The sequence below is a fragment of the Mesorhizobium sp. RIZ17 genome (assembly GCF_051127865.1).
GTDB classification, from domain to species: Bacteria; Pseudomonadota; Alphaproteobacteria; order Rhizobiales; family Rhizobiaceae; genus Mesorhizobium; species Mesorhizobium humile.
Map to the genome: position 1 here is coordinate 6,813,202 of NZ_CP147861.1, position 57,671 is coordinate 6,870,872.

The following is a 57,671-nucleotide window of genomic DNA, read 5'->3' on the forward strand; positions in this document are numbered from 1 at the left end:
GACGTCCTGTTGCTTGGCCAAAGAAAGATCCTGATAGATCATCTCGATGCCGAGGCGACGGCGTTGGCCGGGATCCAGCGCCAGGATGTCCTTGCTGTCGAACTCGATCGAGCCGGTGTCGGCGCGGTAAATGCCGGTGATGGTCTTCATCAGCGTCGACTTGCCGGCGCCGTTGTCGCCGACCAGCCCGACCACCTCGCCGGCCGCGACCGAGAGGTCGACGCCATGCAGCACGTCGACCGCGCCGAAACTCTTGCGGATGCCGCGAAGCGAAAGCAGGGTCATACGCGTGACTCCTTCCGCACCTGGTACTGGTCAATGAACACGGCCAGGATCAGCACCGCGCCGATCGCCATCTGCTGGTAGTAGGATTGCACCGCAAGCAGCGTCAGCCCGTTCTGCAGCACGCCCATGATCAGAGCGCCGATCATGGTGCCGAGGATCGAGGCGCGGCCGCCGAACAGATTGGTGCCGCCGATGATCGCCGCCGTGATCGCGGTGAGCTCGTAATTGATGCCGGCGGTCGGATCGCCAGCGTTGACGCGTGCGGTGAAGAGCAGGCCGGCAAGACCGGCGAGCGCGCCGGACAGCGTGTAGATGATGCGGCGGTGATGCTCGACGCGGATGCCGGCCGCGCGCGCCGCGCCCTCGCTGTCGCCCAGCGCCAGCGTGTGGCGGCCGAAGCGCGTGTAGGCAAGCACGGCATGCGCGACGATCGCGGTGAGCACCAGGATGATCACCGGCATCGGGACGCCGAACGGCCGGCCCTGCCCGATATAGACGATCTCGGGCGGCAGGCCATAGATCGCCCTTCCCTGCGAGATGACCAGCGCCAGACCGCGTGCCAGGCCCAACATGCCGAGCGTGACGATGAAGGCCGGCACGAAGGCACGGGTGACCAGTTGCCCGTTGACGTAGCCGGCGATCGCGCCGGCAAGGATGCAGGCGATCACCGCCAGCACCGACGGCCAGCCGAGATTGACCGCCATGAAGGCTCCCGCGACGCCGGCCAAGCCCATCACCGAGCCGAGCGACAGATCGAGCCCGCCCGAGCCGATGACGAAAGTGGCGGCGATCGCCAGCACGCCGATCGTCGAGGTCGCCAAAAGGATGTTGAGGAAGTTGCTGAGCGACAGGAAATAGGGCGACAAGAGCGCCATCGCCGTGCTCAGCGCCAGAAGCACCACCAGCGACTCCAGCCTGATGTGGAGCCTTTCGACGGATGCGCGCTGCACCCGAGCCCAGAAGCCGGGCTGTTCAGAAGCCATGTCTTTTACCCTTCGGGTAAGGGAGTAGGGGAGTAAGGCAGTAGGGGAGTAGGGAAAGTAAGAGGCTGGGTCGTCTCGGACGAGCGCGACCGCCCGCTTGCCCTACTCCCCTACTGCCTTACTCCCCTACTCTCTCCCTTCCTACTTCACATATTGCAGCATCGGCTCCTTGCCGGCGTCGATCACGTCCTTGGTCAGCACCAGCGTCGGCACGGCGATGCTGTCCTCGACCTTCTCGCCGGCCAGCGCCTTCTTGACGTTTTCCACCGCCTGCTTGCCGACGAGATAAGGAAGCTGCGCCACGGAGGCATTGAGGCGGCCTTCCTTGATCGACTTCACCGCGTCCGAATTGCCGTCGACGCCGATGATCGTCACCTGCGGGCCTTTGCCGGCCGCATAGACCGACTCGACCGCGCCGAGCGCCATGCCGTCATTGGCGCAGAAGATGGCGACGAGGTCGGGATGCGCGGTCAGCGTGTCGGTGGCGATGGAAGCAGCCTTGCCGCGATCCCAGTCGCCCGGCAGCGAGGCGACGATTTCAAGGCCGGGCGCCAGTTCCTTCAGCTTGTCGGCGAAACCCTTGGCGCGCTTCTCGCCGGTGATGTTGCCGGAAAGGCCTTCGATGACCAGCACTGGACCCTTGGCATCCTTGCCGAGCTTGTTGGCGAGGTATTCGGCGCCCTGCGCGCCGGCGGCGATGTTGTCGGAACCGATATGGAAGGTGACCTTGACGCCTTCCTTGTCGAGCACCGCCTGGTCGAGATTGTTGTCGAGGTCGACGATCTTGATGCCGGCGTCCTGCGCCGACTTCAGGCAAGGCAGAAGGTTGGTCGAGTTGATCGCGGCGGTGATCATCGCTACCGGCTTGCGCTCGAGCATGGTGTTGCACAGGTTGAGCTGCGGCTCGGCCGCCTGGTCGCTCTCGGCCGCCTGCTGGAAATATTTCACGCCGGCTTCCTTGGCGCCGTCCGCGACGCCCTGCGCCATCGCGCCCCAGAACGGGTTGGCAAGCGTCTTCATCAGCACGCCATATTCGCCGTCCTCGGCTTTGGCGGCGCCGGCGGCGGAGAACGCCAGCGCGACGCCCACGGCAAGGGTAAATCGATTTATCTTTAGGAAATGCGATGTCATTCTATCCTCCGTTTGATCCTTGGCGCCGGATGCCTCGGCCAGGGCCGGCGCATGCTACCGTTCACGACAATGGGGGGTGTTGTCGGTCTCCTCCCCCGGAATGCGGACCGCTGCCTGGCGAGCCAACGGATTCCCGCATCAACACCTGGCAGGGCTCGAGGCGCGCCGTGGGTGGCCCCGCCGCACCCTCGACCCTGCGAAACAGAAGGTTCATCGCCTCGCTGGCGATCTGGTGCACCGGCTGCACCACGGCGGCGATCGCCGGCCATGTCACTTGCATCCATTCCGCGTCGTCGAAGCCGACCAGCGAGATATCGTTCGGGCAATGCCAGCCGCGCCGGCGGAATTCGGACAGCGCGACAAGCGTGCCTTTCAAAAGCAGCGAATAAACGGCGGTCGGCCGCTCGCCCCTGGCAAAGTAATCGCGAAGCGAGGATCTGAGTGGCTCGACGCTGACTTCCGCGGTGATGACGTCGATGCGCACCGACGGGTTGAGCGCCAGCGCCTGGGCGCGAAAACCCTCGAGGCGGGCGCGCACGGTTGCCGCCTGCTCGGCAAGGCCGATGACCAGGATATGGCTGTGGCCCTTGCCGACCAGCATCCGCGCCACCTCGGCGCTGGCGGCCGCGCTGTCGGCGGAGACCGTATCGAAGGCGTCGTCGGAGAGCACGCGGTCGATCAGCACGCCGGTCATGCCGTTGGCTTTCATGAAGGCTGCTGCTGGGCCGTGCTCGTTGCGCACCGGCGCCAGCACGACGCCGGCAACGCGCCAGTCATGCATACGGGCGAGGATTTCCTTCTCGCGCGCCTCGGATTCACGGCTCGACGCCGCTACCAGCGTGTAGCCGCGCTGCTCGGCAAGGCCTTCCAGCTCGGTGACCATCTGGCCGAAGAACTCGCTTTCGAATTCCGGCATGATGGCGCCGATGATGCGGCGCTTGGCCCTGCGCATGTCCGACGCAAGCGGATCGACGCGATAGCCCAGACGCTCGACCGCATCGAAGACACGCTGCGCGTTTTCCGGCCTCACGGTCGTGACGCCGGCCAGCACCTTGGAGACGGTGGCCGCGGACACGCCGGCATGGCTTGCCACGTCGTGGATCGACGGACGCCGCTGCTGGGCTCCCTGATGCGCCATTGACCTCCTCCCGAGGGCAGGCAGCCGCGTACTGCCCCACTAATCCAAACGGTAAATCGATTTTTCGCAGTTGTAAATCGTTTCATCGAGAGTAAGACTTGAGCTGTCAGATTGACGCGATCCAATCGCGTCCCGGGAGGAAACCATGTCCGACAAAGCCTTGCCGCTGGTCATCAGCGCGCCCGAACCGCGCACGCTCGACCTGATCTTCACGCCGCCGCAGCTGGCGCGCCTGCGCAAGAACTATCGCATCGTGGAGACCACGCCGGACGGCGTTTCCGCCCTGCCCGCCGAGACACTGGCCGAGGCGCGTTACATCATCGGCCAGCCGCCGATTTCAGCCGAGACGCTGGAGAAGCTGAAGGCGCTGCGCTGCATCTTCAACGTCGAGACCAATCTCCTCAACAACATGCCCTATGAGACGCTGTTCGCGCGCGGCATCCATGTCGTCACCACCGGGCTGGTCTTTGCCGAGCCGGTCGCCGAGCTTGGCCTCGCCATGGCGCTGAACCTGGCGCGCAACATCGTCGATGCCGACCTCGCCTTCCGGCAAGGCAAGGAGCTGTGGGGCGGCGACGGCAACCAGACCGCGCGGCTCCTCTCCGGCGCCGATGTCGGCATCATCGGCTTCGGCGATCTCGGCCGCGCGCTCAACCGCCTGCTGACCGGCTTTCGCACCCGCATCAGGGTCTACGATCCGTGGCTGCCGCCATCGATCCTGATCGACAACGGCGTCGAGCCGGCCTCGCTGGATGAGGTGTTGTCGCAAAGCGACTTCGTCTTCGTCGTCGCTTCCGTCACCAGCGAGAACCAGGGTTTCCTCGGCGCGGACTCATTCGCCAAGATGCGCAAGGGCGCCGCCTTCATCCTGCTCAGCCGCGCCGGCGTCGTCGATTTCGCCGCATTGATGGCGGCTGTGAAGAGCGGCCATATCGTCGCCGCAAGCGACGTCTTTCCCGAAGAGCCGCTGGCCAGGGACCATCCTGTCCGTGCCCTCCCCGGCTTCCTGCGTTCGGCGCACCGCGCCGGCGCCCTCGACATCGCCTTCAAGCGCATGGGCGACATGGTGCTGGAGGACATGGACCTCGTCGACCGCGGCCTGCCGCCACTGCGCTCCAAGCGCGCCGAGCGCGAGACGGTGTCGCGCATGCGCTCCAAGCCGGTCGACCGGAATTGAGCTCGAACAAGCCGTCTAAAGCGAACCCAGCCGAAGCGCGTCGCGCGCGATTTGCCAGGCCGTCTCCACATGCCGCCGGGCCGCGGCCTCCGCCGCCTCCGGCTTGCGCGAGCGGATCGCATCCATGATCGCGTGCATTTCGGCGATCGCCGGCTCGCGGCGGTTCTGCGACAGGATCGTCATCGAGCGCAACTGGTTGATGCGGACGTTGAGGCCGGTGACGATCTCCCAGGCGATGCGCTTGTCGGCCGCTTCGAACAGCACCTCGTAGAAGCTCGCCGTCGCCCGCATCACCTCGGCCGGCACGCCCGACGCCCACGCCTCGAGCAGCTTCGCCAGCGCCGCATCGAGCAGCGCGATCTGATCGTCGGTGGCCGATGCGGCGCACGCCTTCGCCGCGATGCCTTCCAGCAGCGCGCGCAACTCGTAGATTTCATCGGTGCGGCCGAGATCGGGCTTGGCCACGGCCGGCCCGTGCCCGGGTATCATCTGCACCAGACCTTCGGTCTCCAGCTGCCGCAACACCTCGCGCACGACCGAACGGCTGACCCCGAGCTGGTCGCATAACGGCCGCTCGACCAGCCTTTCGCCGGGCTGGAAATGGAAATCCATGATCGCCTCGCGCATGCGCTCCAGCGCCAGCGTCCTCAACGTCTTGGCGGAGCGGTCGATGCGAAGCGTGTCGTCAGCCATTTTCCCGAATCCTCAGAGCAATTCCAGGAAAAGTGCGAAGCGGTTTTCCGTCCGGAATTGCGTCAAAACAAAGAGTTGGAGCGGTTCGCCGTTTCCCCGAAACGGCGAGGCGCTCACCTCGTCACAAAAACAGATTCCATGACCGGTTGACAAGGCACGCGGCACTCCATAGCATGGTATACCATAAGACGATACAAAAATTGATGCGGCCGCGAGCGGCTCCATCCCGAGGAATTCGATGCAGCCGGCCATCCGCAAGATCGTGACCTATACCGAGAACACGCTGATCGAGGGCGGCAAGGCGGCGCCAAGGCCGTTACGCCTGATCGGTGTAGCCGCGGTGCTCACCAACCCCTGGGCCGGCCGCGGCTTCACCGAGGATCTCTCGCCCGAGATCCGCGCCTTTGCGCCGGTGCTTGGCGAAACGCTGACCAATGAGATCATCGGTATCGCTGGTTCCGGCGAAGCGATCGAAGGCTACGGCAAGGCCGCCCTCTGCGGTACGTCGGGCGAAGTCGAGCATGCGTCGGCGCTGATCCACACGCTGCATTTCGGCAATCATTATCGCCGCGCCGTCGGCGCCAAGACCTACCTCGCCTTCACCAATCTGCGCGGCGGCCCCAACACACCGATCATGATCCCGCTGATGGACAAGAGCGACGAAGGCCGCCGCTCCCACTATCTCACCCTGCATTTCCAGATCGGCGACGCCCCGGCTCCAGATGAGCTGGTCGTGGCGCTCGGCGCGTCCATTGGCGGCCGCCCGCATCACCGCATCGGCGACCGCTACCAGGATCTGAAGGAGCTCGGAGACCTGCATGGCTGACGCCGGCGCATTGGTCCGCGGCAAGGCACCCGACGGCAGCGGCTTCATCCGCGCCGGCTCCGGCGGGCCGGTCCTGTTTATCCATGGCGTCGGCATGGATGCCGCGATCTGGCAGCCGCAGATCGAATTGATGCGGGATCGCTTCGACCTGGTCGCCATCGATATGCTCGGCCACGGCGCCTCGCCGCTGCCGCCGCAGAACGCCGAGCTCTCCGATTTCGCCGACCAGGCGATCGGTCTGCTCGATCATCTCGGCCTCGAGCGCGTCGCGGTCGTTGGCCATTCCATGGGCGCGCTGGTCGCGCAGGAGATCGCGCTGCGCCACCCGTCACGTGTTGGCTCCCTCGTTTGCCTCAATGCCGTCTTCCGACGCCCGCCTGAACTGGCGCACGCGGTGCGCGAACGGGCGGCAGCGCTTGGCGGCCCCGGCGATCCGTCGGCCATCGCCGCGACGATCGCGCGCTGGTTCGGCAATCCGATTCCGCCGCCCCTTTCCGACGCGGCCGCGACGGCGCGGACCGCGCTCGAAAGCGTCGACCCGCAAGGCTACGCCCGCACCTATCGCCTCTTTGCGCACGCCGACACGGCGCATGTCGACCGTCTGGGCAGTCTTGCCGTGCCAGGGCTGTTCATGACGGGATCGGACGACCGCAATTCCACACCCGCCATGTCGGCTGCGATGGCGCGGCTGGCGCCCTCGGGTCAATGCCTGGTGCTGAACGGCGAAAAGCACATGATGACAATCGCTTCGCCAAAGGAAGTGACTCAGCACATCACGGCGTTTCTCGATGGAGTGGCGAACGAAAGGACCGAGGCCGGTCCCGCGTTCGATGCCATGGAATTCCGGCGCGCGCTGGGCTCCTTCCTCACCGGCGTCACCATCGTCACCACGGTCGACGAGGCCGGCGATCCGCGCGGCTTCACCGCCAACTCCTTCACCTCCGTTTCGCTCGAGCCGCCGCTGGTGCTGGTCTGCATCGCCAAGAAGGCGCTGGGGCATCAGGCCTTCTCGACCTCCAGGGGCTTTGCCATCAACATCCTGTCCGAGGCCCAGAAGGCGGCATCCGGCATCTTCGCCTCCAAGGCCGCGGACAAGTTCGCTTCGGTCGCGTGGCAGAGCGGCAGGACCGGCAATCCGCTGATCGAGGGTTCGGTCGCGGTATTCGATTGCGCCATGGAACAACTGGTCGACGCCGGCGACCATTCGATCCTCATCGGCCGCGTTCATGATTTCACGCACAACGGCGCGCAGCCTCTCGGTTACTGCCGCGGCGCCTATGTCACGCCCGGTCTCAGCCAGGAAGCGCTGGCGGCCGCCCCCCCTGGAACCAAAGTCGGCGCCATTCTCGAGAACGAAGGCCGCGTGCTCTTCTTCGAGGCGGCGGACGGCGCCTGCCAATTGCCGGCAGGCCGCGGCCTAGGCGCCGCGAACGACGCTCGCAGCCTCAGGGGAAAGCTCGCCGCCAAGGCGATCGAGGCAGATCTCGGCTTCCTCTACGCGGTTTGGGACGACGCGACGGACGCCTCGCGCACCCATGTCTACTATCGCGGAACGGTCGACTCCCCGCTCTCCGGCGATGGCCAGGTCCGCTTCGTCGAGATCGAGCGTATCGCCGAATTGAAGATCGCGGATCCCGCGGTGCGCTCGATGCTGGCACGTTATGCGCGTGAGCGCACGGAAGACACGTTCGGCGTCTATGTCGGCAACGAGGTCGAAGGCGAGGTCCGGCCGCTCGCCAAGCCCGCGCCGTCGGCGCCAATCCATTCCGGCCCAATCCATTCCGGCCAGCGGTGAGATCGATGAAATTTTCGCTTTTCGTCCACATGGAGCGTACGGATCTCGGCAAGCCGCATTCCGAACTGCTGGCGGAACTGGAAGAACTCGTTCTGCTGGCGGAGCAGGCCGGCTTCGAGGCCGCCTGGATCGGCGAGCATCACGGGATGGAATTCACCATCTCGCCGAACCCGTTCATCAACATCGCCTATCTCGCCGCCAAGACCAAAACCATCCGTCTCGGCACCGGCACGATCATCGCGCCCTTCTGGCATCCGATCAAACTCGCCGGCGAGGCGGCGATGGCCGATGTCATCACCGGCGGCAGGCTGGACCTCGGCATCGCGCGCGGCGCCTACAGCTATGAATACCAGCGCGTCTTCCCGGGGCTGGATGCCTGGGGCGCCGGCCAGCGCATGCGCGAGATCATCCCGGCGATCCGCGGCCTCTGGGATGGCGACTACGAGCATACCGGCGAGTTCTGGCAGTTTCCGCCGACGACCTCCTCGCCCAAGCCGTTGCAAAGACCCTACCCGCCGATCTGGGTAGCGGCGCGTGACCCGAATTCGCACGACTTCGCGGTGGCCAACGCATGCCAGGTCCAGGTGACGCCGCTTGCCTCGGGCGATGGCGAGGTCGCGAGCCTGATGGAGCGCTTCAATGCCGCCTGCCAGGCCCATCCCGACATTCCGCGGCCGGAGATCATGCTCCTGATGCATACGTTCGTGGCCGAGGACGCTGCCGACGCCGACCGCCTGACGCGGGACCTGTCGCAGTTCTACTGCCAGTTCGGCGCCTGGTTCCAGAACAAGAAGCCGGTGCGCCAGGGCGTGCTCGAGCCGCTGACCGACGAAGAGATCGCGGCCATGCCGCAATACGCGCCCGACAAGATCCGGCAGAACCTCGTCATCGGCGAGGCCGACGAGGTGATCGCCAGGCTGAAGACCTACGAGGCGCAGGGTTACGACCAATACTCGATCTGGATCGACAGCGGGCTTACGCACGAGCGCAAGAAGAAATCGCTGCAGCTGTTCATCGACAAGGTGATGCCGGCCTTCCAGGAGGCAGGGTCGCGATGACCAATATCGCCTTCAGGAACTACATAGACGGCCAGTTCGTCGAAGCCGCCTCCAGCTTCGACAGCATCGATCCGTCCACGGGCAAGCCCTGGGCGACGATGCCGGCCGCTTCCGTTGCCGATACCGACCGCGCCGTCGAAGCCGCGCACCGGGCGCTGCGCTCGGGCCCCTGGGCCGCGATGACCGCGACGGCGCGCGGCAAGCTTTTGGTGAAACTCGGCGATCTCGTCGCCGCCAATGCCGGCCGGCTGGCCGAGCTGGAAACGCGCGACACTGGCAAGATCATCCGCGAGACGCGCGCCCAGATCGCCTATGTCGGCGACTACTACCGCTATTATGGCGGGCTGGCCGACAAGCACGAAGGCGCCTTCATCCCGATCGACAAGGCCGACATGGAAGTGACGGTTCGGCCCGAGCCGATCGGCGTCGTCGCCGCTGTCGTGCCGTGGAACTCGCAGCTTTTCCTGTCGGCGGTCAAGCTCGGCCCGGCGCTGGCCGCCGGCTGCACCGTCGTGCTCAAGGCCTCCGAGGATGGCCCGGCGCCGCTGCTCGCCTTCGCCGAGTTGGTTAGCGAAGCCGGCTTTCCAGCCGGCGCTGTCAACATCATCACCGGCTTCGGCCATGATTGCGGGCATCGCCTGACCAGCCATCCGCTCGTCGCCCGCGTCGCCTTCACCGGCGGTCCCTCGACCGCCCGGCGGATCGTCGCCAACACGGCCGAGAACCTCGCCTATACGACGCTGGAGCTCGGCGGCAAAAGCCCGGTCGTCGTCTTCGCCGACGCCGATCTCGACAGCGCCGCCAATGCCGTCGTCGCCGGTATCTTCGCCGCCACCGGCCAGAGCTGCGTTGCCGGCTCGCGGCTTTTGGTCGAGCGTTCGGTCAAGGACGATTTCCTCGCGCGGCTGAAGCGCAAGGCTGAAGCCATAGTCATCGGCGATCCGCAGGACCCCGCAACCGAGATGGGTCCGCTGGCGACCGTGCGTCAGCGAGAGCGAATCGAGACGATCGTTGCGGAGAGCATCGCAGTGGGTGGGCGACTGGTCACCGGTGGAGCCCGGCCGCAGGACAAGACCGACGGATACTACTACGCACCGACCATCATCGAGGCGCAGGACCAGGCCCTCGCCTGCGTGCGCGAAGAGCTGTTCGGCCCGGTACTGAGCGTACTCGCCTTCGAGGCCGAGACCGACGCGCTGGCTTTGGCCAACGACACGCCCTTTGGGCTCGCTTCCGGCGTCTTCACCTCGAATCTCGCCAAGGCGCATCGCATGGCGCGCGGCATCCATGCCGGCGTGGTCTGGATCAACACCTACCGTGCCGTCTCGCCGCTGGTGCCCTTCGGCGGCTACGGCCTTTCCGGCCTCGGCCGCGAGGGCGGCCTCGACGCCATCCGCGATTACACGCGCTCGAAATCGGTGTGGATCCGCACCTCGGACGACCCGATCCCCGATCCCTTCGTCATGCGCTGAAGACGAAGGTTGGACTGACAAGAACAAGAAACGGCACAAACCAATCAGAGGAGAACGAGATGAAACTGATTTTCGCCGGCATCCTTGCCGGGCTCATGGTGACCACGGCCGCGAAGGCCGATGAAATGGTGTTCACCAGTTGGGGTGGGACGACGCAGGAAGCCCAGACCAAGTCCTGGGCGGAACCCTTCGCCGCTTCGTCCGGTATCAAGGTGCTGCAGGACGGGCCGACCGACTACGGCAAGCTGAAGGCCATGGTCGACGCCAAGAACGTCACCTGGGACGTCGTCGACGTCGAGATGGATTTCGCCATCAAGGCGGCCAAGGACGGCCTGCTCGAACCGATCGACTTCGCCGTCGTGCCGAAGGCCGATCTCGACCCGCGCTTCAGCAATGAGAATGCCGTCGGCAGCTTCTACTATTCCTTCGTGCTCGCCTGGAACAAGGGCGCCGTCTCCGGCGAGCCGGCAGGCTGGGCCGACATGTTCGACACCAAGAAATTTCCGGGAAAGCGCACCTTCTACAAATGGTCGGCGCCCGGCGTGATCGAGATCGCGCTGCTCGCCGACGGCGTGCCGGCCGACAAGCTCTATCCGCTCGACCTCGACCGCGCTTTCAAGAAGCTCGACACGATCAAGTCGGACATCGTCTGGTGGAGCGGCGGCGCGGAGTCGCAGCAGTTGATTGCGTCGGGCGAAGCTGCCTTCGGCCAGCTCTGGAACGGCCGCGTCTTCGCGCTGGAGAAGGACGGCGCCGATGTCGGCGTCTCCTGGAACCAGAACCTCACCGCGGCCGATGTGCTTGTCGTGCCGAAGGGCGCCAAGAACAAGGACGCGGCGATGAAGTTCCTCGCCGCGGCGACCAGCCCGACCGGTCAGGCGAAATTCGCCGAGGCGAGCGGCTACGCGCCGATCAACACCAAGGCCAAGGCGGAGATGCCCGCCGACGTGGTCAAGGGCTTGCCCGACGCGCATGTCGACGGTCAGATCAACCTCGACATGAACTACTGGGCCGAGCATCGCGACGAGATCGCCACGCGCTGGTACGCCTGGCAGGCGAAGTGAGGCGCGTCTCCTCCTGACGAGGATCGGGGCGGCGCTCGCCGTCCCGACCCGCAATCCGGGATTACCGCCATGTCGGTGGAAGCACAGCAAGGGATCGCAACCCCTCGGATACCGGCAGGCCTCGGCGGCCTGCTTCCGGCGTTGATCCTGATCGGACTTTTCTTCGTCGTGCCGGTGCTGGCGCTTTTGCTGCGCAGCGTCACCGACCCCACTCCGGGCTTGCAGAATTATGCGGCGCTGCTCGGCGACGGCACTTACGCGCGAGTGTTCTTCAACACATTCCTGGTCGCCTTCGTCGTCACCATCGTCACCGTGCTTGTCGCCTTCCCGGTTGCCTGGATGCTGGCGATCATGCCGCGGGCGCTCGCCTCGATCCTGTTCGGCATCATCATTCTGTCGATGTGGACGAACCTGTTGACCCGCACCTATGCCTGGATGGTGCTGTTGCAGCGCACCGGCGTCATCAATCGGGCGCTGATGGGCGCCGGCATCATCGACCAGCCGCTGCCACTCATCAACAACCTCACCGGCGTCACCATCGGCATGGTCTACATCATGCTGCCCTTCATGATCCTGCCGCTGGTCGGCACCTTGCGCGCCATCGACCCGATGACTTTGCGCGCCGCCGCGCTTTGTGGTGCCAGCCCGCTTGCCGCCTTCCGCCGCATCCTTTTGCCGCTCTCGCTTCCCGGCATCGCCGCCGGCGGGCTGATGGTCTTCGTCATGTCGCTCGGCTATTTCGTCACGCCGGCGCTGCTCGGCGGCACGTCGAACATGATGCTCGCCGAAATGATCGCGCAGATGATCCAGTCGCTGCTCAACTGGGGGCTGGGCAGCGCTGCCGCCTTCATCCTGCTCGTCGTCACCATGGCGCTCTATGCGCTGCAGCTGCGCCTTGTCGGCGCCAGACGCACGACGGGAGGCGCCTGAGATGCTGCTCGACTATGATCGCCTCGGCTGGCTGAAGGCAGCACTGCTCGCCTTCACGGCACTGGTCGCGGCCTTCCTGCTGCTGCCGGTGGTCTTCATCGTCCTGCTCTCCTTCGGCTCGTCGCGCTGGCTGGCCTTCCCGCCACCCGGCTGGACGCTGAAATGGTATCAGGAGCTGTTTGCCGATCCGTCCTGGATCGAGGCAGCGCTGACCAGCGCCCGCATCGCCACGATGACCGCAATCCTCGCCGTTGCCATCGGTCTGCTCGCCTCCTTCGCGCTGGTGCGCGGCCAGTTCCGCGGCCGCGAGATCCTGCGCGGACTGCTGCTCACGCCGATGGTCCTGCCGGTCGTCGTCTTCGCCATCGCCATCTATGCCTTCTTCCTGAGGCTTGGCCTTGGCGGCACGACCGTCGGCTTCGTCGTCGCCCACACCGTGCTTGCGCTGCCCTTCGCCATCATCCCGATCGCCACCGCGCTCGAAGGCTTCGACAAGTCGATCGAGGACGCCGCAATCGTCTGCGGCGCTAGCCCGCTTCAGGCCAAGCTCCGCATCACTCTGCCGTCGATCCGCATCGGCATCTTCTCCGCCGCGATCTTTTCCTTCCTGGCCTCCTGGGATGAGGTGGTCGTGGCGATCTTCATGGCGAGCCCAACCTTGCAGACATTGCCGGTCAAGATCTGGGGGAGCCTCCGCTCGGACCTCACGCCCGTGATCGCCGCCGCTTCCAGCCTGCTGGTTGGGCTCACGCTGGCCCTGATGATCGTGACGGCACTCTTGCGTCGAAAGCTGCAGACATGACCCAACCCTTTCTCTCGATCCGCAAATTGCGCAAGGCATTCGGTGCCTTCACCGCCGTTCACGATGTGACGCTGGATATTCCCAAGGGCGAGTTCCTGACCTTCCTCGGACCGTCGGGCTCGGGCAAATCGACGACGCTCTACGCCATCGCCGGCTTCCAGGATCCGACCTCCGGCGACGTGCGGCTGCAAGGCAAGTCGTTGCTGTCGGTGCCTTCGCACAAGCGCAACATCGGCATGGTCTTCCAGCGCTACACGCTGTTCCCGCATCTGAGCGTCGCCGAAAACGTCGCCTTCCCGCTCCGCGTCCGCCGCCGGCCCGACACCGAGGTCAAGCGCAAGGTCGCCGACATGCTGTCGCTGGTGCGGCTGGAAAGCTTCGCCGAGCGCCTGCCCACGGCGCTCTCAGGCGGCCAGCAGCAGCGCGTCGCGCTCGCCCGCGCGCTGGCCTACGATCCGCCGATCCTGCTGATGGACGAACCGCTGTCGGCGCTGGACAAGAAGCTGCGCGAGGAGATCCAGGCCGAAATCCGCCGCATCCATCGCGAGACGGGCGTCACCATCCTCTACGTCACGCACGACCAGGAAGAAGCGCTGCATCTGTCGGACCGCATCGCGCTGTTTCGCGATGGCCGTATCGAGCAGATCGGCACAGGCGAGGACCTTTATCTGAGGCCCGCCACCGATTTCGTCGCCGGCTTCATCGGCAACTCGAATTTCCTCGCCGCCGAGCATCTGGAAACGGTGGGCGGCGCTTCCACCATCCGCCTCGCCGACGGCGCGCTTGTCTCCGGCATAAATGCCAATGGCAGTTTCGCACCCGGACAGAAAACGAGGCTGATGATCAGACCGGAAGCGTTTCGCCTGGAGCGCTCGCCGAACAATGCCGAGCTGGCGGTCGAGATCGTCGATGTCGCCTTCTACGGCGAGCGCCGGCGCATTGTGGCGCGCACGAGCGCCGGACAGGAAATCGACATCCGGCCGACCTCGGCGGCGCTCGCCGCGCAGGATGTTGCATCGTCCCGTCGCCCGGTGTTTTTCGATCCGGGCGCGGCTTTCCTGTTTCCCGCTTGAGCAGAGCTCCGTCAGCATCACCCTCCGATCGTCGTTCCCAGGTGCCACAACAAGGTTGTTGACAAGCAAATGCTTGAATAATAAGTTCGGTGACAGAACGAATTAATCCGAGGCCCTGCTGTGAGCGACCTGCCGCGTATTTCCCGCCAGTTCTCGCAACGCTCCGTCATGGAGGCGATCGTCCAGGGCGGGCCGATATCGCGGGCGTCGATTTCCAAGCTCACCGGCCTTTCGAAGCAGACGATCTCGGAAATCGTACGCGGCCTCGAGCAGGAAGGCTGGGTGCAGGAGACAGGACGCACCAGCGGCCATGTCGGGCGCACCGCGGTCACCTATGAGCTTGTCCACGACGCCGCCTACATCATCGCCGTCGATCTGGGCGGCACCAAGGTTCGCGTGGCGCTGACCGATCTCGCCTGCCAGATCTTCGCCGAAGCGGCGACGCCGACCGATCCGCGCGGCGGCCAGTTCATCATCGACCAGATCGCAGCACTTGCCTTCCAGGCCGCGGCCAGGGAGCGCATCCCCCGCAAGAAGATTCGCCTTGCCGTCATCGGCGCGCCGGGCGCGCCGGACCCCGCGACCGGCCGCATCCTGCTCGCGCCCAACATCGCCGGCTTCGACGCCATGAATGTGCTTGACGCGTTCGAGAAGGCGCTCGGCGTCGCGGTGATGATCGAGAACGACGTCAATCTCGCCGTGCTCGGCGAGAATTGGCTGGGCCAGGGCCAGGGCATCGACAACCTCGCCTATATCGCGCTGGGCACCGGCGTCGGCAGCGGCCTGATGCTGGGCGGCCATCTGGTGCGCGGCGCCACCCATGCGGCAGGTGAAATCGGTTTCATGCCGATCGGCGCCGATCCGTTCGCGGCGGAATCGCTGCGCACCGGCGCGTTCGAGCGAGCGGTGGCGACGCACGCGATGACCGAACGCTACAGATCCCTGACCGGCACGCAGGTCACAGTTCCCGCGATCTTCGAGAATGCCGCAACGGGCGACAAGGCAGCGCTCGCCGTGCTCGACGAGACGGCGCGCTATCTGGCGCAAGGCATCGCCGCGATCGCCGCCGTCGCCAATCCGCAAAAGGTCATACTTGGTGGCTCGATCGGCCTCAGGCCGGAGATCCTCTCGCGCGTCAAGGCCCTGATCCCGCTCTGCTTCCCCTACCCCGTCACGGTCGAGGCCGGCGAACTGGGCGCGCGGGCAGCGCTTATCGGCGCCGCTGCGATCGGGCTTGGCCAGTTGCACAACACACTCTTCGGCGTCGACGCGCCGGACGGCCGCATTTCACTTCCCACCGCCCAGGCGGCTGCCCTGAAGGAGGTCGTGCTGTGACCAGCGATATCACAACCCGGCTGCGCGCCGCTTTCGATGCCGACCAGGCCCTGGCGCTGTTTCGGGGCGCGATAGGACGCGACAGCATCACCGGCAACGAGGCGAATTTCGTCGACTTCCTCGAAACGAAAATGCGCGAACTGGGACTGAGCGGCCTGAGCCGAGCGGATTTCCTGCCCGGCAGGCCGAACATCTGGGGCGAGCGCAAGGGAACTGGCCAGGGCCAGCGCCTGCTCTTCATCGGCCATACCGACACCGTTCATGTCGACGGCTGGCGGGAGCATTGGGCCGGCACCGAGCGCGAGGATCCGTTTGGCGCGCCCATCATCGACGGGGCAGTCTGGGGCCGCGGCTCGGGCGATCTCAAGGCCGGCATCACCGCCTCGTTGGCGGCGCTCTCGCTGCTTGACAAGGCCGGCATCCGCCTCAAGGGCGACGTCGCCTTCGCTTTCGTCGGCGACGAGGAAAGCGGCCAGCCCGGCACCGGCGTCTCTGCCGGCATCAAGCATTTCGTCGGCCGCATCGAGGCCGGCGAGGTCGCGACGCCCGACTTCACCGTCTATGTCGAGCCGACTCGGCTTGCCGTCTACGCCGCGCAGATCGGCTTCTTCATCACCGACATCACGATTACCGGCAAGTCGGCCTATTTCGGCGTGCCGGAGCTTGGCAAGGACGCCCTTCGCGCCGCCCACGCCGCAATGACGGCGCTGTGGAAACACTCTGACGAGGTGGCCGCCCGCGCCGAGCACAAGCTCACCGGGCGCGGCTTCCTGCTGATCACCGGCCTTACCGGCGGCGGCTATATCGCCGTGCCCGAGCGATGCACGCTGTCGCTAATCCGCAAGCTGCTGCCGGGCGAATCCCTCGACAGCGCCGCCGCCGAGATCGAGGCCGCGGTACGCGGCGCCATCACCGATCCCGAGATCACCGTGGAGTTCGCCTATCCGGCCGGACGCGACCACAGGCTGGGCGGCACCGCCGCCGAGATCGACGAGACGCGCGCCGAAGTCGCCCTGCTTTCGGACTCGATGGCTAAAGCCATGGGCGGGCGCGGCGTGATCGAGGGCGCGCCCTTCTGGTCGGAATCCTCGTTCTTCGTCAATCGGCTCGGCATTCCCGCCGTCTATTGCGCGCCGGGCGACATCCGCAACTGCCACACGTTCGAGGAGCACGTCGATGTCGAGGAATACCTCGCCGGCATCATCGGCTTCGCCGCCTTCATGGCCCGCTATTGCGGCGTGGCCGACTGAAAGACCAACGAAGCGAAATGGGAGACTGAACATGCTGATGAAGAAATGGATTGCCGCCGCCCTGGCCGGCGGGTTGATGTTGGCCGCCGGCGCGGCTCACGCGCAGACGGTCGGGCCGCAGGGCGAGACCGCCACCCCGAGTTCCAGCCTGACGCTGAGCGATGCCGACATCGCGGCGCTGAAGGACAAGGGTTATAAGGCAGCCCTTCTGTGGCACACCTCTTCCGACTTCACCAACGCGGTGACCGCGGGCGCCACCGACGAGTTCGCCCGCGCCGGCATCTCGATCGCGGTCAAGACCGACGCGCAGTTCGACGCCGCCCGCCAGCGCAGCGACATCGAGACCGCTTTAGCCGCCAAGCCGAACGTCATCCTGGCGCTGCCGCTCGACCCCGTCACCTCCGCCGAGGCCTTTCGCCAGGCGGTCAAGGACGGCGTCAAGCTGGTGTTCCTGTCCAACCTGCCCAAGGATTACAAGCAAGGCACCGACTACGCCTCGATCGTCACCGACGATCTCTACCAGATGGGCAAGCAGGCGGCCGACGCGATGGCCAAGGCCATCGGCGGCAAGGGCAAGGTCGGCTACATCTTCCACGACGCCAATTACTACGTCACCAACCAGCGCGACCAGTCCTTCAAGAAGACCATCGAGAAGGACTATCCCGACATCAAGATAGTCGCCGAACAGGGCATTTCCGACCCGGCCCGCGCCGAGGAACTGGCCAACGCCATGCTGCTGCAGCACCCCGATCTCGACGGCATCTATGTGACCTGGGCCGAGCCGGCCGACGGCGTGCTGTCGGCGCTGCGCGGCGCCGGCAACAGGCACACGAAGATCGTGACGCTCGATCTGGCCGAGCCGGTCGCGCTCGACATGGTCAAGGGAGGCAATGTCGCAGCGCTGGTGGCCGACAAGGCCTATGAGCTCGGCCGCGCCATGGCCGCCTCCGGCATGAAGTCGCTGCTTGCCCAGCAGACGCCCCCGTTCGTCGTCGCGCCGGCGCTGACCGTGACCAAGGAGAATGTCTCCCAGGGCTGGAAGGACTCGCTCAACCGCGACGCGCCTCAGTCGGTGCTCGACGCGGCGAAGTGAAGCCGACGCTCCGGCCCGGCTTACCGAGCCGGAGCTCTCTTCCTGAACAAAAAGGGGAACTGACATGCGCAAAGCATTGGGCATCATCACCATATTGGCGAGCCTGTTCGCCGCTCACGCCTTCGCCGCCGAAGGCGTCACCACCGGCCCGAACGGCGAGAAACCGGTCCCGGCGGGCTCGCTCACGCTGACGGCGGCGCAGGAGCAGCAGATCAAGGACGGCAAGTTCACCGCGGCTCTCGTCTGGCACGAGATGAGCGAGTACACCAACGCCGTAAACGCCGGCGCGCGCGACGAGTTCAAGCGTCTCGGCATCGAAGTGGTGGCGCAGACCGACGCCGGTTTCGACGCCGCGCGCCAGAAGGCCGATGTCGAGACGGTGATGGCCAAGAAGCCGTCGATCATCCTGTCGCTGCCGGTTGATCCGGCGACCGCAGCCTCGGTCTACGATCCGGCCCGCCAGGCCGGCGTGAAGCTTGGCTTCGTCGACAATTGCCCGGCCGGCTACAAGCAGGGCACGGATTACGTCACCATCGTTTCCGACGACCTCTTCCAGATGGGCAACAAGGCCGGCATCGCCATGGCTGGGGCGCTCGGCAAGAAGGGCAAGGTCGGCTACATCTTCCACGACGCCGATTTCTACGTGACCAACCAGCGCGACGGCGCCTTCAAGAAGACCATCGAGCAGGATTATCCCGACATGAAGATCGCCGCCGAGGCCGGCATGGCCGACCCGGCGCGCTCAGAGGACATCGCGCAGGCGATGATCACCCAGCATCCGGACCTCGACGGCATCTATGTCACCTGGGCGGAGCCGGCACTCAGCGTGCTCTCGGCGCTGCGCGGCGCCGGCAACAAGCACACCAAGATCGTCACGCTCGACCTCAACGAGCCGGCCGCGCTCGACATGGTCAAGGGCGGCAACATCGCGGCTCTTGTCGCCGACGAGGCCTACAGCATCGGCGTGACGCTGGCGCGGGCCTCGGCAGGCTCGCTGGTCGGCCTGAAGGCCGAGCCTTTCTACGCGGTCGATTCCATCGCGGTCACCAAGGACACGGTGAAGGACGGATGGAAGAAGTCGCTCAACAGGGATGTGCCCGCGACCATCGCGGACGCCATGAAGTAAACGGCGTGGCAGGCTGCGAAGCACGCACCATCGGAGATCAAACATGACCAGCGCCAACACCGGCACCGAGGTGGGCAGCTTCGCCAGCCGCTTCAATCTGCAGCAATATGTCGTCTATCTCGGCTTCCTGGCGATCTTCCTGTTCTTCGCCTTCATGCTGAGGGACGGCGGCTTCCTCACAGTGCGCAACCTCTCCAACATCGTGCTGCAGACGGCGCCGGTGACGATCATGGCGATCGGCCTGGTCTTCGTCATGTCGGCCGGCGAGATCGACCTTTCGATCGGCTCGATCGTGGCGGTGGCGGCGCTCGCCGCCGCCGTCACCATCGCCTCCTATGGCATGGCGGCGGGCATCGCCGTCGGCCTGGGTGCCGGTATCCTCATCGGCCTCATCAACGGCGCGCTGGTCGCCTATGTCAGGCTGCCGTCGTTCCTGGTGACATTGGCGACGATGGGCCTGTTCGCCGGCGTCTCGCGCTCGATGACCGACCTGCGTTCGATCTCGGTCACCAACGAAGCCTTCACCGGTTTCTTCGGCTCGGGCTCCCTGCTCGACGTACCGTCGCTGATCTGGTGGACGGCCATCGCCATCGCCATCGGCCACCTCGTCTACCGTGAGACGCGTTTCGGCGCGCATGTGCTGGCGACCGGCGATAATGCCCGCGCGGCCAGCGTTTCGGGCATCAGCGTGCCGAAAATCAGGCTTGCCGTGCTCACCATCAGCGGCGGGCTCGCCGGGCTTGCCGGACTGCTCTACGCAGGCCGCCTGCAGGCGGCGAAATACACGCTTGGCGAAACCGATCTGATGACGGTCATCGCCGCCGTCATCGTCGGCGGCACGCTCCTCAACGGCGGCAAGGGCTCGATCGTCGGCGCGCTCGTCGGCTCGTTGATGATGGGCATGTTGAACAATGGCCTGATCCTGATGGGGCTTTCGGTTTCCGACCAAATGATCGTGCGCGGCCTGATCATCCTCACCGCCGTCGCCGTGTCGCTGCGCGACAAATCCCGCTGAAGGAATCGACCCATGTTTCTCGACGTTCTGCGCCGCCGCAACCCCGCCTTCATCGAAGCAGCGATCGGCCTTCACCAGCAGGGCAAGCTGCCGGCCAACGCCTATGTGCTCGATCTCGATACGGTCGAGCACAATGCCAAGGTCCTCAGGGACGAAGCCGACCGGCTCGGCCTGAAGGTCTTCGCCATGACCAAGCAGGTCGGACGCTCGAGCTCGTTCTGCAAGGCGGTGATGCGCGGCGGCATCGAACGCGCGGTAGCGGTCGACATGGCCTGCGCACGCGCCACGCACAAGGCCGGGATGAAGCTTGGCCATCTCGGCCATCTGCAGCAGATCGCGAAATTCGAAGCCGATGCTGCGGCAAGGACGTTCAAGCCGGATTACTGGACCGTCTTCAACGACACCAAGGCCGAGGAGGCAGGCAAGGGCGCCAAGGCCGCCGGCTATGTCCAGAACCTGCTCGCCCGCATTGCGGCGGAAGGCGACATTTTCTACCGCGGCCATGAAGGCGGCTTCGACGCCGGCGAGGTTGTCGCAATCGCCAACCGGCTCGATGCCGTTCCGGGCGGCCGCTTCGCCGGCATCACCACCTTCCCTGCCCTGCTCTTCGACCATGCCGCGCGAAAGGTTTTGCCGACGCCCAATCTGGCGACACTGAGCAAGGCCGCCGAGGCGCTCGCCAAGGCGGGCCGCAAGGAGATCGAAATCAATGCGCCGGGCACGACGTCGAGCGTCATGCTGGCCGCGCTGGCGGAAGCCGGCGCCACGCAGTGCGAGCCCGGCAACGGCCTGCACGGCACCACGGCGCTGCATGTCATGGAGGACCTGCCGGAATTGCCTGCCGTGCTCTATCTCACCGAGGTCTCGCATCTGTCGGGCGGCAAGGCCTACTGCTTCGGCGGCGGCTTCTATATCGACCCGATCTTCCCGGACTATGACGTCAAGGCGATTGTCTCGGCCGAACCGACCACCGCCGCTTCCGCGCTCAAAAGCGTCGAGGTGCCGCCGCCTTCGGCGATCGACTACTACGCCATGATCGACGCCTCCGGCGCACGTGCGCCGAAGCCCGGCGACAGCGCCGTCTTCGGCTTCCGCGGCCAGGCCTTCGTCACCCGCGCCTATGTTGTCGGCGTCTCCGGCATTTCGAAGGGCAATCCGAAGGTCGAAACCATCGAGAACGGCTTTGGCGAACCCTATGCCTGGCCTGTCTAGAGCATGATCCCGAACCGAAGGACCGCGTCAGCGAAAAGTGGGAACCGGTTTTCGGACAAGATCGTGCTCCAACGAAGGAGAATGCGATGAACGCGCCCATCCTGCAGCTTCAGGACATCCGCAAGAATTTCGGTGGCATCACCGCGATCGAGAACTTCTCGCTGGAGGTCTTCCCGGGCGAGATCGTGGCGCTTGTCGGTGACAACGGCGCCGGCAAGTCGACGCTGGTCAAGATCGTCTCGGGCGTGCATCCGCCCTCCTCCGGCACGATCGCCATCGAGGGCAAGCCGGTGACGATGTCGAACGCCACCATGGGGCGCGCGCACGGCATCGAGGTGGTCTATCAGGACCTCGCGCTGGCCGACCAGCAGACCGTCTACATGAACATGTTCCTCGGCCGCGAGCCGCTGAACCGCTTCGGCCTGCTCGACCGCCGCCGCATGATCGCCGAGACGGAAAAGCTGGTGAAGGAACTGGATGTGCGCATCCCTTCCGCGCATGCCACCATCCGCGACCTCTCCGGCGGTCAGCGCCAGGGCGTGGCGATCGCCAGGGCGACGCACTGGGCAAGCAAGCTGATCCTGCTCGACGAGCCGACCGCGGCGCTCGGCGTTGCCGAGACGGCGAAAGTGGAAGAAATCGTTCTGTCGCTGAAGCAGCGCAATGTCGGCATCCTGATCATCAGCCACAGCCTCGACCAGGTGTTCAAACTGTCGGACCGCATCTGTGTCTTGAGGCGCGGCAAGCAGATCGGCGTGCGCGAGACGAAGAAGACCGACAAGAATGAGATCATCGCCATGATCACAGGCTTGCAGCAACAGTAGCCGGGTAGCGTCTGTCCGGTTTAGGCGACGAGATTGCCGCGGGCCGTTTGCGCGACCGGCTCGCCGAAATTGGCTTCGAGCCAGGCAATGGCGCTGGCGACATCTTCGATGGCGAAGCGCGCCGCGGTCTCGCCTTGCGGCTTGACGCGGATCGAAATCCCGCCGGCGGCATTGACCGTGTCGAAGCCGTTCTCGTCGGACGTGTCGTCACCCAGGAACACCGGGCGCCTGCCGGTGAACGGATCGAGCTGCATGAACCGCCGGATCGCGGCGCCCTTGGCGGCTTCGAGCGGCATCAGCTCGACGCCGGCATTGCCGGCGATGACGCGGTAGCCTTGCGGCAACCGGCTGAGCGCTGCCTCGACCAGTTCCGTCGCCCGTGCCAGAAGCTGGGGTGCTGCTCTCGTGTGGATGGCGAGCACAGGACCCTTGCGCTCGACATAGACGGCCTTGCTTGCTAGCTCCAGCTCGATCTCATCGGCAAGCGCCGCCATATCCGCCGGCGCATCGGCGGCCTCGATCTCTCCATCCGGCAGAAGTCTGTGCTCCAGCCCGTAAAGGCCGGCGATCCTGAGCTTCAGCGGATCGAACAGATGGTCGACAGCGGCGATCGAGCGCCCGGTGATGAAGGCGAGCGCTCCGTCGAGACGATGCTCGATCGTCTGCAGCAATTGCCGCAACTCGTCGCTGACCGATACCGCATCGGGATGCGCCGCATGCTCCAGCAAGGTGCCGTCGATGTCGAGGAAAAGCGCCCAGCGGCCTTCGGGAAGCGTCGGGGTGAGATCTGCTTGACTATTCATCGGAATCCGACTGCCTGTTTGCGTTCGAACATGGAAACGACATTGTCGCCGGTGGGCCCTGCCGGCCGCTCGTATAAAGCCGTGACCCGGTCGAGGTCGCCGCGCTTCCTGAGCCGCGCCGCGTCGAGCAGCATGCTGCCGGCCCAGCGGAAGACATTGTTGTCGCGCACGATATCGCGCATGCGCCGCATGCGCTCATGTTGCTCCTCCGGTCCCATGGTCAGCGCCTGCAGCATCGCCTCGCTCATCATCGCCGCGTCGTAGGGATTGACGATCAGCGCCTCCAGCAATTCGCGCGAGGCGCCGGCGAAGGTGCTGAGCAAAAGCACGCCCTGCTCGTCGTCGCGCGACGCCACGAACTCCTTGGCGACAAGGTTCATGCCGTCATGCAGGCTGGTGACGAGGCAGATGTCGGCGGCGCGATAGAGTTCGTAGACCGCCGCCTGCGAATGGTGCTCGGCGACCATGACGACGGGCTGGTAGGATTGGCCGCCGTAGCGCTGGTTGAGTTCCTCGGCGTAGCGCAGGCATTCCTCATGCAGATGCTTGTAAGCCGGCAGCGTGCCCCGGCTGGGCGCCGCGATCTGCAGGAAGACGACATTGCCGATCGTTTCGGGATGACGAATGAACAGCTCCTCCAATGCGTGGAAGCGATCGAGGATGCCCTTGGTGTAGTCGAGACGTTCGACGCCGACGCAGAGCTTGGCGTCCGCCGGAATGTTGAACCGCCTGCGAACACGCGCCCGGCACTCCTCGACGCTGGGCAGGGCTTTCAGGAGCTCGGCCGGCCATTCGATCGAGATCGGATAGGAATGCACCAGCGTCACCTGGCCGCCATAGGACACTGCGGCGTCCGCCCGCTCGATGCGGCTTTCCATGAAGCGGTCGACGCTTTCGGTGAAGTTGTTGGCGTGGAACTGAGTGTGGAAGCCCATGATGGAGCTGCCGAGCAGGCCGTCGAGGATGCGCTCGCGCCAGGGGCAGATGCTGAACACTTCCGAGTTCGGCCAGGGGATATGCCAGAAGGTGATGACGATCGCCTCGGGCAGCCGCTCGCGGATCATGCGCGGCAACAGCGCGAAGTGGTAGTCCTGGACCAGCACGATCGGTCGTTCGTTACGCGCCTCGGCAACCACCGTCTCGGCGAATTTGCGGTTGACGGCCTCATAGGCCTCCCAGTCCGACTCGCGAAAGATCGGACGCGTGAACGCGATATGGCAAAGCGGCCACAAGCCCTCATTGGCGAAGCCGAGATAGTAGCCTTGATATTCGTCGTCGCTCAACCAGACGCGGCGCAGCGTGTAGGACGGATTTTCGGGCGGCACTTGCACGCGATCGTTCCTGTCCACCACCGTTCGGTCGGCGCTGCCGCCGCCATAGGCGATCCAGGTGCCGCCGCAAGCGCGCGTGATCGGCTCGAGCGCCGAGACCAGCCCGCTCGCCGGAACGACGAGTTCGACGCCGCCGTCCTTGGTTTCGTTGTGGATATAAGGCTCGCGATTGGACACGACGATCACCTGCGCATCCGGCAGTTCGTCGGCGAGGATCTTGCGCAGCGTATCCGGCGACCATGTGACCAGAGCCGCGTCGACGGACTGCCCGTTCTTCTCGAATTCGCGCAGCACCTTGCGCGCGGCCTCGGTGGCGAAGTCGTCGCCGGAAGCTTGCGAAGCAGCAGCTCTCGAATGGTGACGACGCCGGGATACCGAAATGAAGATCGCGAGAGCGGAAAGTCCGAGGCTTGCGAGAATAAGGACCAAAAACAGGTCAACGCCATATTGTGTCATTGAAACGCCAGGTTGCCTCCGGCTGTCGCTCTTTTGTTTTTCGTTCTTGCCTGCTGCGGACGGGCAGACCGGTTCAGGTGTGCAACGCACAAACCGCCGGTCGGTTCCGACATTTTCCGATTGTTGAACGCGGACTTGCGACGCCTTCTTCTAAGTCCGCACGATAAGCGGCACCTGGCCTTCATGACGATCGGAAAGGAAGGCGGCGACACGGTCGCCGACCCGCTGGAAGGTCAAATCGACGGCCTTGTCACCGACGCTCAGATGCCGGAGCACGAGGGTGTCGATGCCGATCGGCAGCCTTGGGCGCGTGACATGCAATTCGCCTTTCCAGCCATCGATTTCCAGGCCCAGACAGGCCTGCATCAGCATGAAGGTGGAACCGGCCGACCAGGCCTGTGGCAGGCAGGCGACGGGATAGGCGATGGGCGCTTCGCCTGGGGCCCGAGCGAACCCGCAAAACAGTTCTGGCAGCCGCATGTTGAAATGCACGGCCGACTCGAAAGTGCCGCTCATCAGCCGCACCACGCTGTCGCGTTCACCGTAACGCGCGAGGCCGACGCCGCAAAGCGCCGTGTCATGCGGCCAGATCGAGCCGTTATGGTAGGACATCGGGTTGAAAAACACCGCATCGTCGGCGAGCGTCCTCAAGCCCCAGCCGGAATGGAAAGAGGCCGAGAGCAACTGCTCGGCGACCAGCTTGGCGCGCTCAGGCTGCGGCAGCCCGACGAAAAGCAGGTGTCCCGCATTTGATGTGCGCACCTTGCAGGGCTGGCCCTCGCCATCGATGGCCAGTGCATAGAAATTCATGTCGTCCAGCCAGAAGTCGCGTTCCACCGCGACCCGCATTTCCTCGGCCCGGTTTTCCCAGTGCTCGGCGTCGGCGAACTCGCCGCGGCGGCGCGCCAGCGCGGCCAGGCCGCGGAAGGCGGCAAACACATAGCCCTGCACCTCGACCAGCGCGATCGGCCCCTTGGGGATGCGCCCATCGGCATGGAAGACGGAGTCAAAACTGTCCTTCCAGCCCTGGTTGGCGAGACCGGATTCGGCGGCGCGCTGGTAGGTGACGAAACCGGTGGCGCGGCTTGCCTCCTCCGTCCATTCGGCGGCGGCCTTGAGCGATGGCCAAAGCCTGTCGATGAAGGCCATGTCGCCGGTGCGGTCGGCATAAGCAGAAGCCAGATGGATATAGAGCGGCGTGGTGTCGACGCCGCCATAATAGCGGCCGAAAGGAAGCTCACGCAGCGCCGCCATCTCGCCCTTGCGGGTCTCATGCATGATCTTGCCCGGCTGGGAATCACTGAAGGGCGAGGTCTCGGTCGCCTGGTGCTCGGCCAGAAAGGCAAGCACGCCGCGCGCCAGGCCCGGATTGAGCCAAAGCATCTGCAGGCTCGAGATCACGCCGTCGCGTCCGAACGCCGTCGAGAACCATGGAATGCCGGCATAAGGGTAAGGCCCGGTGGAAAGCTCGGTGGTGAGCAGCGCCACATCGGCGCGGGCGCGCTCGACCCAATCGTTGAAGACGCGACCCGAGCTGTGCACTGTGGCGCCGTGTCTGCGCTTGGCGCGCATGCCGAAGCGGGCTCGTGCCGCCGCGGCGCGGAAGCGGTCGCGGTCGGGCGCATCGGCGATCTCCGGGCCAACCTCGATATAGAGCACCTTTTGACTGCGCTTGGTCACCGCGATGAGGAAATCGGCGCGGTTGTCGCTCAACTGGTCCGGCGCCTGCGAAAAGGAGATCGCGGAAAGCCGCGGCAGGCCGTCCAGACCGTCATAGCCGAGCAGCACCGAAGTCTTGTCGGTCTTGGCGACATGCGTCGTACCGCGCTTCACCCGCGTCGAGCCGCGCACTTCGAACATGTCGCGAAAATCGGCGGCGAAGTGCAGCGAGGCGGTGATGGTGGAATGCTCGCGGCTGTAGTTGGAAAGCGTGATCCGCTCGAACAACCTGTCCTGCCAGATGAGCCTGACTCGCTCGATATGGATCGCGCCCTGCGGGATATCGCGCCCGCCGGCACTCTTGATCGGCAGGTTGGTCAGGTTGGACGTGAACAGCACATTGTCCTGGCTGAGCGATGCGCCGAGCAGCGACATCTGCCTGCCGCCGATGGTCAGCCGGAATTCGGACAGCACTCGCGTGTCGTCGCGGAAGAACCCGTCGCCCGCCCCCCTGATGTCGCCATAGGCATCGGCGACGGCGAAGCAGTCGCCCTGTTTGAGGGCAAAAAGCCGGTGCGGTTCCCGCGGCGCCGTCTCGTCGAGCGAGGAAAGGGCCACGGCAGGATCGAGCTTGCGCTCGTCGAGCTCCGTCATTCGTCACCTCTTCGTTTGCCCCGCCCTGGAGCATGACGCCGAAAAGTGTGAAGCGGTTTCGGACGACATCATGCTCTATCTCGTAGATTGGCGCAGTGAAGGTCAGGAGGCCTTGGCCTCCGGCATGCCGGTCAGGCGCATATAGGCAGCAAGATAGTCGCGCGCCATTCTTGTCGCCGAGAACCGCTTCTCGAAGACGGCTCTCACACGCCGCCGGTCGAGATCGAGAAGTGCTGGCATCGACGCTACCGCATCGTCTACACTGTCCACCACGAAACCGGTGACGCCATTGTCGACGATCTCCGGCAAGGCGCCGTTGTTCCAGGCGATCACCGGCGTGCCGCAGGCCATGGCCTCGATCGCGACGAGGCCGAACGGCTCCGGCCAGTCGATGGGAAACAGCAGGCCTGCCGCATTGCCGAGAAACTCAGCCTTCTCGTCCTCGGTGATCTCGCCGACATAGTCGATGCGGTCACCGTCGATGAGCGCCTCGATGTTATCGCGGAAATAGGCGCGGTCGTCGTCGCCGATCTTGGCCGCCAGCTTCAGCTTCAACCCGGAACGCCGCGCGATCTCGATGGCGCGGTCCGGCCGTTTGTCGCGCGACAGGCGTCCGAGGAAGGCGAGATACGGCTCTTCCCCCTGTGGTTCGTAGGTCGGCCGGTAGGCATCGAGCGGTAGTCCGTGATGGATGGTGGCCAGCCAGTTCGCGTCCGGCAGGCCGCGCTTCTGGCTCTGCGAAATCGAGATCATCGGGAAACGCGGAAAGCGCTTATAGGCCGGCGCCAGGTCGACATAGTCGAGCCGGCCGTGCGGCGTCGTCACCGTCCGTCCCGCGATCTCTTCGAAGAACGGGAAATGCAGGAAGTGGCTGAGATGGAAATGGATGACGTCGAACTCGTCGGCGCGCTCGCGCACATCGGCGAGCATGGCCAGATGCGCGGCGATCTCCGACTTCTTCAGCCGCGCGTCGAGGCGTATTGCCTGGTCGCGTCCAGGCACCAGCCGCGCCGACGTCTCGCTATCGCCGCTCGCGAACAGCGTCACATCATGGCCGAGCTCGACCAGCGCTTCGGTGATGTAGAAGACGATCCGCTCGGTCCCGCCATAGAGTTTCGGCGGCACGGATTCATAAAGCGGCGCGACATGGGCTATGCGCATCTGGTCCCTCGGCTGTTGATGCGAGGCAAAATGCGTCAGCCGCGAGATCGTTCCTGCCCAATTAGTCGCGGGGCACGATTGATATCCGCTCGACAGGGCATGACAGGTCGGCCAGGGCTTTCAACCTCGCCTCGTTCTAAAAGTGATGCCTAGCGCTAAGTAATTAAATCAACTTGATTTTCTGAAGTAGCAATCTACAGTTTCCGTGACTGGTAAGTACCGAATGACCCTCAAGAAAGCCATCTCCGGCACCAACCTCGAGCAGGCGAAATCGCACAACCGGCGTGTGGTGATCGAAACGATCCGCACCAACGGCGCGCTGTCGCGGGCGGCGATTGCAAGGCTAACGGCGCTGTCGTCGCAGACCATCTCCAACATCGTCGAGGAGTTGGAAGCGGCCGGGCTGCTGCGCCCGGAAGCAACGCTGAAAGGCGCGCGCGGCCAGCCGGCCGTCCCCTACTCCATCAACCCGGATGGCGGTTATTCGATCGGCCTGCAGCTCGACCACCAGCTGGCCGTCGGCGTCGTCACCGATCTCTCCGGCACCATGCGCGCCCGCATCGAGAGACATGTCGACCGGCCGACGCCCACGCGGGCTATGCCGCTGCTTGCCGGGATATCGAGCGACCTGATCGCAACGTCCCGGCTCGACAGGGCGAAGCTGCTCGGCATAGGCATGGCGATGCCCGGGCCGTTCGGCGTCGAAGGCATGACGTCGGTCGGCCCAACGGCGCTCCCCGGCTGGCATGATTTTCCGGTCGCCGACGAACTGGAGCGGCTGACAGGTATCGCCGTCACCGTCGAGAACGACGCCACCGCGGCGGCTATCGGCGAGCGGCTTTATGGCGTTGCCCGCAAGCTCGGCAGTTTCGTCTACCTCTTCATCGGGACAGGCCTGGGCGCCGGCCTTTTTCTCGACGGCCATCTCTACAAGGGAAGCCGCCACAATGCCGGCGAGATCGGCCACATCATCGTCAGGCCGGGCGGCCTGCCCTGCGACTGCGGCAAGCGCGGCTGCCTGGAGCGCTACGTTTCGCTGCGCGCGGCCTATGACAGGCTCGACCTGCCGGATCCCGACCATGCCTCTCCCGACCTGCTGGAAGAGCTTTTGGCAAAGGGCGACAGCCGTTTCGAAGCCTGGCTCGCCGAGGCGGTCGATCCGTTGCGGCAGGCGATCGATATCCTGGAAATGGCGCTCGATCCCGAGACCGTCGTGCTCGGCGGCTTCATGCCGCTGCCGGTGATCGAGGCTTTGGCCAGCCGACTCGAACCGCTGCATCTCTCGGTGAGCTCGACCAGCGCCCGCATGACCCCGCGAGTGCTGGTCGGCGCCGCGGGCAAGGACACCTCCGTGCTAGGCGCCGCGGCCTTGCCGATTTTCTCGGAAACCAACCCGCAATTCGACGTGCTGCAGAAGCCTGTGAGCTGATACATGGCAGTCCACCCGATCATAAAATTTCCCGATCCCCTGCTGCGCGCGGTCGCGGATCCCGTCGAACGGTTCGACGTCGAGCTGTTCCGTCTCGCCATCGATCTCCTCGACACCATGTATGCTGCGCCCGGGATTGGTATCACCGCCCCGCATATCGGCATTTTGAAACGTGTGGTGGCGATCCAACTTCCTTCCTCCTCCAAGTCCGGGATTTTTGTAAATCCGTCGATAGTCGAGGCGTCGACCGAAATGATCCGCCATGCGGAAGGCAGCGTTTCGATGCCCGGTGTGACGGAGGATATCGAGCGGCACGCCCGCGTGCGGGTTCGCTATCAGGATCTCGAGGGCAAGGAGCGGTTCGAGGACGCCGAGGGTCTGCTGGCGGCCTGCCACCAGCATGAGATCGACCAGCTCGACGGGCTCTTCTGGACGCACAGGCTGTCACGCTTGAAGCGCGAGCGCCTGATCAAACGCTACGGCAAACTGCGGGCATCCTAGATTGCTGAGGCTACGCACTCGTCTGACGGCCGGTGACGCGTTCGAACCCGAGCAGCGGCAGCAGAAGGTGAAGGCGGAGATCAGCACGAAATGCGCGACCGTCTCGGCGGCCGAATTCGGCCACGACTCGCGGCTGGTGCCGATTGCGATCGACGCGCCGGAGACGCTGATGGACGAAGCGCTGATCTGCCTGCGCGAACGCGGCGGCGGCAAGCTGGTGCGCGCCTTCCTCGACATGGCCCGGTCGATGTCGGCGGATTGAGCCTGGCTTTTACGTGGATCCGGGCGCCGCTGCCGTGACCCGCCACACCGTATTGCCGACATCGTCGGCAATCAGCAGCGCGCCGGATTTGTCGACGGCAACGCCGACCGGACGGCCTCTCGCCTCGCCCTTGTCGTTGAGGAAGCCGGTCACGACGTCTTGCGCCATGCCGTTTGGATGCCCGCCGCTGAAAGGCACAAAGACCACCTTGTAACCGTTGAAGCGGGAGCGGTCCCAACTGCCATGCTCGCCCACAAAAGCGCCGCCGCGATAGGATTGCGGCAGGTTGCTCGCGGTGTAGAAGGCAAGCCCGAGCGGCGCGACATGCGAGCTCAGCGCGTAGTCCGGCGGGATGGCCTTGGCCACCATGTCCGGCCGCTGCGGCATGACGCGCGGATCGACATGCTGGCCGTAATAGCTGTAGGGCCAGCCATAGAAGGCGCCGTCCTTCACCGAGGTCATATAATCCGGCACGAGGTTCGGCCCGAGCTCGTCGCGCTCATTGACCACGGTCCAAAGCGCCTTGCTTTGAGGCTCGAAGGAGAGGCCGTTTGGATTGCGCAACCCGCTGGCGAAAATGCGCGAGCGGCCGGTGGCGCGGTCCACCTCCCAGATCGCGGCGCGGTCCTTCTCGGCCTGGATGCCGTTCTCGGTGATGTTGCTGTTCGAACCGACGCCGACATAGAGCAGCGAACCGTCAGGGCTCGCGACCAGGCTCTTGGTCCAGTGGTGATCGATCGGCCCGCCGGGCAGTTCCGTCAGCACCTTGCCGGGCGCCGTGATCTTGGTGTCGCCCGGCTGGTAGGGATAGCGCACGATCGCGTCCGTGTTGGCGACATAAAGGTCGTTGCCGACCAGCGCCACGCCGAAGGGCGAGGTGAGATGATCGAGGAACACGCCCTGGTAATCTGGCTTGCCGTCGCCGTTGGTGTCGCGCAGGAGCGTAATGCGGTTGCTAGGCCCGGTGTCCCCGCCGGAGGTGACCCAGCCTTCGACCCAGCCCATGACGATATCCTTCGGACGCTTGGCCGAGGCCTCGGGAGGCGCCTTGGATTCCACCACCAGAATGTCGCCGTTGGGCAGCACGTAAAGGGAGCGCGGATGCTGAAGCCCCTTGGCCAAGGCCTCGATCTGCAGGCCTTGCGCGACGGCCGGCTTTTCGTCGTTTTTCCAGCCGACCACCGAGGCCAGATGCATCGGCGGGAACAGGTACTGGTTTATCTCCGGCAGCTTCGGATTCGGGCCGATCTGGGCGTTCGGATCGGTGTTGTCGTCGCTGCAGCCGGCGACGCCCAGGGCCATCACGCAGCAAAGCGCCGCGGTCGTCCATTTGATTGCGCTGTCAAACCGTCTCATCGGCCACTCCTACATGATGGCGATAGACCAGCGCCCAGCCGAGCCAGCCTGTGAAGATCAGGATCACGACCACCAGCGCCGACAGGATCAGCCCGGTCGGCACGACGGATGTCCATGCGTCGCGCGTGTGGATCAGCATGTTGAAGAAGGAAAGGACAAGCACGACGAGGTTGCCGGCCATGTGCAGCCATGCCGTCGGCTGAGCACGTATCTTGCGGCCCCCAAGAAAGTCCGTAAGCCCGGCGATGGCGGCCAGGATACCGACGATGACACCCACGGTCAGGAGCCAGGCCGAGAAATTGGCCCAGGTCATTTCAGCTGTCCGCCAGTAGGCGATATCGGTGAGCAACGTTCCGACGAAACAGGCAATCGGGATGGTGACGAGCATCGGGTGTATGGGATGGCCGGCTATGCTTGCCGTGGATCGCGGATTGTCCATGCGAACGCTCCTTTCCGCGCTGCGGTTGAAACCCAACAGCGCGAAAAGGCGAATGTTCCGGCGAAAATTCGCGCGCTCACCAGAAGGTGAACGCCCGATTGTCAGCCATGGCGGGCGCGGAATAGGCCGTGAGGTGGCCGGGCGAACATTTTACGGACGACAATCACCCAAGCCGGCCGGCATGCCATTTCAGGTGATCGTCCATGAAGGTCGAGATGAAATTATAGGAGTGGTCGTAGCCCTCGTGCATGCGCAGGGTGAGATCGATGCCTGCCTTCCTGCATCCTTCTTCGAGCAGCCATGGCCGAAGACCGTCCTGCAGGAAGCCGTCCGCCGCGCCCTGGTCGACGAAGAATTCCGGAAAGCGCTTCCCATCCTCGATCAGCAGCGTCGCATCATAGGCGCGCCAGCTCTTTTCGTCCGATCCGAGATATCTTTCGAAAGCAGGCCGCGACCAGTTGGCCGTCGACGGCTGCACGATCGGCGCGAAAGCCGAGCAGCTCCGGTAGCGTTGCGGATTCTTCAGCGCGATGGTCAGGGCGCCATGTCCGCCCATCGAATGGCCGAAGATGGCCTGGCGCGACATGTCGACCGGAAAATTGGCGGCAACGAGCGCCGGCAGTTCCTCGGTGATGTAGGAATACATGCGGTAATTCTTCGCGTAGGGCTCCCGCGTCGCATCGAGGTAGAAGCCGGCGCCGCAGCCGAACTGCCAATTGTCCTTCTCGTCGGGAACGTCGGCGCCGCGCGGGCTGGTGTCGGGGCACACGATCACGAGCCCGAGTTCGGATGCCAGCCGCCGGTACTCGCCCTTGTCCATGACGTTTGCATGCGTGCAGGTCAGGCCCGACAGGTACCACAGGACCGGAAGCGGCCCGTCCTTGGCCTGCGGCGGCACGAACACGGCGAAGGTCATGTCGCAGGCGCAGACGTCGGAGGTGTGCGAGTAAACGCCCTGGACGCCGCCATGCGATTTGGAGGTGGAAACGACCTTCATCAACTCTGCCTCTCGTCAGGAAATCGTGACCCGACATAACCGCCGGGCACGATCGGCGCAACCTGCCGCCTCGGCAAACCGGATGGACGGCGCGATGAGGCTTGCGTCCGGTTAGCCCGCCGGAGCGATCAAGTCCGGGCCGGTCGCATCGACGCTCGATACCGCGCCGCCGAGCTACCGGCCGCCATGATTGGATACCCAGATCCGTCCGCGCCCTCCCCGATCAATCACGCTGCATCATCCGGATGGAGGACGCCCTTTTAGCTTTCCCTGTTTGAGGTCGCCCTCGGCGGGAGTAATAGTCGCGTCGGAATTCGTGAGGAGGAGACGATGACGCTGAACTTCGACCCGAGGGCGAAGGCCACCACCCTCTACCATGGCGAATTCCGACCGATGTTCATCGCCGGCAAGTGGGTCGCGGCGCAGTCCGGTGAGGTGATGCAGGCGCTGAACCCGGCGACGGGCGAAGTGCTGGCGACCGTGCCGCGCGGCGGAGCCGCCGATATCGACGCCGCGGTGGCCGCCGCGCGGGCCGCGTTCGAGGGGCCTTGGTCCAAGTTCTCGCCCTACGAACGGCAATGCGTGCTTCTGCGCATCGCCGACCTGTTCGAGAAGCATTGGGAAGAGCTCAGCGTCTCCGACACGCTCGACATGGGGCTGCCGATCACCCGCACGCTGGCCAACCGGCGCAGGGTCATCGGCATGCTGCGCTTCTATGGCGGCATGGCGACCGCGCTGCATGGCGAGGCGATCGACAATTCCATTCCCGGCGAGATCGTCACCTTCACCCGTCGCGAACCGGTCGGCGTCGTCGGCGCGATCATCCCCTGGAATGCGCCCACCGCAGCCTCGATCTGGAAGATCGCGCCGTCTCTGGCCACCGGCTGCACCATCGTGCTCAAGCCGTCGGAAGACGCATCGTTGACGCCGCTTTTGATCGCGAAGCTGATGCAGGAGGCCGGCGTGCCCGACGGCGTCGTCAACATCGTCACCGGAACCGGCGCCGAGGCCGGCGCGCGGCTCGCCGAGCATCCCGATGTCAACAAGATCGTCTTCACCGGCTCGACCTTGACCGGCCAGGCCATCGCCCGCGCCGGCGTCACCAACCTGAAGCGCGTTTCGCTGGAGCTTGGCGGCAAGTCGCCGATCATCGTGTGCCGCGATGCCGATATCGACAAGGCCGTGCCGGTCGCGGCGATGGCGGTGTTCGTACATTCAGGCCAGATCTGCATCGCCGGATCGCGCCTGTTCGTAGCGCGCGAGATCCATGACGAGTTCGTGCGCCGGGTCGCCGAGTTCGCCGGCAAGCTGCGCATCGGCCACGGCATCGAGGCGGAGACGGAAATCGGGCCGCTGATCAATGCGAGGCAGGCCGGCAAGGTGGAAGGCTACATCAAGGCCGGCAGCGACGAAGGCGCCCGGCTGGTCGCCGGCGGCTCGCGGCTGAAGGGCGAGCTCTATGACGGCGGCAACTTCATCGCGCCGACCGTCTTCGGCGCGGTGTCGGACAAGATGACCATCGCGCGCGAAGAGATCTTCGGACCGGTCATCTCGGCGATGCCCTTCGACACGCTGGATGAAGCCGTCGCGCGCGCCAATGCGACGCCTTATGGTCTGGCGGCTGGTATCTTCACCACCAATCTCGGCACCGCGCACAAGCTCGCGCGCCGCGTCAAGGCCGGCTCGGTCTGGGTCAACATGTACCACGCCATCGACCCGGCCGTGCCCTTCGGCGGCATGAAGATGTCCGGCTATGGCCGCGAAGGCGGCGTCGAGCATCTGCACGAATATCTGGAAACGAAGGCGGTCTGGATCCAGACCGACTAATGCATGTCGCGCAAAAGTGACCTCGGTTTTGCGGCAACGACATGCATCAAACAAAGGACCTAATGCATGTCGCCCAGAAGTGTGCAGCGGTTCTGGGACAACGACATGCATCAAAACAAAGACTTAAAGCGCGTCGCCTGAATCCGTTTCAGCGCGATGTGCTTTACGGGGTATGCCGATATTCAGGTGAGGACGGCCTGCAAATAACAGTGACGCCGAGGAAAGGCCGGCGCAGGCGATCCACGAAATCATAGACGCGCAGGAACTCGTGATCGTTCATCCGCAACTCTCCTTCCCGGCAGGAAGGATACGCCGATCAGGTGGCCCGCGGCAGCTTTTGTCCAATTTGGACGAAACTGGCCAGCTTCAAGTCCCCGCTGTCTTGGGAGCCAGGACGAAATCCCATTCGACGGACCAGAACGGCGCTTCGAGACCGAGCTCGCTCGCCTTTTCCCAGTCGGTGACTTTGATGAAATCGGCGATCAGTGAATCCTTGACCCCGAAGACGGCGTCCTCGGCGAGGTAGCGGCAGTCGGGCGCGAAAATGTGGGTGATGACCGGGTCATAGTCCGGCGCGCTGACGATGTAGTGCACATGCGCCGCGCGGTTCGGATGACGCCCGAGCGCGGCGAGCATCTTTCCGACGGGTCCGTCGTCGGGGATCGGGTAGTAGCGTGGCTTGACCGAACGGTACCAGTATTCGCCCTTCTCGTCGGTGGTGAAGACGCCGCGCAGGTTCCAGCCGGGCTGCACGTCCTTCTGCTGGACATCGTAGAAGCCGTCGTCATTGGTCTGCCAGACGTCGATCAGCGCGCCGGCGATCGGCTTGCCTTGCGTGTCGAGCACGCGCCCACGCACCACCATCGGCTCGCCCTTGCCGTCGAGGCAGATGTTCGCGCCGTGCTCGTAGCGCGGCGCCTCGGGCACATAGAACGGCCCGAGGATGGTGTTTTCCGTAGCGCCGTTCGGGCGGCGGTGATTGATCGCGTCGACGAGCATGGAAACGCCGAGCGTGTCGGAGAGAAGGATGAACTCCTGCCGCCAGTCGGAGCACATCTTGCCGACATCGGTGAGGAACTTGATGCCTTGCAGCCACTCCTCATGCGTCGGCTCGATCTCCTTGACGGCGGCATGCAGATGTTTGACCAGCACACCCATGACCTCCTTCAGGCGCGGGTCGACATCCGGTCCCATGCGCGCGTTGACCACGTCGACCGAGGTCTCTTCCTCGAAATAGGGATATTTCGGTCGAGCGGCGTCCGCGATGCCTGTCATGGCGATAACTCCTCCAGGGACATTCAGCTTCTCAGGCCCGCGGCCGCTCGCCGGCATAGGCTCGCGCGATAAGAGCGCGGATCGGTTCTCGCTCCAGCGCCCGCGGGTTCCAGTAGGGATTGGCCAGCGCGCGGTCCGTCGCTATGTCGATCCCGTCGGCCGGCATGCCGATCTCGGAGAGCGCGCGCCTGGCGCCGATCCCGCCCGCGAGATCGTAGAGAGCCATCGCGGGATCGTCCGTCTTCAGCACCGCCCGCAAGGTTTGCATGACGGCCGGAACGGCAGGCGCATTGTAGGCCAGCGCATGCGGCAGCACGATCGTGTGGGTCTCCGCATGCGGCAGATCGAAACTGCCGCCCAGCGTATGGCAAAGCTTGTGATGCAGCGCCATACCGACCGAGCCGAGGCAGATGCCGCAGAGCCAGGCGCCATAGAGCGCCTTGGAGCGCGCATCGCGGTCATGCGGCTTCTCGGCGATGACCGGCAAGGCGCTCACCAGTGCGCCAATGGCCTCGGTCGCCATCAGGTTTATCACCGGATTGCTTTCCCTCGCATAGAGCGCCTCGACGGCATGGGCGATGGCGTTCATGCCGCTGGTTCCCGACAAGGAAGCGGGAAGCGTCATCGTCAGGTCGACGTCGTAGATGACCACTTCCGGCAGCACCCTCGGGCTCGATTGGGTGACTTTCACGCCGTCCTTCGTCTCGCCGAGGATCGGCGTCATTTCCGAGCCGGCATAGGTCGTCGGCATCACGATCTGCGGCAGGTCGGTGCGCAAGGCGATCGCCTTGGCGAGGCCCGTCGTGGAGCCGCCGCCGACCGCAACCAGCCCGTCGGCCTTGAGTTCCGCCACGACCCGCAGCGCGTCCTCGGTCACCGACACGGGCGTGTGCATCGTGGCCCCGGCATAGAATCCGGCCGCCGCACCGCCGAGCGATCCGGCAAGACGCCGGGCGTCGGCCTCCTTAGGCGGCGTCGCCAGCACGAGCACGCGTTTCAACCCCAGACGGTCGATCTCCTCAGGCAGCCTTGCGATCGTGCCCGATCCGAAGACGACGCGTGCCGGCTGGCCGTTATAGACGAAGCTTTTCATTGAGCCTCTCCCCGTCAGACCCGGTTGTCGACACGCATCAGGAAGGGATTGATGCTGACGCTCTGCCAGATATTGGCGGCATTGAATGGGTCGCCGGCGTTGAATGCCTTCACATCCTCGATGCTCTCAGCGGAAAAGACGAAGAGCGAGCCGATCATGGTTGCGCCGTCCGCCGCGACCAGCGGCCCGGAGATCACGGTCGCGACCGAGCCGGCGGCAAGATAGGCCCTGTGGGCATCATAATTGGCGAGCCGGCGCTGAAGCGCATCGGCATGGTCGAGACAGTGGACGGCAAAGAGCAAGATAGTCCTCCCGGGCAGGCGCGACGCTTCATCGATCGTCGCTAAGTTCTACTCCTCCCTGCCGGAACTTAAACCGGTGCCTGTCGAACAGGCCGCTGAATTGGTCCAAAATGGACAGATGCCAAGCCGATGCGGTCCCCGAATTGTTCGCCGCCGGAAATGGATATCGGCCAATTGCGTCGTGCCGTCGGGGACAAGCGCGGCCGCGAGGTCGCCGTGGTCTCAGGCGATCCGCTGCTCGAACTGGGCGATCTCCGCGCTCTTGCGCAGGCCGGTCGCGACGACGGACACGCGGAACTTTCCCGCCAGGGCCTGGTCGAAGATGGCGCCGACGATGATGTCGGCATCGGCGTCGACTTCTTCCCTTATCCGCGTCGCGGCTTCGTCGACCTCAAACAGCGTCATGTCCATGCCGCCGCAGATCGACACGAGCAGTCCCCTGGCGCCGGACATGGAGGCTTCATCGAGGAGCGGATTGGCGATCGCCGCCTCGGCCGCGATCTTGGCGCGCCCCTCCCCGGAGGCCTCGCCGGTTCCCATCATCGCCCGGCCCATATCCCGCATCACCGACTTTACGTCGGCGAAATCGAGATTGATCAGGCCTTCTTTGACGATGAGATCGGTAATGCAGCCGACACCCGCGTAGAGAACGCGGTCCGCCATGGCGAAGGCATCGGCGAAGGTGGTCCTGGCGTCGGCGACCCTGAAGAGGTTCTGGTTCGGGATGACGATCACGGTATCGGCGCTCTCGCGCAGGCGTTCGATGCCTTCCTCGGCGGCTTGAGTCCTACGCTTGCCTTCGAACATGAAAGGCTTGGTGACGACAGCCACCGTCAGGATGCCGGCATCGCGCGCCGCACGCGCGATCACGGGCGCCGCACCGGTCCCGGTGCCGCCGCCCATGCCCGCGGTGATGAAGCACATATGCGTTCCCGCCAGATGATCCATGATCTCGTCGATGGATTCTTCCGCGGCAGCACTTCCGACCTGGGGCAAGGACCCGGCGCCCAGGCCCTCGGTCACATGCGCGCCAAGCTGGATCAGCCGCGACGACTTCGACATGGTGAGCGCCTGGGCATCGGTGTTGGCGACAACGAACTCGACGCCCTGCAGTCCCTCGGCGATCATATTGTTGACGGCGTTGCCGCCGGCGCCGCCGACCCCGACAACGGTGATCTTGGGTCTCATCTCCAGGATTTCCGGCTTGGCGGTCATTTTTTCATCTTTCTAGCGAAAGCACCCGCTGCTCCGCCGCGCGACTATGCGGAAACCGGAGCAACGAGCACACGAATCAGGTGATCCCCACCAACCGCAGGGAATCAGAGCGGGCGCCTCCCTGCAAGGTCCGCTGACATTCTGCAAGCGCAAACGCCCCTTCCGAGCGCTGGAAAACGCCTGGGCGCTCGACTGAGTCGAGCCGATGTCGTTGCAGGAAATCTATTGCGTCACCGAAGTCGAGGTGCCCCAGGTGTCCGACAGCACGTAGCCTTGCGGATAGGGATCCGTCGGATCGAGATAATAGTTGTGCTCGCCCGTGATCCAGGCCCTGCCCGTTATCTGCGGCACGATCGCCTTGCGCCCGGCGACTTCGGTGAGTTCGAGGATCTTGCCGGTGAAGCGCGAGCCGATGATGGATTCGTGGATCAGCACCTCGCCGGCCTTCATCTGGCCCCGTGCCTGCAGCACCGCCATGCGGGCCGAGGTGCCGGTTCCCGTCGGGCTGCGGTCCGAGCGTCCGGGCGAGACAATGCAGGTGTTGCGCGTGACGTTGCCCGGTCCCTGGAACGGCATGGCGAACTGCACGATGGATACGCCGCGCACATTGTCGAACTGCGGGTGCACGACGTCGAGCTGCTCGCGCGCCGCGCGGCGGACCTTCTCGCCGGCCACGGCCAGCTCGCGCGCCTCGTCGGGCGTGACCGAGAAGCCGAGCGCGGGCGCATCGACGATCGCGTAGAACATGCCGCCATAGGCAATATCGACCTTGATCGTGCCCAGCCCTTCCACCTCGATACTGGCATCGAGGCGCTCGGCGAAGGCGGGGGCATTGCGCAGCGTGATCGACAGGCATTTGCCGTCGCTGCATTCAGCGCGCACCTCGATGACGCCGCCCGGCATGTCCAGCTTGAAGCGCGTCTCCGGCTCCTGCATCGGCACCATGCCGGTCTCGAGCAACACCGTGGCGACGCAGATCGTGTTGGAGCCGGACATCGGCGGATATTCGGTCGGCTCCATGATGATGGCGCCCGCGGCACAATCCTCGCGCGTCGAGGGCACCAGGAGATTGACATGCCGGGCAACGCTGCCGCGCGGCTCGCAGATCAGCATGCGCCTGATATGGTCGTGGTCGCGTTCCATCGTGATCATCTTTTCCATCATCGTGCGGCCCGCGGGCGGCAGCACGCCGCCCACGATGACATCGCCGATCTCGCCCTCGGCATGGCAGCCGACGACGCGGATGCTGGTTTTCGTGCGCATTGTTTCTCCCTGTCGATCGCGACTATCCGCATCGCAAGCGGTTGCGTTCCGGACAAACTGATCAATCTGCGCGCCAGCCTCAAGGAGAATCCGAGAATGGCCGCCAATGTTTTTCCGCCTGCTTGCCGGCGCATGACGAAATGGCGGAAACCCTTCGGAAGTGGCGGGACCTTGCGCCGTGAACGCCGGTCCTCTGCGGCGACCGGGCCACCTCGGCGCGCAAGGCTGAGAGACCACCCGTGATATCGGCCGGCGGTCCCCTGACGCCGCCATAGAGCGCTCCCGTGTCGGCGCTACCCGTCCGCCAGCGCCGTCACCTCGCGCCGGAAAGGCAGCGCGTCGCCGATATCGGCTTCGTCCAGCTCGCGGGCGAAGCGATGGCCGGCATAGGTGGCCCAGGCGATCGGCCCTGGCGCTTGCGCATCGCCGATCACCTTGACCGAACGGATGCCATTGTTGGCCCACTCGTTTTCCCGGGCCTTCAGTGCGCGCCAGACGTCGTCCTCCTGATTGCGCGACGTGACCAGGACGACGGCATCGGCGGCCAGGTCCTGTTTCGAGCCGGTATAGACGCAGGCCGTCACGACGCCGCCCGGAACGATGCTCGTGACGGTCCTGTTCAGCACGATGTCGACTCCGAGCTCCGCCAGACGACGGTGGATGGCCCCCTGCTCCAGCGTATTGCGGGTCCAGTCCGAGACATAGGCCGAAGGTGTCACCAGGGTCACCTTCGCGCCCCGGCGCGCCATCAGCTCGGCCAGCACGCCGCCCATGTAGTAGTGGTCGTCGTCGAACAGCACGACATTGCCGCCCGGCACCTTGCCGTCCATCAGATCGTCGGGCGTGTAGACCGGCATCGCGGCGTCGATCGGCATCGGCACGATATGGGCGCGCGCGACGCCGTCGCGCCGCCAGGTCGATCCGGTGGCGATGGCGACATTCTGGAAGCCGAAGGACAGGATGTCGTCCGCCGACAGCCGGCTTTCGAAGTAGATCTCGACATTGGGCATCTGGCTGAGCTGATACTGCCTATAATCGCGCACTCGGCCCCAGGCCGAGAGACCCGGCAGCAGGCACTCGCGTGCCACGCGGCCGCCAAGCTCGGTGCCCGCTTCCGCAATGGCCACCTGGTAGCCGCGCAGGCCGAGCGCGCGGGCGGCCTCAAGTCCGGCGGGCCCGGCGCCGACGATCAGCACGCTGTCGCTGTCGCCCTTGGCCTGCACGCGCTCCGGATGCCAGCCCTTGCGCCATTCCTCCATGAAGGTGGGGTTCTGCGTGCAGCGCGAGATCGACATCGTCATGTCGCCGGTGATGCAGATGTTGCAGCCGATGCATTCGCGGATGTCCTCGATACGTCCCTCCTCGACCTTTTTCGGCAGGAAGGGATCGGCGATCGACGGGCGGGCGCAGCCGATGAAATCGAGCGTGCCCGATTTGATCATCCTCACCATCACGTCCGGCGAGGTGAAACGGCCGACGCCGACGACCGGCTTCGAGGTCAGCTTCTTGATGCCGGAGACCAGGCTCTCCTGCGCCGCCTCTTCCTTGAACCGCGACGGCCCCGAGCAATCCTCCCAGGCGCCGTGCGCGAGGTCCCATAGATCGGGCAGCTCGGCATGCATCTCGATCATGTCGCGGACTTCCGAATTGGCGAAGCCAAGCTCGCCGATCATCTCGTCCAGCGACAGCCTGAGCGTCAGGCCGCAGGTGTCGCCGATCGCGTCGCGTCCTTCCTCGATCAGCTCGCGCATCAGCCGCGAGCGGTTCTCCAGCGAGCCGCCATATTCATCGCTGCGCTGGTTGGTGGCGGTGGACAGGAAATGCTGGATGATGCCGAAGCCGTGCGCGCCGTAGAGGCACACCAGGTCGAAACCCGCCTGCTTTGCGCGCTTGAAGGCATTGCGGTGCCAGCGGCGCAGGTCGCGGATATCCTCTCTGTCCATGGCGCGCGCCTGCACCGGATCGTTGGTGAAGGTGCGGATCGGCAGCGCCGATGGCCCGCGCGGGACCTCCTTGGTGTAGAGGTTGGGACCGTTGATGCCGGAATAGGCGAGCTGGATGCCGGCGAGCGCTCCATATTCGTGCATGGCCTTGGCCATCTTGGCCAGCGCCGGGATATCGGCGTCGTCCCACAGGCGCAGCTCGATGAAGGGCGTGATCTCGGAGGTGTGGTGCATCTCCGTCTGCTCGGTGAAGATGACGCCCCATCCGCCTTCGGACTTCATCCGGCGCATCTCGGCCGCGGCCGAGGGATCGCGGTAACCGCCGCCATTGCAATGAGGAACCTGGTAGAAGCGGTTCTTGGCCGTCACCGGTCCGATCTTCATCGGCTCGAACAGAATGTCGTAGCGTGGGTCGCGCATGGTGCTTCCTTCCCGTCGGCTCGGCGCTGCCTAAAGCATGATCCCGAAAAGTGGGAACCGGTTTTCGGAAAAGATCATGCTCCAACAAGGAGACTACTCATAAGTTGGCACTGTCGCGGGAAAACTACGGATTTCTTCTGCGCGGATTAGGACGCGCCTAATCGCCCTTGCATGGATTAGCCTCAGGTGAACCGGCGCTGAGCCAAATGCGACTTCAGGGCGACGGCGGCATGGTGCTACACAGCCGGCTGTGGCAACGGGACAAGAAGCATGGACAGCATCAGGATCCTCGAAAAGCTGATCGCCTTCCCGACGGTGAGCCGCGACTCCAACCTCGACCTCATCGGCTATGCGGCCGACCTTCTCGGAGCGAACGGCATAGCCAGCCAGCTCATCCACAGCGCCGACGGCCACAAGGCCAATCTCTTTGCCACCATCGGCCCGGCCAACAGGCCCGGCATCATGCTGTCCGGCCATACCGACGTCGTTCCCGTCGACGGCCAGAACTGGACGCTGCCGCCATTCGCGATGACCGAGCGCGACGGCAGGCTTTTCGGGCGCGGCGCGGCGGACATGAAGGGTTTCGTGGCCTGCGCCCTTGCTGCCTGCATCAAGGCCTCGAAAATGGCGCTTCGCACGCCCTTGCATCTAGCGCTCTCCTACGACGAGGAAATCGGCTGTCTCGGCGTGCGCGACCTGATCGAGATGTTGAGTGCAGCACCCCAACGGCCGCTGCTGTGCATCGTCGGCGAGCCGACCAACATGCAGGTGGCGACCGGGCACAAGGGTAAGCTCGCGGCGCGCGCTCTCTGCAAAGGGCGTGAAGGCCATTCGGCGCTCGCCCCGTTGGCGCTCAACGCTATCCATCTCGGCTGCGATTTCGTGCGCGCCCTGCGCGACGAACAGGACCGGCTGGCCCGCGACGGCGCCCGCGACGGCGACTACGACATTCCCTATACGACCGTGCATGTCGGCAAGATCAATGCCGGCGTGGCGCTCAACATCGTGCCCAATTTCTGCCAGGTCGATTTCGAGATCCGCAATGTCGCCGCCGACGATGCCGCCGGCATTCTCGACAGACTTCGCAGCGACGCCGCGCGCATTGCCGCCGACGCGGCTTCGATCGCGCCGGAAGCCGCGATCGATATCGAGATCACCAACACCTATCCGGGCCTCGACACGCCGGCCAGCTCGGAAGCCGTCGCTTTCGTCAAATCGCTGACCGGCGCCAACGACACGATGAAGGTCGCGTTCGGCACGGAAGGCGGATTGTTCAGCCGCGATCTCGGCACGCCCGCCGTCGTCTGCGGACCGGGCTCCATGGCGCAGGGGCACAAGCCGGACGAATATGTCGGCGTCGAACAGCTGCGGCGCTGCGACGAGATGCTGGAAAGGTTGCTGGCACGGCTCGCCGACGGCTGGCCGTGACCTTCCTCATTTGACGATGCGTTCGGTGCCGAAGACGCCTTGCTCGACGACGAAGCGGCGGCAATGGTCGATGAAGGCCTGCACCGTCAGCGTGCGGTGCTCGGCATTCGGCAGCGCAATTCCCATCATCAGCGGCCTGATGTCGCCCAGCAAGGGCACGAAGACCAGCAGCTTGCCGTCCGGCGACATGGTGTTGAGCGGCCGCATGTTGGCGATGCCGTAGCCGAAGCCGTTGGCGACCATCGTGCGCATCACGGCGATGTCGCCGGTGCGCTCGGCGATCCTGGGCCGCAGCCCTTTGGGTTGGAAAGCCGACAGGAAATATTCGCGGCTATAAGGCAGATCGAGCAGCACCATCGGCTCGTCGACCAGCTCCTCGGGCGTAATCCCCGCCCTGCCCGCCAGGCGATGCGCGGCTGGCAGCATCACATAGGCCGGCAGCTGCATCAGCGGCTCGAACGTCATGTCCTGCGACAGTTCGAGGTCGTAGGTGAGTGCTGCGTCTATTTCGCCACGCTGCAGCATTTCGAACAACTGCCCCTGGTTGCGCTCGAACTGCCTGACGCGCACATCCGGATAGGCGTCCTCGAATTTCCGGCGCAGCGCCGGCAGCACGATCTGCGCGAATGTCAGCAGGCAGCCGATCGCCAGCGGCCCGCGCACCTTTTCGGCTATATCGCCGGCAATGTCGTGCAGCGCATCCGCATCGTTGAGCAGCCGCGCGGCTTCCTTGAGGAACAGGCGTCCGCCCGCCGTCAGCGCCAGCGCGTGCGAGTGCTTGCGCACGAAGAGCTGGACGCCGAACTCCGCTTCGAGCTGGGCGATCGAGGCCGAGATCGACGGCGGCGAGACATTGACCTGCTCGGCCGCCTTGGCAATCGAACCCGCTTCGCCAACGGCGACGAAGTACTCGAGCTGTCTGAGTGTGAAGCGGAGCGGCATGGGCCTCTATGATGCCCGTTTGGTTGCGGCAATCAAGTCGTGGCCGCTCCTCAGTACTTGATCCAGGTGGTCTTCAGCGCCGTGTACTTGTCGAGCGCGTGCAGCGACAGGTCGCGCCCGAAGCCGGACTGCTTGAAGCCGCCGAAGGGCGTCATCGGGCTCAGCGCATCGACGGTGTTCACGGAAACCGTGCCGACGCGCAGTCTTTCCGCGATGCGGTGTGCCCGTGACAGGCTGTCGGTCCATAGCGATGCCGCCAGCCCGTAGACGCTGTCATTGGCAATCCGCAGCGCCTCCTCTTCGCTGTCGAAGGCGATGACCGACAGCACCGGGCCGAATATCTCGTCACGGGCAAGCGGATCCTCCGGCGCAACATTGTCGAAGATGGTGGGCTGCACGAAGCTGCCGCGCCCGTCGACCGAGATCCGGCCGCCGCCCGTGACCAGCCGGGCCGACTTCCTGCCGCCATCGATGAAGCGCATGACGGTCGCGGCGTGCCGCGCATCCACCATCGCCCCCATCCTCGATGCCGGATCGAGGGGGTCGCCGGGTTGCGTCGCCGCCGCGCGCTCCGCCAGCTTCTCGACCAGCGCATCCTTGATGCCGCGCTCCACCAGCAGCCGGGAATTGGCCGAGCACACCTGTCCCTGGTTGAAGAAGATGCCGAAGGCGGCCATGTCGGCCGCAGCGTCGAGGTCCGCGCAATCCGCGAACACCAGATTGGGGCTCTTGCCGCCGGTCTCCAGCCAGACCTGTTTCATGTTCGACTGGCCGGAATATTGCAGGAACAATTTGCCGACGGCGGTCGACCCGGTGAAGGCGAGGCAATCGACATCCATATGTCGGCCAAGCGCCTGGCCGGCGGTCTCGCCGAGGCCGGGCACCACGTTGAGCACGCCGGCGGGCAGGCCCGCCTCCATGGCGAGCTCCGCCAGCCTGAGCGCCGAGAAAGGCGATTGCTCGGCCGGCTTCAGCACCACCGAATTGCCCGCCGCCAACGCCGGCGCGCATTTCCAGGTCGCCATGTCGAGCGGGAAATTCCACGGCACCACGGCGCCCACGACGCCGAGCGGCTCGCGCCGCACCAAAGCGAGGTCGCCCTGGCCCGTCGGCGCGACCTCGTCATAGACCTTGTCGATCGCCTCGGCGTACCACTGGAAGATCGCCGCCGAGCCCGGCACGTCGATAGTGGCCGCGTCCTTGACCAGCTTGCCCATGTCCAGCGATTCCAGCAGCGCAAGCTCCGGCAGGTTCTCGCGCAGCAACTCCGCCAGCCTGAGCAGCACCTGCTTGCGATGCGCGGGGGCCGTTCGCGACCACACGCCGGCCTCGAAGCTGCGTCGTGCCGCCGCAACGGCAAGGTCGATGTCCTCTTCGCCGCAGGAGGCGACCTCGGCGAGCGTCGCCCCCGTGGCCGGATTGATGCTGGCGAAGGTCCGGCCGGAGCGCGCCGGCACCGGCTTGCCGTCGATGAAGGCCTTGTCGCGAAAACGGATCGCGGACGCCTTGCCGACCCACTCCTTATGGCTGAGTTCGCTCATGCTGGCTCCAGGACTGGGTCGGACTATTCGTCACCGGGCACGCCGTAGCTCGGCGCATCGGACGGGTTGAGGGCGCGGGTGACATAGGCATCGAGCTGGGGCTTGTAGATATCCCACAACCCCGCCAGCTGCTCGATCGGACACGCTTCCGTCCAGTCGCAACGCAGGTCGGCGACGGGCCAGGACACATCGCGCACCAGCTTCATGCCGGCGGAGCGGACAGGCCCGGCCTCGCCGCCGGCTTTGAGCGCGGCGCGCATCGTGGCGATCAGCCGGTCGCCAAGGTACCCTTCCGAAGCGAGAAAGGCGTCGACCATGGCCTGCGGGACGCCGTCATTCGAAAGCAGGTTGCCGCCGCAGGCGACGTCCTCGCCGCGCGTCTCGGCCCAGATGCCGAGCGCCTTCGGCCCGGAGTGGATCGCGCTGACGCCCGCGGCGTCGACAGCCAGTATCTGCCGGTATTCGATAAAAGCGCCCGTGCGCTTCAGGATCGCGACGGTCTCTGTGGCGGAGGCGCCGCGCGCCATCAACTCCAGCGCCCGAGGTCCGAGCGTAGGGTCGGTGACGTTCTGGCTGGCGACAGCGCCGACGCCGGCCTGCGCATAGGCGCAACGCGCCGCGACCGCGGGAGACGACGACGACACCGCCACGCCGAACATGCCTGTGCGCCTGCAGCGCGCAACGATGGAGAAGGTCATGGCGCTCAGTCCGGAATGACGGCGGTGCCGTCGATCTCGACCAGCCAATCCGGCCGCGCCAGGGCCGACACGACCAGGCCAGTCGAAACCGGGTGGACGCCCCTGATGTACTCGCCCATCGTCCGGTAGACGGCTTCGCGATGGCGCACGTCGGTGATGTAGACAACCACCTTCACCAGATGCTCCATCGTGCCGCCGCACTCCTCGATGAGCTGCCTGATGTTCTGCATGACCTTGTGGGTCTGCTCGACCGGATCATGACTGTCGATGTTCTTGGCCGTGTCGAGGTCCTGCGGACACTGGCCACGCAGATAGACGGTCCGGCCGCCGCGCGTGACCACCGCTTGGCAGAGGTCGTTGTCGAGCTTCTGCTCGGGATAGGTATCCTTGGTGTTGAATTTACGAATTCTCGTATGCGCCATCTTGGTCTCCATGAGGTCGGGCTCGCAGCTTTGGTCAGGCGTCCACGGGTTCGCGCGTCGCGGCGGCGTGGTAGGCCAGATATTTGCGCTGCGTCGAAATGCGGTCGGCCACGTGCTTGGCGTCGTGCCAGACGCCCCAGATGAAGCTCGACCCCCTGCGTGACTGCCAGGGCAGCCCGAGGAAATAGACTCCGGGCTCGACCGAGACGCCGCGCTGATGCCTTGGCCGGCCCTTCTCGTCGAAAGCGTCGACCTTCAGCCAGCTGTAATCGACGGCGAAGCCCGTCGCCCAGATGATCGTCGCCACCCCGGCCTCGGCCAGGTTGAGCTCGCGGATCGGATTGGTCACGCAGTCCGGATCCGGGTCGATTTTGCGCAGAGCTGGTTCTTCCGGAAGGTCGAGACCATTGCGCGCGACATAGGCGTCGGCTTCATCCAGCAGCGACATCAAACTGGCGTCGCCGCGGGCAATGTTCTTCGCGAGATCCGGCGCGAAGGTCATAACGCCGTCCTGATACGTTCTCGTCATGCCGACCAGCGTAAGCCCCTGCGCGGCCAGACGGCGGAAATCGATCGTTTCGCCGCCGCGCGCGCCACTGACCGCAATCGTCACATGCTCCGTGCCGGGTCCCGGGGTCTCCAGGTCCCATTTGCCGAGAACACCGAGCCACCAGCAGAAGTCGCGGCCGCGATAGGCGCGCGGCGGACGGTCATGCGGGCCGACCGAAAGATAGACGCGCCTACCGGAGCGCTGGAGTTCATCGGCGATCTGCACGCCCGAGGATCCCGCGCCCACCACCAGCACCGCGCCCTTCGGCAGCTGCGCCGGGTTGCGGTAGGCGCTGGAATGGATTTGCAGGATGCCGGCATCGGCAGGAACGACGGATGGGATGACGGGGACCTGGAAAGGGCCGGTCGCGGCAACGATGCTGTTGGCCTCGATCACGCCATCCGAGGTCTCGACGCGGAATCCCGGACGGCCAACATTCCTTTGCACGAGCTTGACCTCGACGCCGCAGCGGATCGGTGCGTCAATCTGCTTTGCGTAGGCGGCGAAATAGTCGGCAACCTCCTCCTTGGAAGGAAAGCCGTCGGGGCCTGTCACCGGAAACTCCATGCCTGGAAACCGGTCATGCCAGGCCGGACCGTTGGCAACCAGGGAGTCCCAACGCTGCGAGCGCCAGCGTTCGGCGATCCGGCCGCGTTCGAGGACGAGATGAGGCACCCCGCATTTGCTCAGGTGCTCGCTCATCGCCACCCCGGCCTGGCCGCCGCCGACGACGAGCGTGTCTACCTTCTCAACCGACATGTCCACGTCTCTTTCGATAGGGCTTTCGCCGCTGTGATGGAGGTCCGGTTTGCTTTTAGTGACGGGCCGGCGGAGCGAAAATTATGATTTCATGTGTCAGTGCTTAGCTTATCCCTAAACGCTGGAACGGGATCGCCGAAAGGCATCCGATTGCAGCGATCATGATCGGCATGACCGCCTCCGGACATAGGGAAAAGCTTAGGCGGACCCTAAGCACGGGTGCTGGAAAAAGTAATTCTTGCGCCTTGGATTTGGTGGTTCCCTGCGTCACCCGGATTAGATCGACGACCGCTGAGAGTGAAATGGCGCGAGAGACCCTTTACGCAAACGGCGCGCTATACACGGTCGATGCGGCGAACCCCGTTGCCGAGGCGATGCTGGTTCGCGGCGAACGCATCGCGGCTGTCGGCACCTGGTCATTCGTGAGGGCGCAGGCCTCCGCGAATGCCGAAATCGTCGATCTTCAAGGCCGGTTCGCAATGCCCGCCTTCATCGACTCCCATGTCCATTTCGCCTGGGGAAGCAAATATCTCGATGAAGTACGGTTGCGCGAGGCAAAGACGTTCGGCGACGTCCTTGCGCGGTTGAAGGCCTATTCGCAAGCCCATCCCGATCGCGCATGGATCGTGGGCAGCGAATTCAGCTACGGCTACCCCGACCTCCCCGAAGGCGGCTTCCACAAATCGCTTCTCGATCAAGTCGTCGCCGATCGCCCGGTTTTCTTCCGCTCCGGCATGGCGCACGCCGCCTGGGTGAACAGCAAGGCGCTGGAACTTGCCGGCATCGCCAGGGACACGCCCGATCCCGAAGGTGGCGAGATCGTGAGGGATGCGAGGGGCGAGCCAACCGGCTGGCTGAAGGAGAAAGCGTGGTCCAGGTTTGAAGCGCTGCTCCCCCAAACCTCGCAATCGGATCTGCGATCGGCGCTGCTCCGCGCCATCAAGGAAGCGAACCGTCTCGGACTATCGCGGGTCCAAAGCGCGGGGATGGATGACGAAGCGGTCCCCTTGCTGGCAGAGATTTTCGCCAACGGTGAGCTGAGCCTGCGGTTCACGCTTTCGAGCATCGTAAATCCGGAGTCGAACCTAGACGACGTGATTGCGCGCGTAGCCGGATGGAGGGACGACCTTGATCCAGACTTTCTCGACGGGCGTGTCATCAAATTCTTCCTGGACGGCGTGCTGGAATCCCACACCGGCTTCATGCCCCAGGGCTATGCCGACAGACCGGGCGAAACCGGAACATGCCTATGGAAGGCGACCGCCTACAACGCGGCTGTCAGCCGCGCGCAGCAGGAAGGATTTCAGGTCTGGACGCACGCGATCGGCACGGGAGCCATCGAAATGGCACTCGACGCCTATGCCGCGGACGGCGAACGCTCGCGGCAGCACCGGCCGCGGGTAGAACATTGCGAAATACCCACCGCGCGCGACATCGGGCGTTTTGCCGAGACAGGTGCGATAGCGAGCTTCCAGCCCTCCATGATCTATCCGCGCGACCAATGGCTCGGGATGGAAGGGCTTTGGGAGGTGCGCGTCGGCTCCAAATCCTTGCCCCGGGCCTTTCCGGTTCGCTCCATCATCGACGCCTCGGGCGCCGTCGCGTTCGGAACCGATTGGCCCATCGTCGACCTCAATCCGCTCATCGGCATTCGCAATGCGGTGCTGCGCCAGAGCCGGGATCACCAGCCGAAAGACGGTTGGGTCCCGAAGCAGAGGATCACCGTCGAGCAGGCGCTCCATGCCTATACGCTGGGGGCAGCCTTTGCCGGCCACCGGGAAAAAGATGAAGGCAGCTTGGCGGCGGGGAAGCTCGCCGACTTCATCGTCCTTTCCGATGATCCGCTGCGGGTCGAGCCGGACGAAATCGCGGACATCAAGGTGCTGAAAACCATCGTCGGCGGCAAACCGGTCTGGGAAGAGCCCGCGGCTTGAGACCGCGTCTTGGGGGTTGGATGGAAGCGGCGGAATTTGACTACATCGTCGTCGGCGCCGGCTCGGCCGGTTGCGTGGTCGCCAATCGGCTGAGCGCCGATCCGTCGGCGAAAGTATGCCTGATCGAGGCCGGCGGCAGCGACGACAGCCTGCGCGTCAAGGTGCCGGCGGGTATCCTCTCGCTCTACAGCAACCCGAACTACGACTATTGCTTCGTCGGCGTGCCGCAGCCTGAACTCAACAACCGCAGCATTCCGGTCAACCGCGGGAAGGCGCTGGGCGGCTCGAGCTCGATCAACTCGATGGTCTATATTCGCGGCGCCGCCGAGGACTATGACGAGTGGGCCGGGCTCGGCTGCGCCGGCTGGGCCTACCGGGACGTGCTGCCCGTGTTCAGGAAGCTGGAGCGCAATCTGCTCGGCCAGGACCCGCGCTATCATGGCAGCGGCGGCGAATTGCTGGTCGACAATCCGCGCGATCCGAACGTGCTTTCCGGCATGTTCGTCAATGCCGGGAAAAACGCCGGCCTTCCCGCCAACACCGATTTCAATGCTGAAAGCCAGTTCGGCCTCGGGATCTACAACGTCACGCAGAACCGGGGTCAGCGCTTCAGCAGCTTCAGCGCGTTCATGCGTCCGGTGCTCGACCGCAAGAACCTGACGCTGCTCAGCGAATGCGAGGTGATCGACCTCATCATCGCCGAGGGGCGCGCCAAGGGGATACGCGTGCGGCATGACGGCCAGCTCAAGACGCTCTCCGCAAACCGCGAAATCGTGCTCTCGGCCGGCGCCATCAACTCGCCCAAGATCCTGATGGCATCCGGCATAGGTCCAGCAGCCGAGCTCCGGCAGATCGGCATCACGCCGGTTCTCGACCTGCCCGGCGTCGGCAAGAACCTGCAGGACCACATCGACGGCATGATCACCGTGCGCTCCAGAAGCACCAGGACGCTCGGCCTGTCGATCGCTAACTTGCCCCGTATCGCCGCCGCGCCTTTCCAGTATTTCGCGCGCCGCAAGGGCATGCTCACCACCAACTATGTCGAAGCCGGCGGCTTTGCCAAGACCAGGCATGCGAACGGCTTGCCCGACATCCAGTTCCACTTCGTGCCAGGCTATCGCAGCCATCGCGGCAGGCTGATCGAATACGGCCACGGCTACGCCATTCACACCTGCGTGCTTCGGCCGAAAAGCGTCGGCGAGATCAAATTGTCACCCGACAGCGCTCGGCGGGACGTCCTCATAGACCACCGCTTCTTCACGCATGAAGACGACGCCATGGTGCTGGTCGAAGGCATCAAGATCGCGCGCCAGATCTTTGCCTCGCCAGAGTTCGACGCGGTGCGCGGCAAGGAGATGTTGCCGGGCAAGGATGTCCGCAGCGACGACGAGATCCTGGCCTATCTGCGCGCCGAGGCGCTGACCGTCTATCACCCGGTGGGAACCTGCAAGATGGGAACGGACGCGATGGCCGTCGTCGATCCGGCGACGCTCAAGGTGCGCGGCTTGGACGGGCTCCGGGTCGCGGACGCTTCGGTCATGCCGAAGCTGATCGGCGGCAACACCAACGCGCCGAGCATGATGATCGGGCAGAAGGCTTCCGAGATGATCCTCGGCTCGGCGCGTAACGGCGGCAAGTAGGTCGATGTTTCGGTGAACCGTCGCAAACGTCCGGAATTGGCTCAAGTCCCCCAAACGTCGTCATTCTCGGGTCAAGCCGGAGAATGACGAACTGATAGGCGTTTTCGGCCAGTCTCCCAAGGCATGCAACATGCTAACGGAAACACATCCCGAGCCATCAAAATTTCTGTGCTGGAGACCTAGTGATCCTCGTCGATCTCGTCGTGCAGAAGGCCGAGGATGCGGCGCTTGAGCGCGATGAAGTCAGGCTCGAGGATCACGTCCATCGAGCGCGGCCGCGGGATGTCGACCGTGATCTCGGCCTTGATCTTGCCGGGCCGCGCAGTCATCACCAGGACGCGATCGCCCAGCACCAGCGCCTCGTCGATATCGTGGGTGACGAAGAGCACCGTCTTCTGCTGTCGCTCCCAGACGCGCAGGAGCAGCTTCTGCATGGTGCCGCGCGTCTGGCTGTCGAGCGCGCCGAACGGCTCGTCCATCAGGAGGACGGCCGGGTCGTTGGCAAGGGCGCGCGCGATCGCCACGCGCTGCTTCATGCCACCGGACAGCTGCGCGGGATAATGGTCCGCAAAGGGCGCGAGGCCGACCTCGTTGAGATACTGGTCGACGATCTGCCTGCGCTGCTCCGCGGGCAGCCCCTTGCGCTTCGGTCCATATTCGATGTTGGCGCGCACCGTGAGCCAGGGAAACAAGGTGTAGCTCTGGAACACCATGCCCCTGTCGGGGCCGGGCTCGATCACTTCCCTGCCGTCGACCTTGATTACGCCCGAGGTCGCGTCGTTGAGGCCGGCGGCAAGGTAGAGCAGGCTGGATTTGCCGCATCCCGAAGGACCGACGATGACACAGAATTCGTTCTTGGCCACCTTCAGCGACACATCGTCCAGCGCCAGCACGCCGTTGGCGTCGCCATAGCGCAGTGTCACGTCCTCGATGGCCATCGTGGTCCCGGCGGCGCGCGCATCGACATTGGCAGAGGCCAGGCCGTCTGGATTGTTTGCCTTGATGGTTTCGGTCATCACTACCCTTGATCCGGCTGCGGTTTGCGAGGATGCGTTCAAGATCAAGGTGCCCATGGCGCGACCCTTGCCCGGAGAATGCGGAATGCCGTGTCGGTGATCAGGCCCAGAAGCCCGATCGCGGCGATCGCCATGAAGATCACGTCGACCTGGAAGCCGCGCATCGCCTTCAGGCTGATATAGCCGAGGCCGCTCGACGCCGCGACGAGCTCGGCCACGACCAGATAGGTCCAGGCCCAGCCCATGGTGACGCGAAGCGTGTCGAGAATCGCCGGAAGCGCAGCAGGGAAGATGACGTGCCACACCGCTTCTGAGCGCTTGGTGCCCAAAGTGTAGGAGGCGTTGACCAGGTCCCTGGATACGCCGCGCGCACAGTCGGAGATCATCACCAGTTGCTGGAAGAAGGTGCCGAAGAAGATGACCGCAATGCGCTGCTCGATGCCGATGCCGATCCACAGGATGAACAGCGGCACGAACGAGGTCACCGGCAGGTAGCGGATGAAATTGACCAGCGGCTCCAGCGGCGCCTGCACCGCCCGGTAGGTCCCCATCCACAGTCCCAGCGGCACAGCGATCGCCGAGGACACGATGAAGCCCAGGATCACCACCTTGGCGCTGGTCAAAGTGTGGTAGAAGAGGCTGCCGTCCAGGGACATGCGATAGGTCGTCTCTAGCACGGTTCCAGGTGTCGGCAGGAACATGTTCGGTACGACGCGGCCGTAGGACAGCAATGCCCAGCCGCCGATCACGACCACCCACATCGCCAGCGCCAGCGTGGTTGCCGTGCTGGCGGGAATGTTGGCGAATGGGGTCGTCAGGCGTGTCCACGCCGTCCGCCTTTGTGCCATAAGATGGCCTCCGTTGATTTTAGAGCAATTCCAGGAAAAGTGAGGGCGGTTTTCCATTCGGAATTGCGTCAAACAAGAGATGGAGCGGTTCGCCGTTTCCATGAAACGGTGAAACGATCCAGGCGCGAAGCTCGGGCGTTCGAGAAACGGGGATCGGCCCGGACGGGCCGACCCCCGCGATCCCGAAGGCTCATTGTTCCTTGATGAAATCGGTGTCGAGGATGGTCTTCGAGTCGATCGTCATCTTGAGCTTGCCGGCCTTGCCCCAGATGTCCTGCGCGAAATTCACCAGGTCGGCCGCTTCGCTCTTCTCCGGCGCGCCGAAGAATTCCAGGTTGCGGGCGCGGTCGTAGTACCGCACGCCCTTGGCGCCGGCCGCGAAATCCTCGGGCTTCTCGAGATAGCCGCCAATGCCCTTGGCCATGATCTCATAGGCCTTGTCCGGGTTGGTCTTGATGTATTCGACCGCCTTGTAATAGCCCTTGATGAGGGCCTTCACATCTTCGGGGTGCTTCTCGATCAGGTCGCATTTGAGCGCGATCACGTCGACGATCAGGCCAGGGGTGGTGGTGGAATCGATCAGCACCTTGCCCTTTCCGCCCTTGCGGACTTCGGTGAGGTGTGGCTCCCAGGTCACCGCGGCGGGAACCTGGCCGGCGATGAAGGCCGTCGCGGCGTCGTCGGCGGTCATGTTGGTGACGCTGACATCGTCCTCGGTCATGCCTTCCTTCTTCAGGAGCACGTTGAACCAGAATTCGGAAACCGAGCCCTCGTTCAAGGCGACGGGCTGGCCTTTCAAATCCTTGAGCGATTTGACGTCGGCCTGCGTGACGACGCCGTCGCCGCCATGGCTGTCGTCGAGCGCCACCACATATTTGAAGCAGAGATCGTCCGAGCGGTATTTCATCAGCTCGTCGACGGTGGAGGCAGCGCCGTCGAGATCGCCGCCGGCCACCGCCGCCATGTAAAGCGCTGATTCTTCTATGATCTTCAGGTCGACATCGATGCCGGCTTCCTTGAAGTAGCCAAGGTCACGGGCAAGGAACAGCGGCCCATAGCCCACCCAGGTGGTCATGCCGAGGCGAATGGCGCCGGCGTTGGCGGGAGCGGCAAGCCCTAGGCCCAGCAGGCCTGCGCTGACCGCGGTCATCAGGCAATTTCGGAATGTCTTCATCGTCGTAGTTCCCCTATGGCTGTTACCGGCATCGACCTCATTCGAGTGGCGTATGCCAGGCTGTCGTTTCGGCAGCCGCTCTCTTGTTATGCGTCGCCCTCCCAGGCGGGCCTTCTTCTAGGTCCCGCAAGAGAGCATCCGGGCCGGATCGCAAAAAGAAGTCTTTTTCTGTCCTTTGCTTCGCCGAAACCGAAGCAGCCGGCCTCGCGTGGCCGTGGACGGCTTGTCGACCAAGGGAATTCTTGCGGTGGGGACGCTCGCCCGATCGAAGGCGCAAGGCGCGACAGTCACGCGTCTTCCGCGGCGGCGCCGGCTTATCTTTGGCGGTTCAGGCGCCGCTCAAGCCCGCAATCGCCGCCAGATCGATCTCGGTGATGTGCCAGCGGCCAAGGTTCGCGGTGTAAAGCTTGTCGCCCTTGAAGGCGATGTTGGTGGGATGCGCCAGCGTCGTCGCGGCCGGATCCTCGATCAACACTTCGAGACCTTGCTCCTTTCGCCAGCGATAGATGCGGCTCGGCTCGTAGCATGAGATCAGCAGCGAGCCGTCGGGAGCGAAGGCGAGCCCGTCTGGAACATTGCGAACGTCTTCGACCACGACCTGCCGGACCCCAGCCTTGCCGTCGGCAAGGATCGGCACGTGGCTGATACAGGGCGCGTTGCTTTCCACCACATAGAGGCCGTTGCCGTTCGGCGCCATGGCCATGCCATTGGCGAACGACATCGCGTCCCGGCACCACAGGCCGCCCTCGCCCGTCTTGAGATCGTAACGGAAGATGCCCGAGCGATTGTCCTCGCCGACGCTGTCCGAAACGAAGAGCCAGCCTCTCGCCTCGTCGACGATCGGATAGTTGGGCACGCGGATGCCGGACGAAGCGAACCGCTCCATGCGACCTGTCGCGGCATCCCAACGGAAGATCGCGGCATGCCTGAGATCGCAGGCAAAGCAGTTGCCGGCGCTGTCGAAGGCAATGCCAAGCAGAAAGCCATCGGTGCCGCCCATGCGCTCGACCGAGCCGCCGTCTGCCGCCAGTCTCAGCAGATCGCCGGTCTCGGTACCGCACCAGATCGATCCGTCGCGATGGACGGCCACGCCTTCCGGATGCGCGACGCGCGGGTCGGTGAAGATGCCGTCGAAGAAGACGCGGGCGGCGGACATATCGAGCAACGGTTTTGCCATGGAACGTTTCTCAGCTTTGCGCGGCGATGCAGCGTTCGACCATCGCGCGGTCGGCCGCGAGGATTTCGGCGATGAGCGCACCACGCTCCTTGGCGCTGACGAATTCCAGGCGCCGCAGGCCAAGCGGGTCGATGCGGCTTCGCAGCACGGCAAGCGTATCGCTGGAGGGCACCGGCACCTCGCGGCAATCGGCATCGAATGTCACTTCGAAACCGGTGGCTTCACCGATCTGCGGCCGGGTGACGCCCGGCATGGTTTCGATGACGATCAATTTCCTGGATGCCTGGTCGAGCCGGAAGATGCAGAGATCGGTGAAGACCAGCGCCTTGCCTGTGCGATAGCCCATCGGCTCGCGTTCGGACGGCGTCAGCAGTCCGCGCGCCGAGCTCGCGATCTCGACCGCGTCGACCAGCGACTGGACCGAATGACGCGGAACGTAGAGCAGGTAGTCGCGATGCATGTTGGCGACGTCGGCCATGCCGCCCTGCCCCGGCAGCCGGATCAGACCGCCGCTCGGCTTGCGCAGCGCGATGGTATTGACGCGGCCGTGCCGGTCGACTTGCGCGGCGCCGACGATCTCATGCGTCACCGCGCCCGCCTGGTAGTAGGTCGAGTAGGTGTCGTCGCCGCCGGCATGCGCCACGGCCGTCTCGCAATCGAGGCTTTCGATCAGCGACAGCACCATCGGGCTCGGCGCGACGTCGAGGTGGCCGCAGCTCATCGTCGCGATGATCATGTCAGGCGCATGCGTCGCCTTGGCCAGCCGATAGGCGACATTGGCGAGCGGCGACACCGCGCCGGCGCTGGCGAAGCTCTCATTGTCGAGCTCGGCCGCGATCCGCGCGGCAATGATCTCGTCGATGGTTGCTTCCCC

Annotated in this window: 50 protein-coding genes and 1 pseudogene (2 of these 51 only partly in view); 23 read left to right on the top strand and 28 right to left on the bottom strand. The window is 64.8% G+C overall.

Translation table 11 applies throughout. The features are described from left to right. The 4 genes from WDX12_RS33145 to WDX12_RS33160 form a co-directional block, all read right to left on the bottom strand. A protein-coding gene (locus WDX12_RS33145) for an ATP-binding cassette domain-containing protein (protein ID WP_434723461.1) crosses the window boundary here: on the bottom strand, positions 1-285 show its 5' end (the start). Its footprint begins 492 nt before the window's first position; only the first 285 of its 777 coding nucleotides appear in the window; it begins with the start codon at positions 283-285; its stop codon lies off the left edge, out of view. Then, positions 282-1,268, bottom strand: coding sequence for an ABC transporter permease (locus WDX12_RS33150; RefSeq protein ID WP_320297102.1), 987 nt, complete (start codon positions 1,266-1,268; stop codon positions 282-284). The genes WDX12_RS33145 and WDX12_RS33150 overlap by 4 nt, the downstream gene beginning before the upstream one ends. A gap of 141 nt (positions 1,269-1,409) precedes the next feature. Further along, entirely contained in the window at positions 1,410-2,399 is a 990-nt protein-coding gene (locus WDX12_RS33155) for a sugar ABC transporter substrate-binding protein (protein ID WP_434723462.1), read from the bottom strand. Positions 2,400-2,460: 61 nt separating this feature from the next. Then, positions 2,461-3,537, bottom strand: a complete 1,077-nt coding sequence (locus WDX12_RS33160) for a LacI family DNA-binding transcriptional regulator (protein WP_434723463.1) — start codon at positions 3,535-3,537, stop codon at positions 2,461-2,463. A gap of 145 nt (positions 3,538-3,682) precedes the next feature. On the opposite strand from WDX12_RS33160, the gene WDX12_RS33165 reads away from it, so the two are divergent. After that, positions 3,683-4,714, top strand: a complete 1,032-nt coding sequence (locus WDX12_RS33165; RefSeq protein ID WP_434723464.1) for a hydroxyacid dehydrogenase — start codon at positions 3,683-3,685, stop codon at positions 4,712-4,714. Positions 4,715-4,729: 15 nt separating this feature from the next. Here WDX12_RS33165 and WDX12_RS33170 read toward each other — a convergent pair whose 3' ends face one another. Beyond that, positions 4,730-5,407, bottom strand: a complete 678-nt coding sequence (locus WDX12_RS33170) for a GntR family transcriptional regulator (RefSeq protein WP_320297106.1) — start codon at positions 5,405-5,407, stop codon at positions 4,730-4,732. Between the two features lie 238 nt (positions 5,408-5,645). Here WDX12_RS33170 and WDX12_RS33175 point away from each other — a divergent pair, with 238 nt between their 5' ends. The 15 genes from WDX12_RS33175 (at position 5,646) to WDX12_RS33245 (ending at position 22,282) form a co-directional block, all read left to right on the top strand. Then, the gene (locus tag WDX12_RS33175) at positions 5,646-6,233 is read left to right on the top strand and encodes an amino acid synthesis family protein (RefSeq protein ID WP_434723465.1); all 588 of its coding nucleotides are present in this window, start codon (positions 5,646-5,648) and stop codon (positions 6,231-6,233) included. Next, a complete protein-coding gene (locus WDX12_RS33180) occupies positions 6,226-8,028 on the top strand; it encodes an alpha/beta fold hydrolase (protein ID WP_434723466.1) in 1,803 nt (600 codons plus the stop codon). Before WDX12_RS33175 ends, WDX12_RS33180 begins: the two co-directional genes overlap by 8 nt. A gap of 5 nt (positions 8,029-8,033) precedes the next feature. Beyond that, positions 8,034-9,086 carry an LLM class flavin-dependent oxidoreductase gene (locus WDX12_RS33185; protein WP_434723467.1) on the top strand — a complete coding sequence of 351 codons (1,053 nt, stop codon included), beginning with the start codon at positions 8,034-8,036 and terminating at the stop codon, positions 9,084-9,086. Continuing rightward, positions 9,083-10,558, top strand: coding sequence for an aldehyde dehydrogenase (locus WDX12_RS33190; RefSeq protein WP_434723468.1), 1,476 nt, complete (start codon positions 9,083-9,085; stop codon positions 10,556-10,558). Before WDX12_RS33185 ends, WDX12_RS33190 begins: the two co-directional genes overlap by 4 nt. Before the next feature lie 59 nt (positions 10,559-10,617). Further along, complete coding sequence (locus WDX12_RS33195) at positions 10,618-11,622, top strand: ABC transporter substrate-binding protein (protein WP_434723469.1); 1,005 nt, start codon at positions 10,618-10,620, stop codon at positions 11,620-11,622. 69 nt (positions 11,623-11,691) lie between these two features. Continuing rightward, positions 11,692-12,552: an ABC transporter permease gene (locus WDX12_RS33200; RefSeq protein ID WP_434723470.1), complete on the top strand. Its 861-nt coding sequence runs from the start codon at positions 11,692-11,694 to the stop codon at positions 12,550-12,552. A gap of 1 nt (position 12,553) precedes the next feature. After that, positions 12,554-13,354, top strand: coding sequence for an ABC transporter permease (locus WDX12_RS33205; RefSeq protein WP_434723471.1), 801 nt, complete (start codon positions 12,554-12,556; stop codon positions 13,352-13,354). Further along, positions 13,351-14,427, top strand: a complete 1,077-nt coding sequence (locus WDX12_RS33210) for an ABC transporter ATP-binding protein (RefSeq protein ID WP_434723472.1) — start codon at positions 13,351-13,353, stop codon at positions 14,425-14,427. The genes WDX12_RS33205 and WDX12_RS33210 overlap by 4 nt, the downstream gene beginning before the upstream one ends. 120 nt (positions 14,428-14,547) lie before the next feature. Beyond that, the gene (locus tag WDX12_RS33215; protein ID WP_434723473.1) at positions 14,548-15,762 is read left to right on the top strand and encodes an ROK family transcriptional regulator; all 1,215 of its coding nucleotides are present in this window, start codon (positions 14,548-14,550) and stop codon (positions 15,760-15,762) included. Next, complete coding sequence (locus WDX12_RS33220; RefSeq protein WP_434723474.1) at positions 15,759-17,012, top strand: M20 family metallopeptidase; 1,254 nt, start codon at positions 15,759-15,761, stop codon at positions 17,010-17,012. Before WDX12_RS33215 ends, WDX12_RS33220 begins: the two co-directional genes overlap by 4 nt. Positions 17,013-17,043: 31 nt before the next feature. Beyond that, entirely contained in the window at positions 17,044-18,105 is a 1,062-nt protein-coding gene (locus WDX12_RS33225) for a substrate-binding domain-containing protein (protein WP_434723475.1), read from the top strand. Positions 18,106-18,169: 64 nt separating this feature from the next. Next, positions 18,170-19,231, top strand: coding sequence for a substrate-binding domain-containing protein (locus tag WDX12_RS33230; RefSeq protein WP_434723476.1), 1,062 nt, complete (start codon positions 18,170-18,172; stop codon positions 19,229-19,231). A 43-nt stretch (positions 19,232-19,274) separates the two neighbouring features. Beyond that, positions 19,275-20,246, top strand: a complete 972-nt coding sequence (locus tag WDX12_RS33235) for an ABC transporter permease (RefSeq protein WP_434723477.1) — start codon at positions 19,275-19,277, stop codon at positions 20,244-20,246. A gap of 12 nt (positions 20,247-20,258) precedes the next feature. Then, entirely contained in the window at positions 20,259-21,458 is a 1,200-nt protein-coding gene (locus WDX12_RS33240) for an alanine racemase (protein WP_320297120.1), read from the top strand. Between the two features lie 86 nt (positions 21,459-21,544). Then, on the top strand, positions 21,545-22,282 hold the full coding sequence (locus WDX12_RS33245) for an ATP-binding cassette domain-containing protein (protein ID WP_181170190.1): 738 nt from the start codon (positions 21,545-21,547) through the stop codon (positions 22,280-22,282). Positions 22,283-22,302: 20 nt separating this feature from the next. Here the strand turns inward: WDX12_RS33245 and otsB are convergent, their stop codons facing one another. The 4 genes from otsB to WDX12_RS33265 all read right to left on the bottom strand — a co-directional run bounded on the left by otsB (position 22,303) and on the right by WDX12_RS33265 (position 28,346). Further along, positions 22,303-23,085, bottom strand: a complete 783-nt coding sequence (gene otsB / locus WDX12_RS33250) for a trehalose-phosphatase (protein ID WP_434723478.1) — start codon at positions 23,083-23,085, stop codon at positions 22,303-22,305. Then, positions 23,082-24,872: an alpha,alpha-trehalose-phosphate synthase (UDP-forming) gene (locus tag WDX12_RS33255; RefSeq protein ID WP_434723479.1), complete on the bottom strand. Its 1,791-nt coding sequence runs from the start codon at positions 24,870-24,872 to the stop codon at positions 23,082-23,084. The genes otsB and WDX12_RS33255 overlap by 4 nt, the downstream gene beginning before the upstream one ends. Before the next feature lie 150 nt (positions 24,873-25,022). Further along, positions 25,023-27,185 (bottom strand): amylo-alpha-1,6-glucosidase, encoded by a 2,163-nt coding sequence (locus WDX12_RS33260; RefSeq protein ID WP_434723480.1) that lies wholly within the window; start codon positions 27,183-27,185, stop codon positions 25,023-25,025. A gap of 102 nt (positions 27,186-27,287) precedes the next feature. After that, on the bottom strand, positions 27,288-28,346 hold the full coding sequence (locus tag WDX12_RS33265; protein WP_434723481.1) for a glycosyltransferase family 4 protein: 1,059 nt from the start codon (positions 28,344-28,346) through the stop codon (positions 27,288-27,290). Positions 28,347-28,569: 223 nt separating this feature from the next. Between WDX12_RS33265 and WDX12_RS33270 the strand changes: the two genes are divergently transcribed. The 3 genes and pseudogenes from WDX12_RS33270 to WDX12_RS33280 all read left to right on the top strand — a co-directional run. Beyond that, complete coding sequence (locus WDX12_RS33270; RefSeq protein ID WP_320297126.1) at positions 28,570-29,775, top strand: ROK family transcriptional regulator; 1,206 nt, start codon at positions 28,570-28,572, stop codon at positions 29,773-29,775. Between the two features lie 3 nt (positions 29,776-29,778). Further along, on the top strand, positions 29,779-30,276 hold the full coding sequence (locus tag WDX12_RS33275) for a peptide deformylase (protein ID WP_434723482.1): 498 nt from the start codon (positions 29,779-29,781) through the stop codon (positions 30,274-30,276). A 100-nt stretch (positions 30,277-30,376) separates the two neighbouring features. Continuing rightward, a pseudogene (locus WDX12_RS33280) lies at positions 30,377-30,538 on the top strand (LysR family transcriptional regulator); the annotation flags it as partial. 9 nt (positions 30,539-30,547) lie between these two features. Here WDX12_RS33280 and WDX12_RS33285 read toward each other — a convergent pair. From WDX12_RS33285 to fghA, 3 genes are all read right to left on the bottom strand, one after another. Further along, complete coding sequence (locus tag WDX12_RS33285; RefSeq protein ID WP_434725746.1) at positions 30,548-31,840, bottom strand: PQQ-dependent sugar dehydrogenase; 1,293 nt, start codon at positions 31,838-31,840, stop codon at positions 30,548-30,550. Between the two features lie 40 nt (positions 31,841-31,880). Next, positions 31,881-32,333: a DUF2231 domain-containing protein gene (locus WDX12_RS33290; protein WP_434723483.1), complete on the bottom strand. Its 453-nt coding sequence runs from the start codon at positions 32,331-32,333 to the stop codon at positions 31,881-31,883. A gap of 163 nt (positions 32,334-32,496) precedes the next feature. Beyond that, positions 32,497-33,330 carry an S-formylglutathione hydrolase gene (fghA, locus tag WDX12_RS33295; protein WP_434723484.1) on the bottom strand — a complete coding sequence of 278 codons (834 nt, stop codon included), beginning with the start codon at positions 33,328-33,330 and terminating at the stop codon, positions 32,497-32,499. Positions 33,331-33,660: 330 nt separating this feature from the next. Here fghA and WDX12_RS33300 point away from each other — a divergent pair, with 330 nt between their 5' ends. Further along, positions 33,661-35,157, top strand: coding sequence for an aldehyde dehydrogenase family protein (locus WDX12_RS33300; RefSeq protein WP_434723485.1), 1,497 nt, complete (start codon positions 33,661-33,663; stop codon positions 35,155-35,157). A gap of 366 nt (positions 35,158-35,523) precedes the next feature. On the opposite strand, the gene WDX12_RS33305 is transcribed toward WDX12_RS33300, so the two are convergent. From WDX12_RS33305 to WDX12_RS33330, 6 genes are all read right to left on the bottom strand, one after another. Further along, positions 35,524-36,432, bottom strand: a complete 909-nt coding sequence (locus WDX12_RS33305) for an intradiol ring-cleavage dioxygenase (protein ID WP_434723486.1) — start codon at positions 36,430-36,432, stop codon at positions 35,524-35,526. A 31-nt stretch (positions 36,433-36,463) separates the two neighbouring features. Beyond that, the gene (locus tag WDX12_RS33310) at positions 36,464-37,525 is read right to left on the bottom strand and encodes a maleylacetate reductase (protein WP_434723487.1); all 1,062 of its coding nucleotides are present in this window, start codon (positions 37,523-37,525) and stop codon (positions 36,464-36,466) included. 14 nt (positions 37,526-37,539) lie between these two features. Further along, the gene (locus tag WDX12_RS33315; protein WP_434723488.1) at positions 37,540-37,827 is read right to left on the bottom strand and encodes a YciI family protein; all 288 of its coding nucleotides are present in this window, start codon (positions 37,825-37,827) and stop codon (positions 37,540-37,542) included. Positions 37,828-38,049: 222 nt separating this feature from the next. Further along, complete coding sequence (ftsZ, locus tag WDX12_RS33320) at positions 38,050-39,042, bottom strand: cell division protein FtsZ (protein ID WP_320297134.1); 993 nt, start codon at positions 39,040-39,042, stop codon at positions 38,050-38,052. Between the two features lie 222 nt (positions 39,043-39,264). Next, positions 39,265-40,305, bottom strand: coding sequence for a proline racemase family protein (locus tag WDX12_RS33325; RefSeq protein ID WP_434723489.1), 1,041 nt, complete (start codon positions 40,303-40,305; stop codon positions 39,265-39,267). A 293-nt stretch (positions 40,306-40,598) separates the two neighbouring features. Continuing rightward, the gene (locus tag WDX12_RS33330; RefSeq protein ID WP_434723490.1) at positions 40,599-42,668 is read right to left on the bottom strand and encodes an NAD(P)-binding protein; all 2,070 of its coding nucleotides are present in this window, start codon (positions 42,666-42,668) and stop codon (positions 40,599-40,601) included. 270 nt (positions 42,669-42,938) lie between these two features. Here WDX12_RS33330 and argE point away from each other — a divergent pair, with 270 nt between their 5' ends. After that, complete coding sequence (argE, locus tag WDX12_RS33335) at positions 42,939-44,096, top strand: acetylornithine deacetylase (protein WP_434723491.1); 1,158 nt, start codon at positions 42,939-42,941, stop codon at positions 44,094-44,096. A 6-nt stretch (positions 44,097-44,102) separates the two neighbouring features. Here the strand turns inward: argE and WDX12_RS33340 are convergent, their stop codons facing one another. Genes WDX12_RS33340 through WDX12_RS33360 form a run of 5 tightly spaced genes read right to left on the bottom strand, consistent with a single transcriptional unit; the run spans position 44,103 to position 49,008 of the window. Further along, entirely contained in the window at positions 44,103-45,038 is a 936-nt protein-coding gene (locus WDX12_RS33340; RefSeq protein ID WP_320297138.1) for a LysR family transcriptional regulator, read from the bottom strand. A gap of 50 nt (positions 45,039-45,088) precedes the next feature. After that, the gene (locus WDX12_RS33345; protein ID WP_434723492.1) at positions 45,089-46,579 is read right to left on the bottom strand and encodes an aldehyde dehydrogenase; all 1,491 of its coding nucleotides are present in this window, start codon (positions 46,577-46,579) and stop codon (positions 45,089-45,091) included. Between the two features lie 23 nt (positions 46,580-46,602). After that, positions 46,603-47,277, bottom strand: a complete 675-nt coding sequence (locus WDX12_RS33350) for a DUF1028 domain-containing protein (protein ID WP_434723493.1) — start codon at positions 47,275-47,277, stop codon at positions 46,603-46,605. Between the two features lie 5 nt (positions 47,278-47,282). After that, positions 47,283-47,699 (bottom strand): RidA family protein, encoded by a 417-nt coding sequence (locus tag WDX12_RS33355; protein WP_320297141.1) that lies wholly within the window; start codon positions 47,697-47,699, stop codon positions 47,283-47,285. A 34-nt stretch (positions 47,700-47,733) separates the two neighbouring features. Then, positions 47,734-49,008, bottom strand: coding sequence for a flavin-containing monooxygenase (locus tag WDX12_RS33360; RefSeq protein ID WP_434723494.1), 1,275 nt, complete (start codon positions 49,006-49,008; stop codon positions 47,734-47,736). Between the two features lie 302 nt (positions 49,009-49,310). Here WDX12_RS33360 and WDX12_RS33365 point away from each other — a divergent pair, with 302 nt between their 5' ends. Together WDX12_RS33365 and WDX12_RS33370 are read left to right on the top strand one after the other, a co-directional pair. Further along, entirely contained in the window at positions 49,311-50,942 is a 1,632-nt protein-coding gene (locus WDX12_RS33365) for an amidohydrolase (RefSeq protein WP_434723495.1), read from the top strand. A 20-nt stretch (positions 50,943-50,962) separates the two neighbouring features. Next, positions 50,963-52,582: a GMC family oxidoreductase gene (locus WDX12_RS33370; RefSeq protein WP_434723496.1), complete on the top strand. Its 1,620-nt coding sequence runs from the start codon at positions 50,963-50,965 to the stop codon at positions 52,580-52,582. A gap of 179 nt (positions 52,583-52,761) precedes the next feature. On the opposite strand, the gene WDX12_RS33375 is transcribed toward WDX12_RS33370, so the two are convergent. The 5 genes from WDX12_RS33375 to WDX12_RS33395 all read right to left on the bottom strand — a co-directional run. Then, positions 52,762-53,520 (bottom strand): ABC transporter ATP-binding protein, encoded by a 759-nt coding sequence (locus WDX12_RS33375; RefSeq protein WP_320297241.1) that lies wholly within the window; start codon positions 53,518-53,520, stop codon positions 52,762-52,764. 122 nt (positions 53,521-53,642) lie between these two features. After that, complete coding sequence (locus WDX12_RS33380) at positions 53,643-54,446, bottom strand: ABC transporter permease (RefSeq protein WP_320297145.1); 804 nt, start codon at positions 54,444-54,446, stop codon at positions 53,643-53,645. Positions 54,447-54,636: 190 nt separating this feature from the next. Next, complete coding sequence (locus WDX12_RS33385; RefSeq protein ID WP_434723497.1) at positions 54,637-55,620, bottom strand: ABC transporter substrate-binding protein; 984 nt, start codon at positions 55,618-55,620, stop codon at positions 54,637-54,639. A 328-nt stretch (positions 55,621-55,948) separates the two neighbouring features. Further along, positions 55,949-56,797 (bottom strand): SMP-30/gluconolactonase/LRE family protein, encoded by an 849-nt coding sequence (locus tag WDX12_RS33390; protein WP_320297148.1) that lies wholly within the window; start codon positions 56,795-56,797, stop codon positions 55,949-55,951. Between the two features lie 10 nt (positions 56,798-56,807). Continuing rightward, positions 56,808-57,671, bottom strand: partial view of a CoA-transferase gene (locus tag WDX12_RS33395; protein WP_434723498.1) — the final stretch only. It continues 915 nt past the right edge of the window; the window shows 864 of its 1,779 coding nt (coding positions 916-1,779); its start codon lies off the right edge, out of view; the stop codon is at positions 56,808-56,810.

Bases quoted from the DNA above. Each gene is read 5' to 3' on its own strand.
- WDX12_RS33150 (WP_320297102.1), bottom strand. From the start codon at position 1,268: ATGGCTTCTGAACAGCCCGGCTTCTGGGCTCGGGTGCAGCGCGCATCC.
- WDX12_RS33155 (WP_434723462.1), bottom strand. From the start codon at position 2,399: ATGACATCGCATTTCCTAAAGATAAATCGATTTACCCTTGCCGTGGGC.
- WDX12_RS33160 (WP_434723463.1), bottom strand. From the start codon at position 3,537: ATGGCGCATCAGGGAGCCCAGCAGCGGCGTCCGTCGATCCACGACGTG.
- WDX12_RS33165 (WP_434723464.1), top strand. From the start codon at position 3,683: ATGTCCGACAAAGCCTTGCCGCTGGTCATCAGCGCGCCCGAACCGCGC.
- WDX12_RS33170 (WP_320297106.1), bottom strand. From the start codon at position 5,407: ATGGCTGACGACACGCTTCGCATCGACCGCTCCGCCAAGACGTTGAGG.
- WDX12_RS33175 (WP_434723465.1), top strand. From the start codon at position 5,646: ATGCAGCCGGCCATCCGCAAGATCGTGACCTATACCGAGAACACGCTG.
- WDX12_RS33180 (WP_434723466.1), top strand. From the start codon at position 6,226: ATGGCTGACGCCGGCGCATTGGTCCGCGGCAAGGCACCCGACGGCAGC.
- WDX12_RS33185 (WP_434723467.1), top strand. From the start codon at position 8,034: ATGAAATTTTCGCTTTTCGTCCACATGGAGCGTACGGATCTCGGCAAG.
- WDX12_RS33190 (WP_434723468.1), top strand. From the start codon at position 9,083: ATGACCAATATCGCCTTCAGGAACTACATAGACGGCCAGTTCGTCGAA.
- WDX12_RS33195 (WP_434723469.1), top strand. From the start codon at position 10,618: ATGAAACTGATTTTCGCCGGCATCCTTGCCGGGCTCATGGTGACCACG.
- WDX12_RS33200 (WP_434723470.1), top strand. From the start codon at position 11,692: ATGTCGGTGGAAGCACAGCAAGGGATCGCAACCCCTCGGATACCGGCA.
- WDX12_RS33205 (WP_434723471.1), top strand. From the start codon at position 12,554: ATGCTGCTCGACTATGATCGCCTCGGCTGGCTGAAGGCAGCACTGCTC.
- WDX12_RS33210 (WP_434723472.1), top strand. From the start codon at position 13,351: ATGACCCAACCCTTTCTCTCGATCCGCAAATTGCGCAAGGCATTCGGT.
- WDX12_RS33225 (WP_434723475.1), top strand. From the start codon at position 17,044: ATGCTGATGAAGAAATGGATTGCCGCCGCCCTGGCCGGCGGGTTGATG.
- WDX12_RS33230 (WP_434723476.1), top strand. From the start codon at position 18,170: ATGCGCAAAGCATTGGGCATCATCACCATATTGGCGAGCCTGTTCGCC.
- WDX12_RS33235 (WP_434723477.1), top strand. From the start codon at position 19,275: ATGACCAGCGCCAACACCGGCACCGAGGTGGGCAGCTTCGCCAGCCGC.
- WDX12_RS33240 (WP_320297120.1), top strand. From the start codon at position 20,259: ATGTTTCTCGACGTTCTGCGCCGCCGCAACCCCGCCTTCATCGAAGCA.
- WDX12_RS33245 (WP_181170190.1), top strand. From the start codon at position 21,545: ATGAACGCGCCCATCCTGCAGCTTCAGGACATCCGCAAGAATTTCGGT.
- otsB (WP_434723478.1), bottom strand. From the start codon at position 23,085: ATGAATAGTCAAGCAGATCTCACCCCGACGCTTCCCGAAGGCCGCTGG.
- WDX12_RS33255 (WP_434723479.1), bottom strand. From the start codon at position 24,872: ATGACACAATATGGCGTTGACCTGTTTTTGGTCCTTATTCTCGCAAGC.
- WDX12_RS33260 (WP_434723480.1), bottom strand. From the start codon at position 27,185: ATGACGGAGCTCGACGAGCGCAAGCTCGATCCTGCCGTGGCCCTTTCC.
- WDX12_RS33265 (WP_434723481.1), bottom strand. From the start codon at position 28,346: ATGCGCATAGCCCATGTCGCGCCGCTTTATGAATCCGTGCCGCCGAAA.
- WDX12_RS33270 (WP_320297126.1), top strand. From the start codon at position 28,570: ATGACCCTCAAGAAAGCCATCTCCGGCACCAACCTCGAGCAGGCGAAA.
- WDX12_RS33275 (WP_434723482.1), top strand. From the start codon at position 29,779: ATGGCAGTCCACCCGATCATAAAATTTCCCGATCCCCTGCTGCGCGCG.
- WDX12_RS33285 (WP_434725746.1), bottom strand. From the start codon at position 31,840: ATGGCCCTGGGCGTCGCCGGCTGCAGCGACGACAACACCGATCCGAAC.
- WDX12_RS33290 (WP_434723483.1), bottom strand. From the start codon at position 32,333: ATGGACAATCCGCGATCCACGGCAAGCATAGCCGGCCATCCCATACAC.
- fghA (WP_434723484.1), bottom strand. From the start codon at position 33,330: ATGAAGGTCGTTTCCACCTCCAAATCGCATGGCGGCGTCCAGGGCGTT.
- WDX12_RS33300 (WP_434723485.1), top strand. From the start codon at position 33,661: ATGACGCTGAACTTCGACCCGAGGGCGAAGGCCACCACCCTCTACCAT.
- WDX12_RS33305 (WP_434723486.1), bottom strand. From the start codon at position 36,432: ATGACAGGCATCGCGGACGCCGCTCGACCGAAATATCCCTATTTCGAG.
- WDX12_RS33310 (WP_434723487.1), bottom strand. From the start codon at position 37,525: ATGAAAAGCTTCGTCTATAACGGCCAGCCGGCACGCGTCGTCTTCGGA.
- ftsZ (WP_320297134.1), bottom strand. From the start codon at position 39,042: ATGACCGCCAAGCCGGAAATCCTGGAGATGAGACCCAAGATCACCGTT.
- WDX12_RS33325 (WP_434723489.1), bottom strand. From the start codon at position 40,305: ATGCGCACGAAAACCAGCATCCGCGTCGTCGGCTGCCATGCCGAGGGC.
- WDX12_RS33330 (WP_434723490.1), bottom strand. From the start codon at position 42,668: ATGCGCGACCCACGCTACGACATTCTGTTCGAGCCGATGAAGATCGGA.
- argE (WP_434723491.1), top strand. From the start codon at position 42,939: ATGGACAGCATCAGGATCCTCGAAAAGCTGATCGCCTTCCCGACGGTG.
- WDX12_RS33340 (WP_320297138.1), bottom strand. From the start codon at position 45,038: ATGCCGCTCCGCTTCACACTCAGACAGCTCGAGTACTTCGTCGCCGTT.
- WDX12_RS33345 (WP_434723492.1), bottom strand. From the start codon at position 46,579: ATGAGCGAACTCAGCCATAAGGAGTGGGTCGGCAAGGCGTCCGCGATC.
- WDX12_RS33350 (WP_434723493.1), bottom strand. From the start codon at position 47,277: ATGACCTTCTCCATCGTTGCGCGCTGCAGGCGCACAGGCATGTTCGGC.
- WDX12_RS33355 (WP_320297141.1), bottom strand. From the start codon at position 47,699: ATGGCGCATACGAGAATTCGTAAATTCAACACCAAGGATACCTATCCC.
- WDX12_RS33360 (WP_434723494.1), bottom strand. From the start codon at position 49,008: ATGTCGGTTGAGAAGGTAGACACGCTCGTCGTCGGCGGCGGCCAGGCC.
- WDX12_RS33365 (WP_434723495.1), top strand. From the start codon at position 49,311: ATGGCGCGAGAGACCCTTTACGCAAACGGCGCGCTATACACGGTCGAT.
- WDX12_RS33370 (WP_434723496.1), top strand. From the start codon at position 50,963: ATGGAAGCGGCGGAATTTGACTACATCGTCGTCGGCGCCGGCTCGGCC.
- WDX12_RS33375 (WP_320297241.1), bottom strand. From the start codon at position 53,520: ATGGCCATCGAGGACGTGACACTGCGCTATGGCGACGCCAACGGCGTG.
- WDX12_RS33380 (WP_320297145.1), bottom strand. From the start codon at position 54,446: ATGGCACAAAGGCGGACGGCGTGGACACGCCTGACGACCCCATTCGCC.
- WDX12_RS33385 (WP_434723497.1), bottom strand. From the start codon at position 55,620: ATGAAGACATTCCGAAATTGCCTGATGACCGCGGTCAGCGCAGGCCTG.
- WDX12_RS33390 (WP_320297148.1), bottom strand. From the start codon at position 56,797: ATGGCAAAACCGTTGCTCGATATGTCCGCCGCCCGCGTCTTCTTCGAC.